The organism is Collinsella sp. WCA1-178-WT-3 (M1), assembly GCF_009696325.1.
Classification (GTDB): domain Bacteria; phylum Actinomycetota; class Coriobacteriia; order Coriobacteriales; family Coriobacteriaceae; genus Collinsella.
Genome location: NZ_VUME01000006.1, coordinates 57,672 through 115,342 on the forward strand (window position 1 = coordinate 57,672; position 57,671 = coordinate 115,342).

Consider the following 57,671-nt stretch of genomic DNA (forward strand, 5'->3'; position numbering starts at 1 on the left):
CCGAGCCTAGGCGCAAGCGTACGCCCGGCCCTACGGCTTCATGACGTAATAGCCCGCATCCCTCACGGCAGCCTCAAGCACCTCACGATCGATCGGGTTTTTAGAACGGATGCACGCCGTGTGGTCTGTATACGTCACTGTGGCCCAAATGCCATCGAGAGCGTTGAGGGCGTTCGTCACATTTTGCGCGCAGCCGCGGCAGCTCATACCGCCAATAAGCAGTTCATCGCTATAGGGGTAGTGAGACACATCGGTGTCCGCGACCGCGACCCTCTTGACCTTCTTTCTGCCCGCCCCATCGCCGCAACAGCATGTGCCATGCGTCGATGCGACAATACGCCGGAATCCAAAAAATAAGCCGGCGGCAATTACGGCAAGCACAATGATGTTTGCAGTTTTCTGCTATGTCAGCCACATAAAGCAGCTACGAGATGTTGCCCAAAAACGCCTTGGTGCGCTCGCTCTTGGGATGGTCGAAGACCTCGCTCGGCGTGCCCTCCTCCACGATAACGCCGCCGTCCATAAAGACGACGCGGTCGGCGACGTCGCGGGCAAAGCCCATCTCGTGCGTCACCACGATCATCGTCATGCCGTCACGCGCAAGATCGCGCATGACGCCAAGGACGTCGCGGACGAGCTCGGGGTCAAGCGCCGACGTAGCCTCGTCAAAGAGCATCACGTGCGGATTCATCGACAGGGCGCGGGCGATGGCCACGCGCTGCTGCTGACCGCCCGAAAGCTGGCTCGGCATAAAATCGATGCGCTCGGCCAGACCGACCTTGGTCAGCTCCTCGACGGCAATCTTCTCGGCCTCTTCCTTGCTGCGCTTGAGCACCTTTTGTTGCGCAAGCATGACGTTCTTTTTGACCGACAGGTGCGGGAACAGATTGAACTGCTGAAACACCATGCCCAAGTGCGTACGCACCTTATTGAGGTCGACGCCCTTGGCGCACACATCCACGCCCTCAACGACAATCGAGCCGCTCGTGGGCTCCTCAAGACGGTTAATGCAGCGAAGCATCGTCGACTTACCCGAGCCCGAGGGGCCCAGGACCACGACGACCTCACCCTTGTGCACATCCAGATCGATGTCGCGCAGGACCACGTTATCGCCAAAGGCCTTCTGGAGATTCTTGATGCTGACGACGACCTCGTTCGAGTTATTGGTTTCGCTCATAATAGAACCTCCTTACAGACCTGCAATATGATCGGCGGGTGTCGCGACAACCTGTCCGGCGCTCTTGGTGGGACGCTTCTTTTTGGTTTCGGTCGTCCCCAGAAGTCTCGCCTCAAGACCGCTCACCAAGCGCGCAAGCGGCAGGGTAATGACCAGATAGAACAGGGCGGCAACCACATACGGCGTGATGGAGCCCGTCGTCGCCACGATGGTGCGGGCATTCATGACGATCTCGACCACGCCCACGGCGGCGAGCAGCGACGTATCCTTGTAAAGCAGGATAAACTCGCTGGTCAGCGTAGGCAGGACATTGCGGAACGTCTGCGGAATCATAACGTAGAGCAACGTCTGGAAGGCATTCATGCCCAGCGAGCGGGCAGCCTCGTTTTGGCCCTTGGGAATCGACTGAATACCGGCACGGAAGATCTCGCACAGGTACGCAGACGAGTTCATGGCCATGACGATAACGCCCAAGACGTAGTCGTCCACCTTGACGCCGGCAAGTGGCAAGCCAAAGAACGCGATATAGATCTGCAGGAACGCCGGCGTACCGCGGATGATATTCACGTAGATGCCGGCAAGACAGCGCAGGATGCGCGACTTGGAGATGCGCATGAGCGACAAGACAAAGCCAAAGGGGATTGCCAGCGGAAACGCCACAAGCACGATCGAGAGCGACATAAGGAAGCCCTTAAATACGACCGGCAGGCTCTGGACCAAAATGACCGGGTTCAAGAACAGGCGCAGGAACATATTGGAATTCCAAGCCTCGACCCACGGCTGTTCCTTAAGATCGGCCTGGAAGTTATCGAAGGCCGTCACGCCCTTAATCTCGACGGAAGGAATCTTGGAAATCTTCTTGGTCGAACCGTCGGCGAGCGTATAGGTGCCGCTAAAGGCCTCGTCGCCGCCTTCGACGGGGAAGGTCACGCCGTACACCTCGACACGGAAAAAGCCGCCGGCAGGCGCCGTCTCGCCAAAGTCGATCTTGAGCGTCTGGCCATCAGCCGTGCACGTGGGCTTCATGGGTGTGCGATCCATGAGGTCCTCGCCCGAGAGCATCGTCAATCGCGTGTCATCGGTACCAAACGTCGTGCCGCCGACAAACGTCAGCGAAAGACCGCTCAGCTCCTCGTCGGCGTCGGCCTGAACTTCCCAGGTAATGCGTGTCTCGGTGCCGCCGACCACATCGCTGCCCGAACCGGTGTTGGGTCGGGCGGTAATCTTTGCGGTCTCAAGCGCTTGGGCAGTCGAGGGCGCAGATGCCCCCACGCACACCAGCGCGAGCGCCACGGCCATGACACAGGCTAGCTTTTGGAGCAAGGCGGGTAGTGAAGAACGCTGCTCCGCGGCCCCTTTGTTCAGTCGAGACAAGGTGGCTCCTATCGTAGAAGTTGCCGGCAAATAGAGACGGAAACACTCTCCGTCGAGAGAAGCGCAAAGGCCCTCTCCGCTAAACGGAAAGGGCCCACACGCAATCAAGTATCTGTTTACTTGATGTTGTACTTAGCCATGAGGGCGTCAACGGTACCGTCGTCGGTCAGGTCCTTGATGGCCTGGTTGATGTCGTCCTTGAGCTTGGTGTTGCCCTGGTTGATGGCGATGGCGTACTCCTCGCCGGTGCTGATCTGCTTAACCGTGTGGCAGGTGTTGAACTGCTCGGCGGTCAGCTGGCTGGCAACGGAGCGGTTGGTGACTACGGCATCGCCCTTGTCGGACTGCAGGGCGCTGAAGCACTCGGTAGCGTCCTTGTAGGGGACGATCTTGGCCTTGGGGAAGTTCTCCTGGGCAAAGGCCTCGGCGGTCGAGCCAGACTGGACGATGATGGTAGCGTCGGCGTTGTTGAGCTTCTCGCTGTAATTGTCGGCCGTGATGTCGGTGTTATCGACCTTGGTCACGATAGCCTGATCGTCCATGTAGTAGGAATCGGAGAAAGCGACTTCCTTCTCACGCTCGGGCGTGTCGGTGATAGCCGCAATGGAGACGTCATACTTGGTGCCCGAAGCGACGCCGGGGACGAGCGTGTCGAAGTCGTTGTTGACGTACTCGACATCCAGGCCCAGCTTGTCGCCGATAGCCTTGATGAGCTCAAGGTCAAAGCCCTGATAATCGCCGTTGTCATCCTTGTACTCAAACGGAGCGTACTCGGCAGAGGTGCCGACGGTCAGCGTACCGTCCTTGACGAGCGCGTACTCCTTGGAGCCGTCGACCTTCTCGACCTTAGCGTCGTCAGAGCTGCTGGAACCGGCATCAGAACCAGAGGTGGCGTTGGACGAGCCGCAGCCCGTCAGTGCGAGGGCAAGCGCCATGGCGCCTGTGGCGGCAAATGCGCCAAGCTTCTTCAGCTTCATAATCAGTCTCCTTCCAATGGCCCCATGTGATTCAGGGGCCTGCAAAAACCGAGGGCTATTATGCACCCGCGTGAGAGAATCTGCAATTAGAAAACTGATTGAAACAAACCTATAACGTGAATGGAACACTCCGCTTTGTGACAGTCATTACTGCTGTAACGACCTTAGTAGCGTAATTTCCGCTGCATAACCTGCAAGTTCGTTCGGCGTTTCCAAAATGAATGGCAGTGATCGCAGGCGGCTATTCGATACAATATTCTGCATAACCTGCATTCCACCGCCAAGTTCCTCGCTGCCGAGGTAACCCTTGCCGATGCACTCATGCCGGTCCTTATGGGCACCGCGGGGATTCTTGGAATCATTGATATGCACAGCGCGCAGGCGCTCGATACCCACCACACGATCGAACTCGTCGAGCACACCGTCAAGATCTTGGACGATATCATAGCCGGCGTCATTTACATGGCAGGTGTCCAGGCAAACGCCCAGCTTGGCCGACAGCTCGGGGCGCCTGTCAGCAACGCCCTCGATGATGATCGCCAGTTCCTCAAAGCTGCGGCCCACCTCGGTGCCCTTGCCGGCCATGGTCTCGAGCAGCACCGTCGTCTGCTGGCCCTCAAACATCACCTGGCACAGGGTGTCGACGATCATCTGAATGCCGGCGTCGGTGCCCTGTCCCACATGCGCACCGGGATGGAAATTGTAGTAGTTACCGGGCAGCGCTTCCAGACGCTGCAGATCCTCAGCCATGGCCTCCAGGGCAAACTCGCGCGCCCGCTCTTTGGCCGAGCAGGGGTTATAGGTATACGGAGCATGGGCCACGAGGGGACCAAAATCGTTTTGTTCCATAAGCTCGCGCAGGGCCGCCACGTCATCCATGTCAAGGTCTTTCGCCTTGCCGCCGCGCGGATTGCGCGTAAAGAATGCAAAGGTATTGGCGCCAATGGATAGCGCCGTCTCCCCCATCGCCCGATAGCCCTTCGTCGTGGATAGGTGACACCCAATCGTCAGCATCCCCAGCTCCCCCTCATCAGTTACGGTGAAATAGTTCCTGTTGATGCCTTATTCTGCCGCAAACAGGAACTATTCCACCGCAAGTTATAAAAGGGTCATGAGGAGCGCGTTTTGCCGAAGGCCTTAAGCACCGCCGTCACGGGGCCAGGCTGGAAACGTCGGCGCACATCGTCGAGACGCTCGGGAATATCGATGTGTTGCGGGCAGTGGCGTGCGCATTTGCCGCACTTGACGCAATTGCTCACCAGCTTGGGCTCGCTTGTGCGCACCGCGCTCGCCGTAAAATACTGCGATAGACCCGTAAACCAGCTGTGCGCATAGCTTGCGTTGTAGGCGGCAAAACATCCAGGAATATTGATGCCTTTAGGACACGGCATGCAGTAACCGCATCCCGTGCAGGGCACGCGATTCGATTTTTCAAACTCCTCCAGCACGCGTGCGATGGCATCGAGCTGAGTAGCTGTCATCGAATCCGGCAGGGCCCGATCGGCCAACGCCGCGTTCTCATCCACCTGCGCGGTATCGATCATACCCGAAAGCAGCATCGTCACCTGAGGATGATTCCACACCCACGAAAGCCCCCAAGCGGCAGGAGTGCACAAATGCGGGTCACGGGCGCTATCGAGCACAGCGCGGGCCCGCGGCGGCAACTTACCTGCCAGACGTCCGCCCAAAAGCGGTTCCATCACAAACACCGCGAGGCCTCGCTCGGCGGCGGCCATGAGCCCCGCCGTTCCCGCTTGGTAACGCTCGCCGGCATAGTTGTACTGGATCTGGCAAAAGTCCCACTCATAAGCATCGAGCATCGTGAGGAAGTCCGCCGCACTGCCGTGGTACGAAAAACCGATCCGGAGAATACGCCCCGCAGCCTTTTGGCGCATAATCCAATCCTCGATACCCAGTGCCACCACGCGTTCCCACTGGGCGGGCGAGGTGATGTTGTGCATGAGGTAGTAGTCGATATGGTCAGTCCGCAGGCGGCGCAGCTGCTCATCAAAGAAACGGTCGAAATCCTCCGCGCACTTGCACGAGGCGTGCGGCAGCTTGGTCGCGAGCAAAACCTGGTCGCGCAGTCCCAAGCGCTCAAGCGAGGCGCCCACGCACGCCTCGTTGCCGGGATAAAGGTACGCCGTATCCAGATAATTTATCCCTCGCTCCACCGCACGGGAAATGATGGCATCGGCTGTCTTCGCATCCGGGCGTCCCGGCGCACCAGGAAATCTCATGCAGCCCAGACCCAGAGCGGATATTCGGTTACCACTTTTGGGGTCAACGCGGTATTGCACGGCCCCTCCCTTCGCCATCAGCGCCCCGGCAAGGCGAAACACAATGGTCACGCGGCCGAAACATCGTGGAATCGCAATCGAGAACGTATCGTAACGCAGCAGAAATCGAGCTGTCACGACACCGCTTTAACATCAGCAAAAAGCCCGATGAAAGGAGGCGAGCGTGACCACACGCGAGGACGCCTACCCCTACCCCGGCGAGCAGTACATCCTCTCGGTTGACCGCTATCAGATTGAGGTCATGGACCATCTGGACGAGCTTCCCGCCACAGGCGCCGTCATCTTCTGCACCTTCCCCAAGGTGCGCGATGGCGTTGGTTATCCCGCGCGCGTTTTTGCCATCTGCCCCGCGGCATAAGTTCCCATGCATTTGTTCTTCTAAATTCAGCCTCCGGTGTACGCCACATGCCCCAGCGGCATACAATCCATCAGGCGCCCCGCACGCGGGCGCCTTTTTGTGAGGAGATGATTCACATGCAGATCAACAAGGTCGCCTTTATCGGCAAGGGCGGCGTCGGCCTGCTCTACGGCAGTATGATTGCCAAGGCCCTCGGCAATGACGCCGTCGAATACGTCATGGATGACGCGCGTTTCGAGCGCCACGTGGGCGATGCGCTCACCGTCAACGGAAAGCCCTGCACGCTCAAGTCCGTCCGCGCCAGCGAGACAACGCCCGCCGATCTGGTCATTCTCACGGTCAAGACGACGGGGCTCAGCCAAGCACTCAAGACTATGGAGCGCGTCGTGGGACCCAACACGCTCATCGCCTCGCTGTGCAACGGCATTACGAGCGAGCAAAAAATAGCCGAGCGCTTTGGCTGGAAGCACACCGTCCTGGGCATCTGCCAGGGCATGGACGCCGTATTCCTTAACGGCGCGCTCACCTTTACCAATGCGGGCGAGATTCGCTTTGGCGCGGCAGCAGGCACCGAGCCCGCAACCGTCACCGCCATCGATGAGCTCTACACGCGCTGCGGCATCGCCCATACCGTCGAGAGCGACATTGCGCACCGTATGTGGGCCAAACTCATGCTCAACGATGGCATCAACCAGACCTGCATGGCCTACGGCGGGACCTACGGGAGCGCCACGGAACCGGGCTCCGAGCAGCGTCGCTGCTTTGTTTCCGCCATGCGCGAGACACTTGCGGTCGCCAACGCCGAGGGCGTTGAGCTTACCGAGGCTGACCTGACGCAGATGGTGCACCTCATCGAGGGAATCGATCCCGCCGGCATGCCCTCGATGGCGCAGGACCGCATCGCACAACGTAAAACCGAAGTCGATGAGTTCGCGGGCACCATTTGCCGCCTGGCCGCCAAACACGATATCCAAGTGCCGCAAAACGATTGGCTCTACCAGAGGATTCGCGAAATAGAAAGCAGCTGGTAGCCTCGCCCGCACGGCGACGCGCGCAATGTAAGCAGACAGGCCTTCGCGAGGATCCCATCGCTCGCGAAGGCCTGTCGCATGTAGGCCGAGGCTAAAACTGAGGCTCGTTTTGCGACTCCGGGACCTCGTCCTCGTCATCGCGGCAAAGCACCACGCCGGCGCTTCCCAACAGCGCCGCTGCAATCAAGGCGCTCACAACCACAGGAGCGGCACCCGTAGTGGACTGCAAGCCGGCAACTAACGCCGCCGTCGGACCAAGACATCCGATCAAAAGGGCAACGACGGCAATAGCGACATCTCGAGCGTTCATGGGATCACTTCCTCCACGAGAAAGACCTTGTTTCTCATGACTTAGTGTGCCCCGCGCCCATATGCCCAACGTAGTGCCACGGTAAGGGCTCTGTTAACCCAAATGCATATAAAAACGGGCGCCCCTACATTGCCCGAAAGCTCAGTAAAGACGCCCGTCCATCATGTGCAATCGATGCCGACAGATTACCAACCGGTGTAGTAATCGGTAGTTCCGGCTGCGCAACCCGAATCGTAGACCTTGCACTCGCCCTTAGAGCCCGTAAAGGTCGAGCCCTGGGACTTATCGCTCGCAGCCACCACGTAGTAGCCGTCGGAATCACGCCAAAAGCCCTCGGAATCCAGCGTCCACTCACCCGTGCGGTGGTGATACAGCACGTTGCTGCTGTAATAGGTCTCGCGACGACCGTTGTAGTTATTGACGCCGCCCGAGCGCGTCAGGCCCGAGCCGTTCGCGTAATACGCAGCAGACGCGTAAGACGAGCCGGAGCCGGCGTTGTAATACGAAGCCTGAACGGCCTCGGCAGCTTCTGCCTCGACGGCCGCAGCCTCGAGCGCCTCGCGTTTAGCATCCTCGAGCGTGGAGCGAAGCTCGTCGAGCTCGGCCGACTTCGCGTCGACCTCCTCCATCGTCAAAAGACTGCCCGCACCGTCGATACAACCCTGCAGTACAGCGCGCTCGTCATCGGTGGCATAGTCACCGTACATGTTCATGATGATCTGCGCGCGGACCTCTAGGGAATCGCGCTTGGCCCCCATCGAGGCGTTCCACTCCTGCATGGAGCCAAAGCCGTCGCCACGATAGTCGACGGGCTGCATCAGGGTCGCCTCGGACGGCGTTGATCCGACCGCGTCGGACAGTGTTGCCGCGTGGGCATCGGTTACGCCGGCACCCACTAAAAGCGCCACGGCAAGCGTGGCAGAAAGGGCGGCGGCCTTCGGTTTTCGTGAATCGATCCTCATGTAGCTGGAAACCTCCGTAGTGAGTTTTTGCTGCGTTTAAGCTGCGTGTGATTCGATCGCGCTGCATAGTACCCCGAGCAAATCGCGACCTGCGGTTTTTCTCAAAAGGTGCACGTCATTTGCGTAAAACTCACATCCTCTCAACAGGAGTTTTCCACAACTCGCATGCATAAAGCATGCCAAAAACCCTGTAATAGCGCCCTTCCTATGCAAAAAAGGCGCCTGCGCAACCATTGTTCGCGCAGGCGCCTTGAGCAGGCATTTTATGCAGTTATACCTATCGAGTCGCAAGGGGCCCTTGCACAAGTCGCCTCACTCGTCCAGCGCGGCAAAGGCCTGCTTCAGATCCCAAATGATATCCTCGGCGTTCTCGGTACCAATGGAAAGACGGATTGTAGAGGGCGTAATGTTCTGCTCGGCAAGCTCCTCGGCAGAGAGCTGGGAGTGCGTGGTGGTAGCCGGGTGCACGACGAGCGACTTGACGTCGGCTACGTTGGCGAGCAGCGAGAACACCTGCAGGTGGTCGATGAACTTCCAAGCAGCCTCCTGGCCGCCCTTGATCTCGAAGGTGAAGATCGAGGCGCCGCCACGGGGGAAATACTTCTGGTACAGCTCATGGTCGGGGTGCTCGGGCAGGCTCGGGTGGTTCACCTTGGCAACATGGCCGTCACCGATCAGGAACTCAACGACCTTCTTGGTGTTCTCGACATGGCGGTCAACGCGCAGCGACAGGGTCTCGGTGCCCTGGAGCAGGACCCAGGCGTTAAACGGGCTAATGCAGGCGCCCTCGTCACGCAGCAAGATAGCACGGACATAGGTCGCAAAGGCAGCGGGGCCGGCGGCCTCGGTAAACGAGACGCCATGGTAGGAGGGATTGGGCTCGGCGATCTGCGCATACTTGCCGCTCGCCTTCCAGTCAAAGTTGCCGCCATCGATAATCACGCCGCCCAACGAGGTGCCGTGGCCGCCAATAAACTTAGTTGCAGAGTGAACGACGATATTGGCGCCGTGCTCCAGCGGCCGGAACAGATACGGGGTGCCGAAGGTGTTATCGACAACAACCGGAAGACCATGCTTCTTAGCGACCTCGGAGATAGCGTCGATGTTGGGGATATCGGAGTTGGGGTTACCGAGCGTCTCGAGGTAAATGACCGTGGTGTTGTCCCTGATGGCACCCTCAACCTCGTCCAGGTTGTGGGCATCGACAAACGTGGTCTCGACACCAAACTGGGAGAGCGTGTGCTCCAGCAGGTTGTAGGAACCACCGTAGATGGTCTTTTGGGCCACCAGATGGTCGCCGGCCTGAGCGAGGGCCTGCAGGGTATAGGTGATGGCGGCGGCGCCAGAGGCGACGGCAAGACCTGCAACGCCGCCCTCGAGCGCGGCAATGCGGTCCTCAAAGACGCCCTGGGTGGAGTTGGTCAGACGACCGTAGATATTACCGGCGTCGGCAAGGCCAAAGCGGTCAGCGGCGTGCTGGGAGTTGCGGAACACATAGCTCGTGGTCTGGTAGATAGGCACGGCGCGGGAATCGGATGCGGGGTCGGCGCTCTCCTGGCCAACGTGCAGCTGCAGGGTGTCGAAACCAAAGGCGTGCTCGGGGTTGTTGATAAACTGGCTCATGATGATCTCCTTGATCGAACAAAAGTAATAAGAGTAAGAGAAGTAAGCCGCTGTCTCCTGATCACGCCGACGGGCGCAAGCAGGAGCCCGGCATTCGTCTTAGTAAGCAGTTCATATGCGGTCCTCCTTTTGACATCCCGTTCTCGTGGTCGGCTTAATTACCTACCTCCTTTGTGTGTTTTGAATAGTACGAGCACTGTTTCACGCGGTCAATCACTTAAAAGCGCTAACCTGTTATCGGTTTTTTAGATAGCTATCGAAAGGACGGGTGCCGATGACCCTCCAGCAGCTTCGTTTTCTTATCGCCGTGGCAGAATCCGGCTCAATTAACGCCGCAGCTCAGCGCCTCTATACCGCGCAATCCAATATCTCCAACGCCGTCAAAAGCCTAGAGCAGGAGCTCCGTCTGGAAATCTTTACGCGCTCCAGCCGCGGCGTCACACTCACCAACGACGGCACCGAGCTTTTAGGCTATGCACGCCAGGTCGTAGAGCAGGCCGATATGCTCGAGGCCCGCTACGAGGACGGCGGCACACCCCAGGCACGCCTTGCCGTCTCGGCCCAGCACTACGCTTTTTCGGTCGAGGCCTTTGTCAACGTCGTCGAGCGCTGCCGCAACAGTAAGTTCGAGTTCATCATGCGCGAGACCACCACGTCACAGATCATCGACGACGTCCGCGCATTTCGCAGCGATATCGGCATTCTGTATCTGGATGACTTTAACGCCCGCGTCCTGCAGAAGGCCTTCGCCGATGCCCGCGCAAGCTTCCATCCCCTCTTCGATGCAACGGTCCACGTCTTCGTTAGCGAGCGCCATCCGCTCGCACGCCGCCCCCAGCTATCGCTTGCCGACCTTACGCCCTATACGCGCTACAGCTTTGAGCAGGGGACCTCGAACTCCTTCTATTACGCCGAGGAGCCGTTTAGCTATATCCCCTGCGACCGCAACATCCGCGTTTCCGACCGTGGCACGCTCACCAATCTGCTCATCACGTCGAACGGTTACACTTTGTCGACCGGTGCCCTCTCCAATGAAATGCAATGGGGCATGGCATCGATCCCGTTGGCAGACGCCCCAACGATGCGCGTGGGCTACATCATGCACGATGAGCGCAAGCCCTCTCCCCTGCTGCGGCAATACCTCGACGAACTCGAACGCATCATCCACGAAAACCAACCATTTGGGGACGGGATAGAAATGGCAGATTTAAAAGCCCCCTAGCTCTTGACAATTCAGGTCGCCCATCTTTCTTGGCGACAACGTCTCCACCATCCTTGTGGAGCGGCACGCCTCGCATAAAACAGGATGGACCGGGCGCTACAATAGACAGCCGCAAGAGAGGAACTCGACGAAAGGAAGTCTGTGAAGGTCATCATCTATACCGACGGCTCGGCTCGATCCAATCCGGGACGCGGTGGCTACGGCGCCGTGCTCAAATACACCAACCCCGCCGGCAAGACCTTCACCTCCGAGCTTTCGCGTGGCTACGCCAAGACCACCAACAACCGCATGGAGCTCATGGCGGTCATCGTGGCGCTCGAGGCGCTCAACCGTCCCTGCGAGGTCGAGGTCCACTCCGACTCGCAGTACGTCGTCAACGCCTTTAACAGGCACTGGATCGACGGCTGGAAAAAGCGCGGGTGGAAAACTGCCAACAAGCAGCCCGTTAAGAACCGCGATCTGTGGGAGCGCCTGCTTGCCGCAAAGAGCAAGCATAAGGTGGAGTTCATCTGGGTTAAGGGGCATGCCGGCCACGAGCTCAACGAGCGCTGCGACGAGCTCGCCACCACCGCGGCCGATGGAGTAAACCTCGATATCGACACCGGCTTTAACGAGAGCGACCTGTAATAGCGTTTTCGCGCAGCTTTATATCCCCACGCGCTACACTCATCCTGTAGACCAAAACAACGCAAGGGGGACGTATGCTGCGCATCGCGACCATCGGCACATCCATGATCACCGACGACTTTATCCAGGTCGTCAATGCCAACGACCAGGCTGTATTCGTAGGCACGCTCTCGCGCAACGCCGAGCGCGGCGCCGCCTTTACTGCCGAGCATGGCGGCGAGCGAAACTTTACTTCACTTGATGAGCTTGCAGCAGCCGCCGACGTCGACGCCGTCTATATCGGCAGCCCAAACGCACTTCACTACGAGCAGGCCCTTGCCTGCATCGCCAGCGGCAAGCACGTCATCGTCGAGAAGCCCTTCTGCGCCACCGAAGCACAGGCGCTGGAAGTCTTCCGCGCCGCCGAGGCGGCGGGCGTCGTAGCCCTCGAGGCCATGCGCCCGCTCCATGACCCCGCTTTCCACGCCATCGAGGACGCCCTGGGCGAGATCGCCCCCATCCGCCGCGCCTCACTGCGCTTTGGCAAGTATTCTTCACGCTACAACGAGGTTCTCGCGGGACGCGCCACCAATATCTTCGACTGCAATATGGCATCGGGTTCCCTCATGGATATTGGCGTCTACACCGTCGAGCCCATGGTCGAGATCTTCGGCATGCCCTCCGGCCTTACGAGCATGGCCACTCTGCTCGACCCCACCACGCAAGAGCTCACCCATGGCCCCATCGATGGCTGCGGTTCCATCCTCGCCAGCTACGGCGGTGGCCGTATCTCCGTCGAGCTCGCGCACTCCAAAATTACGAATGACCTACTGCCCTCGCAGATCGAAGGCGAGCGTGGCACTATCCAGATTGACCATCTGTCCACGCCCCGCAACGTCCGCATCGACTATCGCGGCGATGTCGTACGCGGCTCGGCGACCGAAGCGCCGCGCGAACAGAGCGACAACGGCCGCGTGCTCGACCTGCCCAAATCGAGCAACACCATGGAATACGAACTCGCAGACTTTATCACCGCCATCGGCGGCATCGATAACGTCAAGGAAGAGATTTGGGAGACCCCGGCGGGACGTCACGAGCTTGGCCACTATCGCGATGTCACGCTTGTCTCGCTGCGCATCATGGATGCCGTGCGCCAACAGACCGGCATTACCTTCCCCGCCGATTCTGTCAAGCAGGCCTAGCGATGGGTATTTTCGACAAGCTTTTCTCGGGCGTCGCCGGCGGCAGCCGCGAGCCCCAAAAGCCCTCTGGCGTCGAGCTCGAGCTGCGCCGCAGGCTTACTGTGCTCGCAAGCGACGAAGCCACTCAAGACACTCCCCTGCGCTATTTCCTGCGCTGGGAGGGGCAGGTCCAAGGCGTTGGTTTTCGCTTTACCAACACCAACCTCGCGCAGGCACGCGCACTCACCGGCTGGGTGCGTAACATGGAAGACGGCTCAGTCGAGATGGAGATACAGGGAGCTCCGGCAAACATCCTATCTCATCTCGAGGCGCTTCATGCCTCCTACGAGCGCATGGGAACGCGTTTTCGCCTCGTAGACGCCCAGGTCCGAGCCCCACTTGCCAATGAAGGCGGTTTCACTCCTCATTATTAGTATTGTGTGCTAAATACGGTATCATTTACCTACGACCGTTAATAGAAAAGAGGCGAGGCGCATGGCGGTGCAAAGAAGGAATACCAGGCAGCGAAAGCTAGTTCTTGATGCCGTGCGCCAAAGCTACAACCATCCCACCGCCGAAGAGATCTACAACGCTGTGCGCGCGCAGGATGACAAAATCAGCCGCGGTACGGTCTACCGCAACCTCAATCTCTTGGCCGATGCCGGGGAGATTCTCTCGATTAAAACGCCGGGCGGCAGCCGCTTCGATCGTGCCATCGAGCCGCATGCGCATATCATCTGCACCTCGTGTGGCCGCGTCATCGATGTGCCGCTCCCCTTCAATACCCAGCTCGACGCCAGGGCATCCGAACAAATCGGATGGAGCGTCAGCTCGCACTACACCATCTTCGAAGGCCTCTGCCCCAACTGTAGGTAGATTTTGGGACATGCCTTAAAAGCAACTTTTCACCGATTGCGGCAAAAGAAAGATTTCCAGGCATGTCCCAAATGTCTACTCAGCAAGTAGGCGACGCAGCTCTTCTTCGACCGTGCGCACGTAACGGACGCGGTCGTTGATACCGCGCATACTGGGATTGCAGCTCTCCATCAGATAGGGATGGCCCACCACGTTGAGCATGTCGCGGTCGTTTTCATTATCGCCAAACGCCATCATTTCGTTAGGTGAGATCCCCAGCGCACGACCATAATCGGCAAGCGCGGACCCCTTGCCCGAATCAAAGCCGATAAAGTCGGTCCATTCGGTTCCCGACGTCATCACATCGACCCGGTCGCCAAAGCGACGGACGAAATACTCCAGCGCCGCCGGCTGCTCTGTCCCGGGCGTTTGAAACGCGATCTTAATGACGTCCTCGTCGATGTCCTCGGGACGGTCGACCACCGCCACATCGCAATGGACCTCGTAGCGCAAATGGTCGACGAATGCATCGTTGCCGCTCATGGTGTAGAGGTGTCCCTCACACGAAAGGGTCACGTCGGCATGGGGATACGCAACCACGGCATTCGCGATATCCATAGCAAGGTTACGCTCCATGGAACGCTTGACAACGGCACGCCCCTCGCTCATCACGAGGGCACCGTTTTCGCATACATAGGCGAGCTCATCGGCCACCGGGGCAAACAGATAGCGCAAGCTCGCATATTGACGGCCGCTCGCCGGCATAAACACGATGCCACGACGATGCAGCTCATCGATGAGCTCAAAGGCCTCGGAACGCGGCTCGCACTCCCCCGGATGCAGCAACGTGCCGTCCAAATCGCATGCAATCAGCTTGATTCCCTCAAGACCCATATGCTTTCCCCCACAGCACCTCATCAACAGCAAGACGGACTTTGAACAGCTGCCTCTCAAAGTCCGTCTTGCTCATACGCACGTTAACCGCGCGCCTTTTTTACGATCGTAAAGTCGGGAGCCATGCTCACAACGGCATACGCCGCACTCGACGCAAAGCGCCGGTCCGTATCGAGTTCACGGGTAACCACCGAGAGCCGAACACCCTCGACGCCCCGGAGCATGCGGCCCAAAACAGGCTGCACCGGCGTATACATGCGCATGGTATGCTCGTCCGAATCGCCTCGGAAAAGCGGCGCGTGCATATTGCCGATCTCCCAGCACGCATGCGCGAGCGCAATCGGATCCATGCGGTCGACTTCGACCAAATAGACCTCGGCGCTGCGCAGGCGCACGACAACCGCCACGGGCACCATGCCCGAACGGTCGATGGCGAGCACGTCGCCGTCGGCAAGACGACTGCCGTCGGCAGCATCCAGCCGAACATCGACCGTGCGCCCCAGCTCCGTCACGCCCGCAAACGCGCATACATCAGCCTGGTCCCAATCGAGCAGCAGCTCGTCAACTTCAAAGATGCCACCCAGCTCCCGACGAAGCAGGAGTTCATAGGACGGATCGTTGAGATTTCCCAAGCATGTCGTCGAAACCAAGCGTTCAGGCATACTCTAATCCTCGACCTCGACGAGCTCGATATCAAAGTTGAGATCCTTGCCGGCCAGCTCGTGGTTAGCATCGAGCGTCACAGCCTCGGGCGTCACATCGATGACAACGGCAGGGACAGGCATGCCGCTCGGCGTGGACAGGAAGAGCTTCATGCCCTTCTCGATCTGCTCGATGTTGGGAACCTGCTCGGCCGGGAAGGTGATAACCATCTCGGGATTGTGCTCGCCGTAGGCATCGGCAGCAGGAATGTGCACGGTCTTCTTCTCCCCCACCTGCATGTCGACAACGGCGGCATCGAAGCCCTTGATCATCTGACCGGCACCGCAGGTGAACTCCAGCGGCTCGCCGCGATCGTAGGAGCTATCGAACTGCGTGCCGTCGTCGAGCGTGCCGCGATAATGAGTCTTGACCTTCTTGCCCTGGTTGGACATGGAAACCTCCGTGATAAGGGCGGCACACAACGCGGGCCGCCATGAACGTATGGCGCTAACTATACCCTAGTCATACAATTCGAAGACAGTTTGCAAAGAAACGCTGCAACCGGAGGAACCATGGCATATCCCGTATTTGACCTACACTGCGACACCGCCGACCGCATCGGCTGGGCCACGCTCGATCTCGACCTGCGCTTTACCGCCGGCACCGACGGTTATTTCCCCGGCGACGAGACGCATCCGCAAGATTTCGACCTCATCGAGGGCAACGCCTGCGCCATCTCGCTCGCAAAGATCGGCAACACGCCGTGGGCACAGTGCTTCGCCACGTTTATCCCCGACGAGATTCCCACCGCCCACGCCGCGCGCTTCCAGGCGCAGATCATGGCGCATATGAGCGGCCAGGCCATGCTCAACCACGACCGCATGGTCAAAGTGCGCAGCGCCGCAGACATTCGCCCTGCGATCAAGGACGGCAAGGTCGCCTGCATCCACACCATCGAAAACGCCACGTTCTTTGCCGAGGACCCCGCACTGATCGAGGTGCTCAAGAGCTTGGGCGTACTCATGTCGTCACTCAGCTGGAACGCGCAGGGGCCGCTCGCGAGCGGACACGATACCCACGCCGGCCTCACCGCCGCCGGCATCGAGGCACTTACGCAGATGGAGCACGCCGGCATGGTGCTTGACGTCTCCCATCTCAACGATGAGTGCTTTGACGAGGTCGCCGCCCGCGCCACGCGTCCCTTCGTCGCCAGCCACTCCAACTCCCGTGCGGTTTGCGGCGCCAAACGCAACCTTACCGACGACCAGTTCCGCACCATTCGCGACATGGGTGGCATCGTCGGCCTCAACTACTGCAGCGAGTTCCTTTCCAACGACGCAACCGACAAGACCGCCGCAGACGTCACCTTCGATCAGCTAGCGGCACATATCGAGCACTGGCTCGACCTGGGCGGCGAGGACGTCATCGCGCTCGGCGGCGACTGGGACGGCGCCACGGTGCCCGCTTTCCTCTCCGATGCCAGCAAGATGCCCGAGTTCCAGAACATGCTCTCCAAGCATTTTGGCAAGACCGTGATGCAAAAGCTCTGCAGCGACAACGCGCTTGCCTTCTTTGAGCGTTATTAATTTCACATCCCTTGAGCGGGCCGGCATGCCGAACGGTCGACATGCCGGCCCGTCCCCAATCTGAAGGGCCGCTTTTGACGCAGCAGTTTACGATTTCCGTATCCCGACCGGATGGGATGCCCATCCCCGTCGTCGTTACCAAAAAGCGCGTCAAGAACTTCAACCTACGCGTCACATCGAGCGGTGAGGTCCACGCAAGCGCACCGCTCGGTGCCACCCGCGAGCGTATCGAAGCATTTGTGAAGCGCAACAGCGCCTGGATTATCAGCCGACTTGCCCAGCGCGAGCAACGTCAGGCGACGGAGCGAGAGCCGCTCAGCCCCTCGTCCATCATTGCGCTTTGGGGCAAGCCCATCACGGTACAAGATGCGCTCGATCACAACTTTGCATCACCCGCACCGCGACCCAAACAGGCCACCTTCGCAAGTTTTATGGGTACCGACGAGCCAGACGAACACCCACAGGCCAAGCGGCACGCAATCCTCGACGGCCTAACGCCCGATGAGCTCCAAGCCCGCATCGACCAGCTCTATACATCCGAGGTCACCACGGCGCTGCGCGATATGGTGCGCACATACGAAATCGCAATGGGTGTCGCCGCTTCCCGCGTTTCCGTGCGCAGCATGAAAACGCGCTGGGGCTCGTGTACGCCCAAAACCGGTGCCATTCGCATCGCACGCGAGCTTGCCGCCTACCCCGTCGAGTGCCTTGACATGGTTGTCGCCCACGAGCTCGTCCACTTGCTCGAGCCAAGCCACAATCAGCGGTTTCACGCCCTGCTCGACACGTACTGCCCCAACAATAGAGCTCTGTCGCAGCGGCTCAAGCAGCCACCCATAGAGACGTATTAGAACCGGTTAGCGCACGCGCTCGATCTCGACACCACAGCTTGCCAGGGGAAGACCGACGGGCGCCCAAGGCTTATCGAGCTTAACACGAACGCCAAGCAGCAGGGGGTAACGACGTAGCAGCATCTGGGCCACGCCCTCGGCTGCGGCCTCGATGAGCTTAAACGTATGCTCGCGCAGATAGCCATCGACATCGTGGCACACCGAGCCGTAATCAATCGAGGCATCCAGGTTATCGTGCTCCCCTGCTGCACGCAGGTCGGCATAGAGCACCAAGGACACGATGAACTTCTGGCCTAGGGCGTTCTCCTCGGGATACACGCCGTGGTTGGCAAAGACCTCAAGACCTTCAACGGTGATGCGATCGGCATGGCGCAGATCGTCATAGCTCACGTGGGGCACCGCCGTTGCGGTGGATATTTCGCCCCTTCCACGGCGGGCGAGCTCGGCGCCTTCAGTCTTGGTTGCATTCTCGGGCAGTTTCTTGTTACTCATCGCGATCGTCTCCTTCGTTTAGAACCCCGACCGCGCAAACCAACTACACGCGAATCGACAGGTTCTTTTTATCATCGCTCCAGTTGCAGGCATTGCGCGCGGGGCATGCAAAGCAGGCGCGCGATGCTTTGTCGGCTGCATAGAGCAGACGCTCAAGCGGTTGGCTGTTCACGCGCAGCTTTCTATGGCCTAAAATGGCCGTCTTAATGGCCGCGGCATCGGCCGGATCAAATGCCACGTCATCGGGCATGCCGCCAAGAATCGCATCAGCGACGCGCTCGCTTGCAACATCATGGGATATACCCGATTCATACTGTTCATCTTTGCCGATATCGTGAAGAAGTGCCGTGGCGTAGATGACCTCGCGGTCAAATTCGAGCTGTTCCTCAAGATTCTTAATCCACATAATGCGCGCGACATCCAGCAGATGGTCAATACCGTGGCGGCAGAAGATACGCCCCGATTCCAACTGTGCAATGTTGCCCAGGTGCCGCCGGAACAGCCCATTGGCACAAATGTAATCAATGCGAGGCATGGCGCCAAAGGGAGTCAGGCCCGAAGCCATAAAACCGCGACGCGGCGTCCCCTCATCGGTCTTCGATGTAAAGTCGTTGACGACTCTCATGGTTAGCGGTCCAGCATCCTAAAGAATCGCTCCTCGAGCGCGGGATCGGTCTCAAAGACACCGCGACGAGCAAGCGTTACGGTCTTGGCACCGGGCTTTTGCACGCCGCGCATGGTCATGCACATATGCTCGGCTTCCATCAGCACGATCGCCCCTTGGGGAGCAAGATATTCCATGAGGGCATCGGCAACCTGCGCGCACAGCTGCTCCTGCAGCTGCAGACGACGGGCATAGACCTCAACCGTGCGAGCAAGCTTAGACAGACCCGCCACGCGACCGTTAGGGATATAGCCGATCGCAGCCTTGCCATAAAACGGCAGCAGATGGTGCTCGCACAGCGAGTAAAACGTAATATCGCGCTCGATAACCAAATCGTTCGAAGCGACGGCAAAGGTTTTGGACAGGTGCTCCTCGGCACTCCGGCCCATACCGCCGGCAATCTCGCCATACATACGGGCGACGCGTGCCGGGGTCTCCAGCAGGCCCTCACGAGTTGGGTCCTCGCCTATACCTTCAAGCAGCAGCTTAATAGCAGTCTCGACTTTTTCCTGATCGACCATCTGGGCCTCACTTTTTTCGATTTCGTGTTCGCGCTATGGTACCACGCTGGCACGCAACCTCTTCCAGCTACATAGTATGGGTCGAATAGACCGGATCGTCTCGCCAAAGCTCCACAGCGTCGCAAAGCGCAACGCCCTCGCGCGCAGCACGAGCGCGCGTGGCGTTCATGTCGATCACGCGCTGATTACTCGAACCCCTAAAGCGCAACGAGATATCGTACAGATCTTGAACGAACGGACCGTCCACCAACATGTCGAGGCAAGCAAGGATACGGTCCGTCACGTCGGTATGGTGACGGCCGCCCGGCATTAGTTCCTCGAGCACGTCACCGGTAAAGCACCAAATGGTCTTCCCAGACTCCACAGGGTAGGTCGCACGCACGCGTTCGATAAAATCAACGAGTCCCGCCTGGTTCTCGGGTTCCATAGGCTCCCCGCCCAGAATCGTCAGGCCATCAATAAAGGGATGATCAAGACTATCGATGATTTTGTCCTCGACGGCACGATCGAACGGCTCACCCGCGGCAAAGTCCCATGCGACGGAGTTAAAACAATTCTTGCACCCACGACGGCACCCACTCACAAACAGAGAAGTACGAACGCCTTCTCCATCAGCAATGTCGAAATACTTAATGTTCGCGTAGTTCATAGGTAACCTTCCTGGGGGTCTGGAGCATATCATCCCGTCCTCAAACATTCTCGGCCTTCGGCCTGCGAAACTGCGGGCGGGACAATATGCTCCAGACCCCTCGCGAGCGACACTCGGTGAACGAAGCGAACATCGAGTATGGGGTTCGAGGTCCAATAAAAACTGGGTTGCGGCTCAACCGCCATCGCAAGTAAATCGCAGCTGCAGCTCGAATTATTTCCGCTAAGAACTTCGAGGAGTGAGCAGACCGCATGCTGCATCTCAGCTACATCAACTTGGCTGCCCCGTAGCGAGGCCCCGAACCTTTGCTCGATATGAGTTCCGCACGAACAGGAGGCGCCAGTGGCGCCTCCGTCGTGAGCCAGGACTGTCCGAAATAGCGAGCAAAGGTCCGGGCCTCGCTACGGGGCAGCCTGGGATGGTTATTAGAGATGCAGCACGCGGTCGCGGATCTCCTCGGTTCGACCCTGGTTCCAGAACTGGGTACCGATGTAGCCGCACGTGCGACGGGCGACATTCATCTTCTCCTGGTCACGATTGCCGCAATTGGGGCACTCCCACACCAGTTTGCCATCGTCCTCGACAATGCGAATCTCGCCGTCATAGCCGCACACCTGGCAGTAATCGCTCTTGGTGTTGAGCTCGGCGTACATGATGTTGTCGTAGATATACTGCATTACGCGAATGACCGCCTTGAGGTTGTCCTGCATGTTGGGAACCTCAACGTAGGAGATAGCACCGCCCGGCGAAAGCTGCTGGAACATGCCCTCAAACTTAAGCTTGTCGAAGGCATCGATCTCCTCGGACACGTGGACGTGATAGCTGTTAGTAATGTAGCCCTTGTCCGTCACGCCCGGGATAATGCCGAAACGGCGCTGCAGGCATTTGGCGAACTTGTAGGTCGTCGACTCAAGCGGGGTGCCGTACAGCGAGAAGTCGATATCGCTTTCGGCCTTCCACTCGGCGCACTTGTCGTTCATGTGCTGCATGACGGCCATGGCAAACGGCGTGCCCTCCTTCTCGGTGTGGCTGTGGCCCGTCATGTACTTGACGCACTCATACAGACCGGCGTAACCCAGGCTAATGGTGGAATAACCGCCCACGAGCAGCTTGTCGATCGTCTCGCCCTTCTTAAGGCGCGCCAAGGCACCGTACTGCCAAAGAATCGGCGCAGCATCCGAAAGCGTGCCCATCAGGCGCTCATGACGGCACAGCAGGGCACGGTGGCACAGCTCAAGGCGCTCATCGAAGATCTTCCAGAACTTGTCCATGTCCTGATGCGAGCTCAGCGCAACATCGGGCAAGTTGATGGTCACAACACCCTGGTTAAAGCGACCATAGTACTTAGGCTTGGTCGGGTCATAGTTCAGAGCGTTGGCGACATTGTTAAAGCCGTTGCCCGAACGGTCGGGCGTCAGGAAACTGCGGCAACCCATGCAGGTATAGCAATCGCCGTTGCCGGCGGTCTCGCCCTTAGACAGCTTGAGCTCGCGCATCTTCTTCTCGGAGATGTAGTCGGGCACCATGCGCTTGGCGGTGCACTTGGCGGCGAGCTTGGTCAGATAGAAGTACGGCGAATCCTCGCTGATGTTATCGTCCTCGAGCACGTAGATGAGCTTGGGGAACGCCGGGGTGATCCACACGCCGGCTTCGTTCTTAACGCCCTCATAGCGTTGACGAAGCGTCTCCTCCACAATCATGGCAAGGTCGTGCTTCTCCTGGGGCGTACGGGCCTCATTGAGATACATAAAGACCGTCACGAACGGCGCCTGACCATTCGTGGTCATAAGGGTCACGACCTGATACTGAATCGTCTGGACGCCGCGACGAATCTCATCGCGCAGGCGTTCCTCAACGACCTCGCGAACCTTCTCGGCAGATGCCGAAACACCGAGCTCCTCAAGCTCGCGAGCGACCTCGCCGCGAATCTTTTGACGGCTCACCTCAACGAACGGGGCGAGATGGGTCAGCGAAATAGACTGACCGCCGTACTGGGAGGAAGCAACCTGGGCGATAATCTGCGTCGCAATGTTGCAGGCGGTCGAGAAGCTGTGCGGCTTCTCGATCAGCGTGCCCGAGATAACGGTGCCGTTCTGGAGCATGTCCTCCAGGTTCACCAGATCGCAGTTGTGCATGTGCTGGGCAAAGTAATCCGAATCGTGGAAATGGATCAGGCCCTCATTATGGGCATCCACGATCTCCTGGGGCAGCAGCACGCGTTGGGTCAGGTCCTTGGAAATCTCGCCGGCCATATAGTCGCGCTGAACGGAATTGACGGTCGGATTCTTATTGGAGTTCTCCTGCTTAACCTCTTCGTTATTGCACTCGATCAGCGACAGGATCTTGTCGTCGGTCGTGTTCTTTTGGCGCTTCAGGCTCTGAACATAACGATAGATGATGTAGCGGCGAGCGACCTCGTAGCAGTCGAGACGCATGATCTCGTCCTCGACCAGATCCTGGATCTCCTCGACCGATACGGTATGGCCGGCCTTCTCACATGCCTCGGCGACGTTTTGCGCCGCGTAGATCACCTGGCGGTCGGTAAGACGAGAGCCCTCCTCGACCTCCAAGTTGGCGGCGCGAATCGCATTGACGATCTTATCGATGTCAAAGGCAACCTCGGTGCCGCTGCGCTTGATGATCTTCATCCTCTTGCCTCTTTCGCGTCGTAATCCCATTGCGCTTCAGAGCCAAACGATGCCTGGCAGGGCTTGTCCCTGTCTTGCGGCGCCGTCGCGCAATCTGTGTTCTCGATAAACCATAGGTCCTCATGCGGACAATCCTCGCGGCCGATCAAGCGGCTCAAAGGCGTGTCCAAATGGGACGAACAAGGTCTTCGTTCTCTGTCCGCCATCTATCATACGACAAAGACGCCTCTATATCCTGTATTCTTTTTTTAGGTCAAACACAACATATAGTGTTTCAGCAGGTCAAAGCAATTGGTCATTTTACAGACACATTAATTATGAGGGTTTCTTGGCAAGTCGGTAAAACGTTACCAACGCGGCTACCTGCAAGGCAGTTATAAAACCCCCTAGTCAAGCCGCCGACAAATCCTACCAAAACCAAGCCGCTCACGCGAAAAGAATCCAAAAGATTATGCTTGACCAACATGTTGCGGTCGAATGCCGGCGGACGGAGCGACGGGGCTGCAAACGCTCGGAAGACTACAGCCCCGACACCCCGTCCGCCGGAATTCGATAGGCGAGGAGCTATTAGTTCTCTTCGCGAGCTATCATGCGGCCGAGAGCCGCTGTAAAGGGATCGAGCAGCACACCGGCGATAACCACAAAAGCCCACCCCTTTGTGACAAGGCCCGCCCAGCGCGCGAAGAACGTACGGCCTTCAATCGTTCCGAATCCTCCCTGGAAGGCAATCTCGCCAAAACCGATCACCATAAAAGATTGCACGGGGGTCAACCATGAAAACGCGGGCGACGTGCACGGTTATGATCAGAATAATCATCTCCCACGAGACCAAGAGGCCAATAACGACAAATTATGCTGGGCAGCAAATGCAACGTGAAAAAGCGACCGAGGTCGATAATTTGACGGTATATTATGTGTGTTTATAACAAAACAGTCCAGAAGCAAAGCCTCTGGACTGCGAACATTTGGTGGGCGTTACAAGATTTGAACTTGTGACCTCTTCCGTGTCAGGGAAGCGCTCTCCCCCTGAGCTAAACGCCCAAATGGAGCGGACAACGGGGCTCGAACCCGCGACCCCAACCTTGGCAAGGTTGTGCTCTACCAACTGAGCCATGTCCGCTTACAGGGATTAATCTTACGTGATACCCGCATCCTATGCAAGAACTTTTTTGAAAAGTTTTGCGACGCCCTCGCGAACCTCACGAAGACATCAGCCACCTCAAAAAGGCCGAGCTCCTCACCCTGATACACGTATGCCGAGCCCGGAAGCGCCAGCTCAAGCAAAAGGGCCGCCCGCGCGCGGCGCTCGCCGAGTTCACGGTCCTCGTCATAAGACGACCCGTCGCGTAAGAGCCAGTCGGGCGCAATCTGGTGGTAGCGCGTCGCCTTGATTTGCGGCAGGGCATAGCGCGTCGCCACGCGCGATAGATCTCGTGGACCTCGTTGCGGTCCCACAGCGGATGGGTGCCGTCGTCAACCATGTCATCGCCCTCGGCGAGATGCAACCGGTCGAGGTCATCGCGGTCGAGGTCCTTGGCGAGACCGTGCGCCACATCAATGCGAAAGCCATCAACGCCTCGATCGCTCCAAAACGTCAGGACGTCGCAAAAGAACGCATGAACCTCGGGGCATGACCAGACAAAGTCCGGCCGCTCGGGCGTAAACATATGCAGCTACCACTGACCGTCCGCAACACGCGTCCAGGCGGGGCCGCCAAAGTTGGCATTCCAATTGGTGGAAGGCAGCTCGCCATGTTCGCCGCGACCATCGCGGAAGATATAACGGGCGCGCTCGGGCGATCCAGGGCCGGCGGCAAGAGCGGCTTTGAACCAGGGGTGCTGGTTGGATGAATGATTGGGCACGATGTCGACGATGACCTTGATGCCGCGTGCGTGAGCCGCAGCGACCATGTCATCGAAGTCGTCAAGCGAGCCGAGACGTGGGTCGACATCGCAGTAGTCCGCCACATCATAGCCACCATCGACAAGAGGCGATGGGTAAAACGGGCTCAACCAGATGGCCTCGATGCCCAGCCGCTCAAGATAGTCCATCTGCTGGGTAATGCCCGCGATATCGCCCAGACCCGAACCAGTCGAATCCTTAAACGAGCGCGGGTAGATCTGATAGATCGCGGCATCGGACATCCATGGGCGCGAAGAGGACTTTTCTGTAGCCATGGAGCGCGCCTCCCTTGCAACGAGGTTTTGCGAGATGCCCGCGATGATACGCCCAAAGCTGTTATTCGCGGCAAACAACGCCACAGCCACGCCCCAAGACGCTCGCTCCCTCTCGGGTGCGAGCCTCCCGGGACGAATCGACCGATTAGTGAAAAGAACGGAAAACCCACTCCCCCGGCCACGACAGCGAGCGGGCTCCGGGTGCCCCAGGTTGCCGCGAAAGAGGAGGGAAGCGTACTTTATGTACGCGACCGACGATTGAGGGGCAAGATGGGGTGCCCGGGGCTCGCGCAGCGTCAACAAAAAACGCGGTTCGTTAGAACCGCGTAAGATAGTTGGAGCGGACAACGGGGCTCGAACCCGCGACCCCAACCTTGGCAAGGTTGTGCTCTACCAACTGAGCCATGTCCGCATATGTAAAACAAAACGGGCGCCGGAGCGCCCGGATGTTGCCTGGAGGCGAAGCCCGGATTCGAACCGGGGGTAAAGGCTTTGCAGGCCTCTGCCTTACCACTTGGCCACTTCGCCGAAAAAGGACCGTTAAGAACGGTCCGGAAATGCAATGGAGCGGACAACGGGGCTCGAACCCGCGACCCCAACCTTGGCAAGGTTGTGCTCTACCAACTGAGCCATGTCCGCTTGCGGGTTATTAATTTACGCGAGTTATCCAAAAGACGCAAGTACTTTTTTCAAAAAAGTTGCCCAAAGCAAGTTCACGCAGGAAAATCATGTCGACCCAAGGCGCTAAGCGCACGATTCCAATGCCGAACTAAACAGCTTCACCATCCGAACGCGTGTGCCGGCACCATCCGTGCGACGGGCAACCTCCACATTATCGACGAGCATGCGCATAAGCTTGATACCGCGTCCGCGTTCCTCGGATGCCATCGGTTCGCTCGCCCCATCGATAGAATAGCCAGCGCCTCGATCAAGCACCTCAAGCACAACACGGTCCCCATAGGCCTGAATCGTCAGGATGCAGCCAACACCGCCCGCATGGTCATATGCGTTACCCAATGCCTCCCCCAACGCTAATGCGACGTCATAGCGCTCATCACGCCTCAGGGGAAGTGATTCGAGAAGCTCGGCCACACGGTGCCGATAATACGGGAGATTCTCGATGCCTCGCTGCACCTTGACGCTCTTGCTCCATCGCGGCAACTCCCCCACCGGAATGGCGGGAATCGACTCCCGCACCGGACCCGCAACATGAAGGATGTCGACAAGTCGGGCAATCTCCAAAAAGCGAACGACCTCATCGGAGGCGTTAACAAGCGAAAGCAGCCCTTCTCGTCTCATAAGCTCTCTGGCACGCGTAAGCAAAAACGCCAAACCCGTCGAGTCGATAAAAGCCACGGTCTGGCAATTGATGACAACACGGCGCACGCCCCGGTCGATTAAATTATCCAACCGTCGGCGCAGCTCGGGCACCGAGGCGATATCGATATCGCCCGGTGGCGTCAAAACCGCTATGTCATTCCACTCATTCATGCGACCATGGTTCCCCAAAAGAGCTCGCTCGATGCACACTTTTCTGCAACCGTTAGGATTCTGTATGCCCAACGTCGCGACCTACGATCGACCCCGTAAAAACTCAAGGGACACCAATGCAATGTCATCGTCCAGCGCCGAGTCGGTAAAGCGGTCAAGCTCGCCCAAGACCTTACCGCAGATGCCCGATACGCCCTCACCCGAAACAGAGAGTAGAAGGTCGCGCAGGCGTTGCTCGCCAAAGAAAGCACCCGAGCGGTCGCGTGCTTCGATCGTTCCGTCGGTATACATAAACAGCATGTCACCAGGATCGAACGTAAACACGCCCGTCTCGTACACCATGCTCTCAAAGGCACCGATCACGCCCGATTGGCACCCAAGGAGCTCCACTTCTCCCCCGCAGGTCTCTCCTCCGCCATGCGGCGTCGACGACGGCCTAATGACCATAGTGGGAGGATGTCCCGCAGAGCAATAGGTAGCGCGGCCCGCTTTTAGATCAATCTTGGCGATAAACGCCGTCACAAACGTCTCGACCCTCGAAAAGCCCATGAGCATGCTATTGAGCGAGCGGGCCATGCGAGCGGGTCCCGCACCCTCCCAGGCATAAGCCGTCAACGCCGTCTTGACGAGCGCCGACATCGACGCCGCCTCAATTCCTTTGCCGGAGACATCGCCCAATATCATAACGGCGCAATCGTCGGGAAGACGGACAAGCGTATAGAAGTCACCACCGACCAACGCCGAATTCGTTGCCGACAGGTATACCGAATCGGTTGCGATGCCCGGAACGTCGCCTAACGAATTTCTCATGCCAATCTGAAGCGTCTGAGCGATATGACGCTCTTCACGCTTTTGAGACTCGCCCTCATAGATCAGCTCAAAGTCGTGTGCCAAATGCACCATGTAGTCGTATTCAAGGTCGTCGATTGGCTCCTGGCTGCCATCACGGAGCAGCAAAACGCGCCTCGTCGGTCCCTTGGCGATATCAGCGGGCACGATTGCATCGTTGCTTCGCGTACCATCCGCCTCCGAGCTGCAGCGCCCCGCCTCGATACCGGAATCGACATAAAGTCCCTGACACGGCAGGCCGTGGGCTCTCAACCATGCGCCCATAGTCGTGGATTCGTCCACGCGCGTAAGGCGCACGTGTTTGAGGTCGTCGGCGCTCGTCCCGCCCAGCACCGATGTCTCAAATCCATCGGAAATTGCCCCCAGGCGCGCCGCCGGCGTCGTGACAGAAAAGAAGAGTGACTCCGGATCGCCCGGCAATGCCACACGACTGCCGCCTTCAAAATCGATGACATAGGTTTCGAGGCCCGCATCATACTCCACGGGGCAGAAATGGCAACTGAGCACAGCGCAGATTTCGGTCGACACCGCACGCGAGGCGGCAATAGGATCATCGAGATAGGCAAACAACTCATCGCGCAGCACGTTGAGAGAACGGCCAAGCTCTGCCGTGCGACGTGAACGTAGACTCGATGCCATGCCGACTAGTTGGATGGAGAGATAATCGCAAATGACCTCGAGCACGTTGACATCATAGACAAGCGGCGCCTGCGGACGTTTCCAACCGACCTCCAACACACCGAGCACCTGAGTGCCATAAAACACGGGAAGACATATCTCGCTGCGGTATGGAGGCATATCTTGCACGCGTAGCAGGTGCTTAGAACGATTGTCCAGGTCCATGAACATACCCGAGGCAATCCTATCGCCCTCGAGGTCCTGCTGAATCGACAGGCGGCAGGCACGAGACTCACGGAGCACATACGTCGGGATACCCGCACCATACGGCATAAACTCTGGCAGGTAGCTGTCATACAGCTCCTTGGAAACACCGCGAAGCTTAAAACCGCCGCTCTCAGAAAAATAGATGGCAGCACCCGAGGCATCGAGGGTTCCTACAAGCTGGTTCAAAACGGTATCCAACAAACTAGGAAGCTCATCGGAGCCCACCGTGCTCATAATGACCGACAACGTGCCCGAGAGGCGCTTATTCGCCACTCTGAGCTCCGAAAGCGCACGCTTGAGCTGACGGTCATGCGAATACTGCTCTTCGATACTATGGAGCGCCACGAGAACACGCGGCGCACGGCGGCCAAAGATACGAGGCGGCGTAACCGAGCCGGCACAAACTAGGACGGGAATAAAGGAGCCGTCACTTAGCTTAAGCATCAACTCGCTCTCGGTACCATTGGTCTCAAAAGGAAGACGATGTTCTGTCGCGCGTTCAAATGCTGACGAGTACAAGAGATCTTTAACGTCCCCGTTGATCACATCGGAACGTTCCTCGCAGATCAAGTCGAGCAAGCGATTGTTTACATGCAAAATGGTTCCGTCGAGCTCGCAGATAATGACAGCATCGCTCGTAATATCGACTAATTGGGCAACGTCAACCCACTCATTGCGCTCAAGCGTTTCCATCGTGAACCTCACCGTCTATCGGTAACAAAAAAGCCTCCGAAGAGGCTTCTCAAATGCGATGGTGTCGGAGGCGGGACTTGAACCCGCATGACCAAAAAGCGGTCACTAGCACCTCAAGCTAGCGCGTCTGCCAATTCCGCCACTCCGACATGCTATATTGTTGATTCGCGGTTCGTTTTGTTGGACCCGCGCTTTCAACGAGGAAGATAATAACCTATGATTCGAGAACTGTGCAAGCACTTTTTTCAAAAAAGTTTACGAATTTGAAAATGCGCAGGTAGACTGACCTGTTCGGGCAGGAATGAGGTTGCCTTCCAACGCGTCCTCGGGCATGCGCCATTATTTTGATCTGCGCTTCGCGCTACAAAATAATGCCGCCCCCTGCGGAATGCGTTGGAAGGCAACCTCATTCCTGCCCTAGGGGCACATGCTTCATGCACAGTTCTCAAACATGTTCTGGGGGCTGATATAAATTTGGTGGCTCGGCTTTGCCGAGCCCTTATATAAGGAGGCCGGAGCTAAAGCTCCGGCCTCGCTATCTTTCCCATTAGATTAAGTGAGCGATCAGGGAACCGCATTCCACCTGCCGAGTTGCCGCAGAGCCTGCCCTGGTGTTGCTTTTCAGAACATTCCGCAGGACGGAGGAAGCCCCGCAGCGCGTAGCGCGCAGCGGGGCTTCCGACATGTCCGAGGACGTTCTGAAAAGCAACACCAGGGCAGGCCCGAACGATAACAACCGACTACAGGTCGATGTGCGATTCCTTGATCGGGAACGGCTCGGCGAAGTGGCAGGCGCAGCAGTGGCCCGGAGCAACTTCCCTAAACTCGGGAAGCTTCTCGGAGCAGATGCCCTGCGCGATCGGGCAGCGCGTGTGGAAACGGCAGCCAGTCGGCGGATCCAGCGGTGACGGCGGATCGCCGGCGAGGATGATGCGCTTACGGGACTTTTGGATATCCGGATCGGGAACCGGCACGGCAGACAGCAGCGACTGCGTATACGGGTGGTGAGGCTCGCTATAGAGCGTCTTCCAGTCAGAAACCTCGACCACCTTACCCAGATACATAACGGCAACGCGATCGGAGATGTGCTGAACGACGGACAGGTCGTGGGCGATAAACAGATACGCCGTACCAAACTTGTCCTGCAGTTCCTTAAGCAGGTTCAGAACCTGGGCCTGAATGGACACATCCAGAGCGGATACCGGCTCGTCACAGATAATCAGCTTGGGCTTCAGCGCAAAAGCGCGGGCAATGCCGACACGCTGACGCTGGCCACCCGAGAACTCATGAGGATAGCGGTTGATGTGCTCGGGGTTCAGTCCGACAACGTCGAGAAGCTCGCGGACGCGCTCAATGCGCTCCTCCTTGGTTCCCACGCCGTGAATGGTCATGGGTTCGGAGACGATCTCGCCGATGGTCATGCGAGGATTCAGCGAGGCATAAGGATCCTGGAAGATAAACTGCATCTCGCGACGCATATCCTTGATCTCATGCTTGCTCATTTCGGCAACATCTTTACCCTGGAAGAACACCTTACCGGCGGTCGGCTTGGTCAGGCGCATGATGGTGCGACCCGTAGTGGACTTACCGCAACCAGACTCACCAACCAGACCAAAAGTCTCACCAGGATAAATCTCAAAAGAGATGTCGTTTACAGCAGAGACGACGCGCTTGGAAAAACGCTTGGCGAACATGCCGGACTCTGCGGGGAACTCCTTAGAGAGGTGCTCGACCTTCAGTAGCGGAGTGCGCTCGTTATTGTCTGCCATTTACGCCTCGCCTCCCTTCTTGGAATCCTTACGCGTGCGGGACGTCTCAGGGGCGTTCTTGAGGAACTCGGGGTCACCGGAATAATGGCACGCAGAATAGTGGCCGGACTCGGTGACAAAACGCTCGGGGCGCTGCTTGCGGCACTTATCGGTCGCATAGGGGCATCGAGGCGAGAACACGCAACCCTCGGGCAGGTTCATGAGCGAAGGCGGGTTGCCGTGAATCGGCGTAAGCGGCTTCTTCTCATCGATGGCCTGCTCCGGGATGGAGCGAATCAGGCCCCAGGTATAGGGGTGACGGCTCTCGTAGAAGATTTCCTCAGCAGTACCGAACTCGACGGGACGGCCGGCGTACATAACCATGATCTTGTCGGCCATATCGGCGACAACACCCAGGTCATGGGTAATCATGATGATGGCGTTGCCGTTCTTCTCCTGCATTTCCTGCATAAGCTCAATAATCTGAGCCTGGATGGTAACGTCCAGGGCAGTCGTGGGCTCGTCGGCAATCAGAATATCGGGATCGCAGGCAAGGGCCATGGCAATCATGACGCGCTGACGCATACCACCAGAAAACTGGTGCGGATACTCATTGACGCGTTTCTCGGGCTCGGGAATACCAACGAGGTCCAAAAGCTCGGTGGCGCGCTTGAGCGCCTCCTGCTTGGAGTAGCCACGGTGCAGACGAAGGCCCTCACCCACCTGTTTGCCGATCTTATAGACCGGGTTCAAGGAGGTCATAGGATCCTGGAAGATCATCGCAATATCGTTGCCACGAATGTGCTGCATCTCTTCCTCGGTCATCTCGAGGATAGAACGACCGCGATAGCGAACGTCACCGCCCTCAATCTTTCCCGGAGGCATCGAGATAAGACCCATGATGGTCATGGCGGTCACGGACTTACCGGAGCCGGACTCACCGACGACACCCAGGGTCTCGCCACGATCGAGCGTGTAGGACACACCATCGACAGCGCGAACGACGCCATCCTCGGTGTGGAAATACATCTTAAGGTCATCAACCTCGAGCAGATGCTGGCCCTCGGGAACCGGCTGGTCCTTCAGGTCCACATAGTTCTTGTTCTTCTTCATCCTTATGCGTCCTTCATCTTGACGTCGAGGGCGTCGCGCAGACCGTCACCCAGCAGGGTGAAGGCGAGCACCGTCGAGAGAATTGCCAGACCGGGCATGATCATCATCCAGGGGGCAGTCAGAAGATACTGCTGGCCGTCCTGAATCATGGAGCCCCACGAAGGCGTAGGCGGAATAACGCCCATGCCGAGGAAGGACAGAGCGGACTCGGTCAGAATGGCGCCACCAATGTTCATAGTCGCGTAGACCACGATGGAGGCAACGGAGTTCGGGAAGATGTGACGCACGACGATACGAGCATCAGATGCACCCATCGCGCGCGCAGCGTCAACATAGTCGTTTTCCTTGACCGTCAAGATCGCGGATCGGAAGACGCGCGCAATCGAAGGCCAGCCAAGAATACCGATGGCGATAAAGACGTTCTGAAGACCACGGCCGATAACGGCGATCATGGCGACAACGAACAGCACGTACGGGAACGCAAGGAAGATGTCCGCACAGCGCATGATGATCGTATCCCAGATGCCGCCGTAGAAACCGGCCAGAGCGCCCATGACCAGACCAATCACCGTGGAGATCGCAGTGGCCATAATGCCGACGGACAGCGAAACGCGTGCACCGTAGATAACGCGGACGAGAATGTCACGGCCAAGGGAGTCGGTGCCAAACGGGTGCTCTGCACACGGAGCCAGCAGCGACGTCTCGGCCATGGTGGTCGAATCGGAAGCCGTCGGCGAACCGAGCCAGGGCTTAGCCCACAGATCTGCGGTCAAGGCAACCACAACGACGATAATGATCCAGCAGACACCGATAACGGCGAGCTTGTTCTTACGAAGACGCTTAAAAGCGTCGCCCCACAGCGTGCGAGACTTGGCGGGAGCAGATGCGGCCATGGTGGCGGTAGCCTGCTCCTGAGACTGAGAATCAGTTTCCTGCATGAGACGTACCTCCCTTAGGCATTATCCGACGGACCGCCAAGGCGGATGCGCGGGTCGAGGAATGCATAGCTAATGTCGACGAGCAGGTTGATCACCATGACGACGACGACGATGAGCGTAACGCCGCCCATAACGATGGGCCAGTCACGCATGCTAATGGCGCGATAGACCTCATAGCCGATACCGGGCCAGTTAAAAACCGTCTCGGTCAGGATGGCGCCCGAAAGCATGGCACCAAAGTCGACACCAATATAGGTAACGACGGGGATGAGTGCATTCTTAAGCGCATGCTTGATGATGATCGCGCGATTGGAGAGACCCTTGGCCTTTGCCGTACGGATGTAATCCTGGCTCATGACGTCAAGCAGCTGCGAGCGCATAATGCGGGCGGCATAAGCGGTCGAAACCGAAGCCAGCGTAATGGTCGGAAGCACATAGTGCATCCAATCCTGATACTGAGAACTGGAACCACCGGCACCCGAGATCGGCATGGAGAATGCACCGCCCGTGGCGTCCTTGAGAATGACGCCAAAGAACAGCTGCAGCAACATACCGAGCCAGAAGGCCGGGACGGCAACGAGGATCGACGTGGTGAGCGTTACCAAAATATCCCAGAAGGAATAACGCTTTACCGCCGAAATGATACCCGCACCGATACCCATGATTGCCTCGAGTACGATGGCGCACGCGGCAAGTTTGACCGTATACGGATACTTCTGGGCAAAGATTTCCGTAACCGGCAGCTTGCGCTGATAGGAATTACCCAGATCGCCATGAAGCAGGCCGTTCATGTAATACAAGTAACGGTCCACGAGCGACGTTTGAACGGGGTCACCGTTCTCGTCAAGGATCGCGTTGCCGTCCTCGTCCGATTGGACCAGGTGATAGCGGACGCGAAGCTGAAGCTCCACCTCGGGGGACAGAGCCTTGTCTCCACCGATCAGCTTGATCGGATCTCCCGGCACGATATTCTGGAGGGCGAACAGAATCAGCGTAACGCCCAAAAATACCGGGATGAACTGAAGCACACGTTTAACGATGTACTTACCCATACCACTCCCCTATCTAGGGATTAACTTAAATGGGATGCCGATCGCCAGACCGGCATCCCAAAATTACCGTCAGCCAGTTTACCCCAGGTTAGGGAGAACTGTATGTTTCCCATGAGGTCTACGTAAATACTTGACCCTCACGGAAGTTGCAAAACTCTTAGGCGAGCTCAGCGGTACCCAGATCGGCGTGCTTCTGCGGATCGACATAGAGGTACTTGATACGATCGGAGCCGGCGATGGTGTGCGTGTAGAACATCAGCGGGATGACCGGGCAGTCAGCAGCGACCATTGCGTCGGCCTCCTGCATCTTAGCGACGCGCTCTTCGTCGTCAATCGTGGTACGGGCCTCGTCGACCTTGGCGTCGAACTCGGGGTTGTTGTAACCAGAACGGTTGTCGCCACCGAGGGAGTCGGAGTGGAACAGCGGATACAGGAAGTTGTCCATGATCGGGTAGTCGGCAATCCAGCCCAAACGACCGAACTGATAGTTGAGGTTCTGGTATTGCTCGAGCAGGGCAGACCACTCGGGGGTATCGGAGACGGCGGTAATGCCAACCTTGGCAAGGTCACCGATAATGGACTCCATGATCTCCTTGTGGCCACCGTCCTGGTTGTAGGACAGAGTCACGTTAATGCCACGATCACCGTTGGCGTCAGCGGGAGCAACCTTGTCGAGGTACTCGTTAGCCTTGTCGACGTCGTAGGCGCAGAACTCCCATGCGCCCTCCTTGTAGCCATCGATGCCCGGAGGAACAATGCCGTCAGCGGGGGTGCGGGTACCCTTGAAGATGGTCTTGCAGATGGCCTCACGGTTGATGGCCAGGGAGATACCCTTACGCAGATCGGCGTTGTTGAACGGCTCGGCCGTGGTGTTGCAGGTCAGGTAGTAGGTGGAAGGCTCGGCACCGAGCAGCATGCGCTCGCCGTCGCCCATGGTGTAGCCGTCCTTGGACTCGCCGCGATCCTTCTTGGCGGCGTCGATCTGAGCAACGGGAACGTCGCAGATGTCAAGGTTACCGGCCTGGAACTCCTTGTAAGCGGTCTCCACGTCCTTGATGACCTGGAAGTGGATGCCATCGATTTTGGCCTTGTCGCCATAGTAATCGTCGAACTTCTTGAGGTTGATCTCCTGACCATCCTCCCACTTGCCGTCCATCATGAACGGGCCGTTACCGATCGGGGCAAGGTAGAAGCTCTTGACATCGGACTCGGCGCACTCGGGAACCGGGGACAGAGCCGGATGAGAGGCGACGAAGGGGAAGTCGGCGTAAGCGGAAGTCAGCTTGACGACGAGGGTCTCATCGTCAGGGCAGGTAACACCGCTGAGCTCAGTAGTGTTACCGGCAAGCAGATCGTCATAGCCCTCGACCATGGAAAGGTGATAGGAGACCTCGGAAGGACCATACTCTTTAGCGACAGCGGACTTGGTGCTGACCAGACGCTCCCAACCGAGCTTGAAGGACTTGGAGGTAACGTCATCACCGTTGTGGAACTTGGCCTTCTTGATCTTGAAGGTAAACTCGGTGGCGTCGTCGTTGGCCTCGAAGGACTCGCAAGCCAGCGGAACGATCTCGCCCTTCTCGGCGTCATAAGAGGTCAGAGCGTCAAAGAGCTGGTACTCGACCTGAGTGCCCTGGTCCTCCTGGACATTGTAGGGGTCGATGCAGACCGGGTTATTGATGTAGAAGTTCAGCGTCGAACCGGACTCAGAACCGGAAGCGTCGCCGCCCTTCTTGCCGCATGCGGCAAGAAAAGCCATGGAGCTCGCAGCAAGGGTACCGCCGACAAAGGCGCGACGACCCATAACGGGCTGGTGGAACATAGAATCAGCCATGCCATCCTCCTTATGAGATAGGACAAAGAAATGTTCAGTCGGACATATGTCGAGACAATCCGATCCGAACTATCGAAACGCCGCCCGTTGCTATGGCTGGTTATGCACAACAGGCCAACGTTTTCAATACAGTAGCGCATTTTATGCACGGTTTGGGGCTAATTCCGGTTAACGGTCGAGAATTTCTTTAGTTGGGCGCAGTATGTGGTGATATTCTGACTCTGTTACAAATATGTAAACAAAAAGGGTCCCGCACTTGCGGAACCCTTTTCAATTATTTTATGCGGCTCGTGCTTAGTAGCCCACGATGCCCTGCGGGAAGAAGAACATGCACAGCACGACGCACACGGCAAACACGACAGCCATGATGACGGTCAGGCGGTCAAGGTTCTGCTCCATAACGCCCGTGGCAGAGCTGGAGTTATACAGCGAGCTGGCAATCATATCCGAAACGCCGGTGCCCTTACCGGAATGCATCAGGACGAGAATCGTCAGCGCCACGGCAGAGACAGCCCAAACTACAAACAGCAGAATCTGAAACGGACCCATAGAGAAGCTCCTTAATAGAACAATTCAAACTCCAGTACTGTACCACAACCCCCAACACTCCCCACCTGCCATTTGGGGACGAGGTAGAAATGGCAGAAATACCAAAAAAAGGGGGGTTGCCCGAATATGGTCAACCCCCTTGCAAAGAAACGCTTGGCGTTTTCTCTTAGGCCTCGGTCGCGAGCACGCGGCCCGTCATCTCGGCGGAAGGCTCCAGACCAGCCATGGTGAGCATAGTCGGGGCGATATCGGAAAGTCGACCGTCCTCGATACCGGTGAGCTGTGCCTTCTCATCAACGATGATGAACGGCACGCGGTTGGTGGTGTGAGCCGTAAACGGATGCTTGGAACCGTCGGAAGCAACGTCAAACATGTGATCGGCGTTGCCGTGGTCGGCGGTAATCAGCGCAAAGCCGCCCTTAGCGAGAATCGCCGGGACAACCTTGGACAGGGCATCGTCAACAGCCTCGACGGCCTTAACGGCCGCGTCGAAGACACCGGTGTGACCAACCATGTCGCAGTTCGCGAAGTTCACGATGTAGAAATCAGCGCGGTCCTCGTTGATGGCAGCGACGAGCTTCTCGGTAACCTCGGGAGCGCTCATCTCGGGCTGCAAATCGTAGGTAGCAACCTTGGGGGAAGCGACGAGCACGCGCTCCTCGCCCTCCTTGGGCTCCTCGATGCCGCCGTTAAGGAAGAACGTCACGTGGGCGTACTTCTCGGTCTCGGCGGTGTGCAGCTGCTTCAGGCCATTGGCTGCGATTACGTCGGCCAGAACGTTCTCGGGGAACGTCTTGGGGAAGGCGACCTCGACGTCAAACGTCGGATCGTATTCGGTCATCGTCACAAAGTGCGAGAGCTTGATCTGCTCGCACTCAAAGCCGTCGAACTCCTTGTCCGTGAACACGCGGGTCATCTGACGAGCGCGGTCGGGACGGAAGTTGAAGAAGATGGCCGCGTCGCCCTCGTGGATACCCTCGTTGTGGGCAGCGAACGGCTCAACGAACTCATCGCCGCGCGGATCCTTCTCGTAGTAGGCCTTGATACCGGCAACGGGGTCGGTATCGGCATCGGACGCATTGACCATGACGTCGTAGGCGCGCTCGATGCGCTCCCAACGGTTGTCGCGGTCCATGGCCCAATAACGGCCCGAGACGGTAGCAACGCGAGCGTCGCAACCAGTCTCCTCGGAGATCTTGGCCAGGAAGGCGCAGAACTCGCTCATGTAGCCGGCACCGGACTGCGGATCGACGTCGCGGCCATCCATAAAGGCGTGAACACGAACGGTCTTAATGCCATACTGGGCAGCCATCTTGACCAGGGCCTCGACATGGTTCATGTGAGAATGAACACCGCCGGGGCTCATAAGGCCCATGAGGTGCAGGGTCTTGCCCTCGGCCATGACGTCATCCATAGCCTTGACGAAAACCTCGTTCTTGGCGATGGAGCCGTCCTTGATGGCGTTGTTGATGCGCGAAAGCTCCTGAAACACGATGCGGCCGGCACCGATGTTGAGGTGACCCACCTCGGAGTTGCCCATCTGGCCGTCGGGAAGGCCCACGTCCTCGCCCGAAGCACCGAGCGTGGTGTGAGGATACTTCTCGTACAGGCTATCGAGGAAGGGCGTCTTGGCGGCAGCGACGGCGTTCTCGCCGTCGGCCGGAGCCAAGCCGCAGCCATCCATGATGATTAGGAGTGCAGGAAGATGACGCTGTGCCATATGCCCTACTCGCCTGCCTTGACGACCATAGAGGCGAAGTCGGCAGCCTTGAGCGAAGCGCCGCCCACGAGGGCGCCGTCAACGTCGGGCTTGGCAACAAGCTCAGCGATGTTGGCGGGCTTGGCGGAGCCACCATAAAGAACGCGGATGCCGTTGGCGAGCTCCTCGCCGAACATCTCCTTGAGGGTCTCACGGATAGCGCCGCAGACCTCCTGAGCGTCCTCGGCGGTAGCGGTCTTGCCGGTGCCGATGGCCCAGATGGGCTCGTAGGCGACGACGACCTGCTTGGGGCAGGTGATCTCAAGACCCTCGAGACCAGCCTTGACCTGGTTCACGACATGCTCGACATAGGTGCCGGCCTCGCGAACCTCAAGGGACTCACCGCAGCAGAAGACGGGAACAAGACCGGCGGCAACGAGAGCCTTAGCCTTCTTGTTCTGGTCCTCATCGGTCTCGTGGAAGTAGTCACGACGCTCGGAGTGACCGATGATGCAGTAGGTGCAGCCAGCGGACTTGAGCATGTCGCAAGAGGACTCACCGGTGAAGGCACCCTTGGCCTCCCAGTACACGTTCTGTGCACCGAGGGCGATGGGGGCAGCCTGAATGCGGTCATGAACCGTAGTAATGTCGATGGTCGGAGGGCAGACGAGCACCTCGACGCCAGCCGGCACCTCGGGCAGAGCCTGGGCCAGCTCGTCGGCGAGCTTGGCAGCCTCGGCGACGTCGTTGTTCATCTTCCAGTTACCAGCGATAAGAAGGGTGCGATTAGGCATCGAGAAGCGCCTCCACTCCGGGCAGGGCCTTACCCTCGACGAGCTCCATGGAAGCGCCACCGCCGGTGGAGATCCAGCTCATCTTGTCGGCCAGGTTAAACTTGTTGACGGCTGCGACGGAATCGCCACCACCGATGATCGAGGTGCAATCAGCCTCGGCGACAGCCTCGGCGATAGCCTGGGTGCCGTGAGCGAAGTTGTCGAACTCAAAGACGCCCATGGGGCCATTCCAGAATACGGTCTTGGCGCCCTTGACGGCCTCGGCGTAGAGCTCCTCGGTCTTGGGGCCGATGTCCATGCCCTCACGGTCGTCGGGGATAGCGTCGGAAGCGACAACCTCGGGGACAGCGTCCTCGCCAAAGTGGTCGGCAACACGGTTGTCGATGGGGAGCAGGATCTTGACGCCCTTCTCCTCGGCCTTCTTGAGCATCTCGCCAGCGCGCTCGACCCAGTCCTCTTCCTTGAGGGACTGACCGACGGTCATGCCCTGAGCCAGGAAGAAGGTATAGGCCATGCCGCCACCGATAATCAGGGTGTCGGCGGAGTCGATAAGGTGATCGAGAACGCCGATCTTGGAGGAAACCTTGGAACCGCCGACGATGGCGACGAAGGGACGCTCGGGCTCAGCGAAGATACTGGTCAGCGTGTCGACCTCCTTCTCCAGAAGGAAGCCAGCGACTGCGGGCAGGTAAGCGGCGGGACCCACGACGGAACCCTGGGCGCGGTGAGCGGTACCGAAGGCGTCGAGGACGAAGACGTCGCCATAGGAAGCGAGGGTCTTGGCGATCTCGGGATCGTTCTTCTTCTCACGCTTGTCAAAACGGACGTTCTCGAGAACGAGGACCTTGCCCGGCTCGACGGCGGCGACGGCCTCGGCGGCCTTCTCGCCATAAGTGTCGGCGACAAAAGCAACATCGAGACCAGAGAGCTCGGCGAGCTTCTTGGCGACGGGCTCGAGGGAAAGCTCGGGCTGGAAGCCGGTGCCCTCGGGACGGCCAAGGTGGCTCATGAGGATAACGCGAGCATTGTGCTCAACGAGATAGTTGATGGTGGGCAGGGCAGCCTTGATACGGGTGGTGTCGCCAACGACGCCATCCTTGATAGGCACGTTGAAGTCAACGCGGACGAGAACGCGCTTGCCGTCGACATCAATGTCGCGGACGGTCTTCTTGGTAAAGGCCATGTTTGCTTCTACCTTTCGTACGTGTCTGCCTCCCATTACGGCAGACGATTTCTTATAAAAAGGGCGCGACCTTAGGGTGTAAGCCCTATAAGGCCGCGCCCTTTTTTAGACGCTCAACGAGCTATTCGCTAAAAGCCAAATTAAGCAACGAACTTCTCGAAGTACTTGATGGTGCGGACCATCTGAGAGGTGTAGGAGTTCTCGTTGTCGTACCAAGAGGTAACCTGAACGAGGGTCTGGCCGTTGCCGAGGTCAGAGCACATGGTCTGAGTGGCGTCGAAGATGGAGCCATGGGTCTCGCCGATGATATCGGTGGAGACGATGTCGTCCTCGTTGTAAGCGAAGGTCTCGGAGATGGTGGCAGCGTAGGCCTTCATAGCGGCGTTGACCTCGTCGGCGGTAACCTTCTTGTCAACGACAGCGTAGAGGTTGGTGAGGGAGCCGGTCGGCGTCGGGACGCGCTGGGCGGCACCGATGAGCTTACCGTTGAGCTCGGGGAGAACCAGGCCGATAGCCTTGGCAGCACCGGTGGTGTTGGGGACGATGTTGACGGCGCAGGCGCGGCTACGACGCTTGTTGCCCTTGCGCTGCGGGCCGTCGAGCGGCATCTGGTCGCCAGTCCAGGCGTGAATGGTGGTCATGATGCCGGACACGATGGGAGCGAAGTCGTTCAGACCCTTGGCCATCGGGGCGAGGCAGTTGGTGGTGCAGGAAGCAGCGGAGATGATGTTGTCCTCAGCGGTCAGCGTCTCATGGTTGACGTTGTACACGATGGTGGGCAGATCGCTGCCGGCCGGAGCGGAGATGACGACCTTCTTGGCACCAGCGTTGATGTGGGCCTGAGCCTTAGCCTTGCTGGTGTAGAAGCCAGTGCACTCGAGAACGACGTCGACGTCGAGGTCGCCCCAAGGCAGGTTGTTGGCGTCGGCCTCCTTGTAGATCTTGATCTCCTTGCCGTCAACGGTGATGGAATCCTCGCCAGCGACGACCTCGTGATCGCGAGCATAGTTGCCCTGCGTGGAGTCGTACTTCAGCAGGTAAGCGAGCATATCGGGAGAGGTGAGGTCGTTGATAGCGACGATCTCGGAGCCCTCATGACCGAACATCTGACGGAAGGCCAGACGACCGATACGACCGAAGCCGTTAATAGCAACCTTTACTGCCATTGTGTCTCCTTTCGTAAGGCCCCCGCAAGCTACAGCGCCCGCCGTTGAGGCCCACAAACTAACCACTCGCCTAATATACCTTTTTTTTGACTTGAATTTCACGAGAATGCTCGAAATTGAAAATCAAATTTGCTTTAAAACGTTTTAAAGCATAAAACAGCAGTTCAAGTACTATATAAACTGCCGCTTTAAACTACCTGTTCGCTTCAATGAGCTTTTCAAGACGCAAAACACGGTGATATAGGGCCGACTTTGACAAAGGAGGGTCGGCCATCTCCCCCAAATCTCGCAGTGAGAGATCGGGATAGCGCTCACGTAAGTCACAAAAGGCCGCCAAGGCATCCGGGAGCACATCGCGCATGCCGCGTCGCTCAAGCTCCTCGATAAGCGCGAGCTGATGTTGGGCAGCGCCGGCGCTTCTCGTCTGGTTGGCCAGCTCAGCATTCACGCGACGATTTACGTCGTTTTTCACCAACTTGACCGCACGGGCTTCCTCGATTTCGGCAACGCTGCGCTTGGCGCCAATCAATTTGAGCAAATGCTCAATCTCCTCGGCGCTCTTGATGTACACGGCATATGATCCTCGCCGGGCGTTGACGCGTGCATGAACCCCGACCTGCTCCAACAGGTCGCAAAGCCCCTTGGCGTATTGTTCGCCCTGCACCGCAATCTCCAGGTGAAAATCGCCACGCGGGTCTGCCACAAAGCCGCCGGCAATCAAAGCGCCTCGAATGTAGGCGAGCCTGCAGCAGGGCCGGGCGACGATATGGCGCGGCACACCGGCGACGAGCCCTCCCCTGCGGTCGAGAATGCCCAGCAGAACCAAAGCCTTATCGAGGTCGGGCTGGTCGGGCAAGGTGATGAGATAGTTTCGCACCTTATGCAAGACCGACTTGCGAACGGTAAACTCCGTTTTGAGCTTGAGGATGCGGTGCGTCAGCGTAATCATCGTGCGTGCGACGGCACCCGTCTCGGTCGCAACCGTCAAACGGTACCGACCAGAGCCCGCCAGCGAAAGCGTGCCACTCACACGTGTAAGAGCGGCAAGTGTCGACAGATCGCAATATTCACATTCGGGTTCGCAGCGCGCAAGCTCGTCACGCACCTCGGCGGTAAACGACATTCAAACCTATGCTTTCGTATTGGCACGCGACAAGTCGCGGTGAGAAATGCTCACGTGATACTGAGCACCTTCCAGGTATCGGGCCGTAGCCTCTGCAATGGCAACGCTGCGGTGCTGGCCGCCCGTACAGCCGATGGCAATGGAAAGCTGCGGCTTGCCCTCCGCGATATAACCCGGCATGACCGTATCGAGCAACTGCGTCCAAACCTTCCAGAACTCCTGCGTCTTGGGATGGTCCAGGACAAAGTCGGAGACCTTCTTATCGAGGCCGGTCAACGTGCGCATCTCGGGGTCGTAGAATGGATTAGGCAGGAAGCGAACATCGATCATGATGTCTGCCTCGACGGGCATACCATGCTTAAAGCCAAATGAGAAGACGTGGACGTCCATGAGCTGCTGGTCGGACAGCTCTGAAAAAGACGCACGCAGCTTATTGCGTAAAGCAGAGGTACGAAGGCGGCTCGTATCGATGATCATATCGGCTCGGTCGCGCACGCCCTGGAGTTGTAAACGCTCGCGCTGGATGGCGTCGGCCGTGGTCTCCCCCGGCTTCGCAATGGGATGGCGGCGGCGGTTTTCGCTGTAGCGGCGAATCAGCACCTCATCAGATGCATCGAGAAACACAATGTCACAGCTCATCTCGCGCTCTTCCAAGGCGGCAACGGCGTCAAGCAGCTCATCAAACAGGCCTTGGCTGCGAAGGTCACAGGTAACAGCAAGATGTCTACCCACACCCGTATTGATGCCAACAAGCTCTGCGAGCTGCGCAATCAGGCGCGGAGGCAGGTTGTCGATACAAAAATAGCCCATGTCCTCAAACACATGCATGGCTTGCGTTCGGCCCGATCCGGACATTCCGGTGATGATGACGATATCGGGGATGCGCTCCGTGCGCTCCGCCGCATCCATGGCATCTCCCTTTTGCATGTGCTGCCTCCTAAAATAAGCGCAGGACCCGGCCAGCGGATCCCGCGCGATCAATTGCCTTAGTTGAGTATACCGCCCCAAGCGGATACGAGGCCCGTCTTACGCCTCAAGCGCAGCCTTGAACCAACTCGTAATACTTGTGGGGTGCGTAATGGCAGTGCCAACGACAACGGCCCAGGCGCCGGCGTCAATCGCGGCGCGAGCCTCCTCGGGCGTATGCACACGACCCTCGCAAATAATGGGAAGACCGGGGAACTCCTCGGTTGCCTGGCGCAAAAGCGGCAGGTCGGGGCCGTCTGCCATGGTGCAATCGATGGCGGCGACGCCATGCGAAAGCGTAGTGGAAACCAAATCGAAGCCCATGTCGACCGCGCGGCGGATATCCTCGATCGTGGCGCAGTCCGCCATCAGAAGCACGCCCTCCTCGTGCAGCGGACGAAAGGTGTCCTCGAGCGACTTGCCATCGGGGCGCGGACGATCGGTGGCGTCAATCGCCACGATGTCAGCACCGGCAGCAACGCAGGCGCGGGCGTGACGCAGCGTCGGCGTGATGTAAACGCCCTCGTGTCCATCCTTCCACAGGCCGATAACAGGAACCTCACAACGACCCTTAATGGCAGCAATGTCGGCAAGGCCCTGGCAACGAATGGCGGCGGCGCCTCCGAGTTCGCAAGCGCGAGACATTTGAGCCATGGTCTCGGGCGTACGAAGCGGCTCGCCCATATACGCCTGAACGCTCACGATGAGCTTACCCTTCAGGGATTGAATTAATGGATCGACGGTCATAAGGCTATAACCTTTCTCAGAACAGCCTCCCGAGGCGCGTCGTCTCGGGAGGCTCCTACAGCAGATACGTTTACTTTAACGAGGCAAGAAGATGCTCGGCGGCACCGATAAGCGGTGCGTCGCCCTCCAGAGAACCGATGAGGATCGGCGTGTCCTGAAGCGGATCGAGCGCCTGGCTGGCATAGCCCTCGTGTACCGAATCCTTCCACGTCTGCGAACGCCAATCGGGTCCCTGGTGAATTACGCCACCCGAAAGCACGATGACCTCTGGATCCAGAACGTTGGCGAGCGAGCCCAAGCTAGCGCCCAATGCAAAGCCGGCATCGTGGATGACCTCGGTCGCCTTTGCGTCACCCGCGCGGCACAAGTCGTTCACGTCGCGGCCAACCGAGGGACGGCTGGGGTCAACGCGACCGAAGCGCTCGTCGTACATGCGCCCAATCGACGTACCCGACGCCACCGACTCCAGATGGCCGGAACGCCCGCAGGCGCAGGGAATGCCGGCGGCAGCCGAGCACTCGATGTGGCCCATATGGCCGGCAGCACCATGGAAGCCCTGCATCACGCGGCCGTTCTCAACATATGCGCCTCCGATACCCGTACCGATGCCCAGACACAAGACGGAGAACTTGCCCTTGCCGACGCCCCAATGGGCCTCACCCAGAGCATGAGCCTGCACGTCGCCTACAACGGCAACGGGAAGACCGAGGTCCTCGCGCAGACGCGGCCCCAACTGAACGCCGGACCAGCCGGGCATGATCTCGTTGGCATACGCGATGGCGCCCGTCTTGGGATCGACGACGCCAGCGGCACCGATACCGACGCCAAGGACCTCGACATCGGGATTCGCCTCGAGAGCGGCCTTGATGGACGCCTCGATACGCTGGAAGACGGCCTCACCGCCCTCTTGGGCCTCGGTGAGAACCTCAGCCTCAAATACGGGATGGGGCACGCCGCCATCAGCCGGATATTCCATAATGGCGGTCGCAATCTTGGTGCCACCGATATCAACGGAGCAGATGTACTTGTTCTCCATGTCGCTCTCCTTAGGAGATAAAAACAACTACAGGAAATAAAGGCGGTGTTATCGCCGCAGCTTGCTAAAGGCTTCCCGAGTGCCCGGGGTTGGGGTGAAAGCGGTCGGGCATTGACCTAATGGGTCACGCTCGATCGCTTGAGCCCCAAGATCGGGTGCCCGGGAAAGCTTTACAGGAGACCGTTGTCCTGGAGGACCTTCCTAATCGCCTCGACGTTCTCGCCGGTCATGGCCTTCACCGGGCGCGGCATGGTCGGGCTGTCGAAAATGCCCATGAGGTTCATAGCGGTCTTGAAGGCGCCAACGCCTCCGGCATAGCCCTGGACGCCCGAGGTGACGTCCCAGATGTGCGAAATCTCATTGAGGCGATCCTGCTCGGCTTTGACGGTAGCCCAGTCACCAGCCTGAGCGGCCTTCCACTGACGCACGTAGCCCTCGGGCTCAACGTTGGCGAGACCCGGGACAGAGCCGTCGGCGCCACCAAGGTAGGCACCGTCGACGACGACCTCATGGCCGGTGAGGATGCTCATCGGATGGCCGTTCTTCTCGTTCTCCTGAACGAGGTAGCGGAACGAGACGTCGTCACCCGAGGAATCCTTGACGCCAGCAAGGACGCCCTCGGCGCCGAGCTTTGCAAGGAGCTTCCAGGGGAGCTTGGTGTGAACGCACACGGGAATGTCATAGGCAAAGATGGGCAGTTCGAGCTCCTCGTGCAGGATGCGGAAATGCTCCTCGACCTCGGTCATGCCCTGCAGGGCATAGAACGGGCAGGTGGCGACGAGCGCATCGGCGCCCAGCTCCTGAGCAACCTTACCGTGCTCAATCATGCGCTCGGTCTCGGTATCGATGATGCCGACCAGAACAGGAACGCGGTGGTCGACGATTCGAACGGCCTCGGCGATGATCTGTCGACGACGCTCGTCGGTGGAGAAAACGACCTCACCCGAAGAGCCCAGGAAGAACAGGCCATCGACGCCGGCGTCGATCATGCGGTTGATGCTGCGCTCAAAGGAGGCAACGTCGAGCTGGTGATCTTCGGTATCGGGAACAACGACGGGAGGAATAACGCCGGTGAATTTCTGAGTTGCCACAAGAATCTCCTTAGTTGTCTGGCGGGTGGCCCTATGCCGCCCACTCTTGTTGGCAGTGTCCAGGCCGTCTAGGCCAAAGAACACAGGTAGAACGCTTGGTTAAAGAAGTCGACGACTTCGTTTTCGAACGCATTGATGCGTTCGTGAGCATATTTGGCATAGATAATATGCCTCCGGTCACACTCAAGACCGTTGAATACGGCAAACTGGCCCTTGGGATCGCTCACGGCATCCATGAGCGATGTACCCATGAGTACCGATCCGCGCACCCGAGACGACAGCGCTTCGAGGCCGCCGGGAAGCGGATTGGCAACCGCCGTGCAGGCAAGGCCCCGCTCGTCCAGAGCAGAAACCGCCAGCGCGACTCCACCGCCAAGGCCCTCGCCCCATGCAAAGATGCGGTCGGGGTCCATGCCGTCAAGATTGCGCGCGACCTTTGCCATTGCACAGCCCCAGCGGACGCGTTCAACAAAAACGGGCGAGGTAACCCCCTGCTTCAGCTCGCTGAGCCCAATCACATCGTCGTCCAGCGCAAGCACGGCATATCCCATGGCGGCAAACCTCGTCATGTGATGCCATCCACGTACGGGTCGGTCGATGTCATGAAACATCAGGCATAGCGGCACAAGCTCGGATGCCCGGGCACAACCTGAGGGCTCAATCAAACGGCCGTGTACGACTTCCCCGGCAAGTTCAAAGGAAACCTCGGAGTAACGCGCGCACGGATTGGCGAAATCAATCGCCGTGACAGTCAGTCCGCAAACCTCAAGGTCCGAAGCGGCTGCCTCCAACTCGGAAACATCCGCCAAGGCATCGCCGCGCCAATCACGGAAATCGGAGAGCCTTGACGAAACCGTCCCAGAGATCCCCGCAAGCTCGGGGTCAATCAGCTCATTGACATTGCTCTCGCACTTAGACATGAGCCTCCCCTTCCTTGCAGAAAAACGGAATGATCAGATCGTCAAAATCCTGAATCTCCTCGTGGCCAAAGCCCTCAAAGAACTCATGGCGCTTCTCACAGGTCAGGTTGTTGTAGACCGCAAACTGCGTCGCCGGTGGACAGACGATATCAGCCGTTCCCGTGCCAAACAGCACGGGGCATTTGACCATGGGGGCAAAGTTCTTGGAATCGAAATACGCCAGCTTGGCATAGGCTTCGTCAATACGAGTCGAGTCCTCGTCAAACCAGCGAGACCAATAGCGCAGGCCCTCGTAGGCAATGTCGTCGGCATCCAAATCCCAGACCAGGCGGAAATCCGACAGGAAAGGATAGAGGATGGCGGCACGATTGATAAGCTCGCTGTTAAGCGCGCAGGTCGCAATGCCCAAGCCACCGCCCTGCGACGCACCGTTCACAAAAACACGGGCAAGATCGATGCCCTCGAGCTCGCGAACAATGCGGCACAGAATGCGGATATCCTGATGCAAGCGTACGTAGTAGAGATTGGCCGGGTCGCCGTCGATACCGGCAACGATATGCCCGGCAACCGTTGTGCCTTCAAATCCACCAATATCCTCGGAGGGGCCACCCTGACCGGGGCAGTCGAGGGCGACAAGTGCCATGCCCATACCCGCAAACGACGCCTGCTCGAACCAGCTGCGGCTTGCGCCCGGATAGCCGTGGAACTGTAGCACCAGCGGCACGGACTCGTCCGAAACCGGCTTGAGATACTTGGCATGCAGGCGGGCGCCACACATGCCGGTATACCAGAGGTCAAAAAACTGGCAGGTCGCAGCATCGGCAATCGATGCCGCCTCGACCGAATAGTCGATCTCGACGGCGTCAGCCTCGGCCATGCGGTCGTTCCAAAAGAGATCGAAATCTGATGGACGAGCCATGGCGCCCCGATAACCACCAAATTGCTGTTGTAGCTCCTGAGCGCTTGGCATGGCTCGTGAACCCAACCTTTCGAAATCGCAACGAGGGTGCGCCCGGCAAGGGAGCCGGGCGCACAGGAGGGAAAGCGAACCTACTCGCCAAGCTTGGGGTGCAGCAGCGACGGCGCAGCACCGAGCAGCATCTTGGTGTAGGGGTCCTGCGGGTTCTGGAAGACCTGCTTGGCCTCGCCCTGCTCGACGATCTTGCCGCCGTTCATGACGATGATGTCGTCAGAGATGTAGCGGACCGTCTGGATGTCATGGCTAATGAACACCATAGCCAGGCCGAGCTCCTTCTTAAGATCGGTCAACAGGTTGAGGATCTGCGCGCGGACCGAAACGTCCAGAGCCGAGGTGGGCTCGTCGGCGATGATGGCGTCAGGGTTCAACGACAGGGCACGGGCAATTGCCACGCGCTGGCGCTGACCGCCCGAAAGCTGGCCGGGAAGAACCTCGGCGGCAGAGCTGGGCAGACCGGTGAGCTCCAGGAGTTCCTTAACGCGCTTCTCCTGCTCGGCCTCGGTACCCAGGTTGTGGACGCGCATGGGATCGAGCAGCTGCTCACGAACGACCATGCGAGGGTTGAGTGCCGTCGCGGGGTTCTGGAACACGACCGAGATGACGCGGCCCATGTGACGACGATCCTCGGCAGTACGCTTGGTGACGTCCTTGCCCTTAAAGTAGACCTTGCCACTCGTGGGGGCCTGCAGGCCGCACATGACATTAGCAGTGGTGGACTTGCCGCAACCGGACTCGCCGACGATGCCGATCGTCTGACCGGGCATGAGCTTAATGGTCACGCCTTGGACGGCATGAACCAGATTGGGGTGCAGGATCGAACCGGTACGGGTCCTAAAGGTGACGTGGACATCGTCAAGGAAGATAATCGGCTCGACGCCGTTGACCGCAGTCTCGCTCATCTACATCACCTCCGCATGAGGGGTCAAACCATTTGCCTTGAGCACCTCATCGGGGAGCTCGGAATAGAAGTGCTCGGTGCCGGGCACGCGCTTGAAGACCGGACGGGTGTCCAGGCCGATGTGCGGATGGCTTGAGCGGGGCGCGAAGCGATCGCCCTTGGGGAAATCGCGCGGGCTGGGGACGGCGCCGGGCACCTGGTGCAGGCGACCCGAACCGCTCTCGATGGACAGAACGGAACCCAGAAGACCGCGGGTGTACTCGTGAATCGGGTTGGTGAGCAGCTCCTTGGTGGGCGCCTGCTCGATAACCTGACCGGCGTACATAACCGTGATGTTATGGGCGACCTCGGCGACCAACGCCAGGTCATGCGAAACGAAGATCATGGCAAAGCCGAGCTTGGCCTGAAGATCGTTGAGCAGCTTAATGACCTGCTTTTGGACGGTAACGTCCAGAGCGGTCGTGGGCTCGTCGCAGATGACCAGCTTGGGGTCGCGGGTAAGGGCCATAGCGATCAGAACGCGCTGACGCTGTCCACCGGAAAGCTCGTGCGGATAGCTCTCGAGCGTGCGCTTGGGATCGAGGCCGACGAGCTCCAGGAGCTCCTCGGCGCTGCGGGTGCCGCCACGCTTGGTGAGCTGCTTCATCTGGGCGGAGATGAGCATAGAGGGGTTGAGCGAAGACAGGGCGTCCTGATAGACCATGGCGATATCGGTACCGCGCAGGCCGAACCACTCCTTCTTGCTCATCTTGAGCAGGTCACGACCCTCCCAGAGGACCTCGCCGGAAAGATGCTCGTCCTCATCGGTCAGGCCCATGATGGCCAGCGTGGTGATGGACTTACCGCAGCCGGACTCGCCTACCAGGCCCATGGTCTGGCCGGGACGGACGTCAAAGTTGACATGGTCGACCACGTTGATATCACCGTGATGCTCAAACTGGATGCAGAAATCGCGGACCGAAAGAATCGGCTCAACGGACTCATCGGGCACATGGCGGTCGTTACGCTTAAGCTCGACATCGCGCAGGGCGCCAAGACGGGCGGACAGGGACTGGGCCTGCTCCTTGTAGGCGCGAACGGGGTCGGAGACCAGCAGGTCGGCCTCGCGGCGCTTGGAGGAATCGGTCGGATCCAGGGCGGCGGAAGGAGCAGCGGCCATAGCGTCGGTAATGCCCTCGGAGAGGATGTTGAGCGCCAGGCAGGTGATCATGATGGCCAGACCCGGGAACAGCGCCTGCCACCAACGACCGGCGAGCACGCCACCGCGGGCGTCGGCGAGGATGTTGCCCCACGTAGCAGTGGGCTCCTGGATGCCAGCGCCGATAAAGGTCAGCGAAGCCTCGAAGATGATAGCGTCGGCGACCAGGGTGACGGTGAAGACCATGATCGGGGCAATGCAGTTACGAAGAACGTGCTTGATCAGAATCCACGGAGCCTTGGCGCCGGAGACGATGACCGCGCGGACATAGTCCTCACCGTACTCGGATACGATGTTGGCACGCACGATACGGGCGATCTGCGGGGTGTACATAAAGCCGATCGCAAAGATAATCGACGGCACGGAGTTGCCCAGGATGGAAACGAAGACGGCTGCGAGGGCGATACCCGGGACAGACATGATGATGTCCAGGATGCGCATAATCGTCTCGGAGACGGCCTTGCGCGAAACCGCAGCAAGAGCACCGACAACGGAGCCACAGACCAGAGCCATAGCGGTAGCACCAAAGCCGATGATCAGCGAGTAACGGCCACCGTAGAGCATACGCGAAAGGATGTCACGGCCCTTGTCGTCGGTTCCGAAGATAAACCCGTTGCCGGGAGCCTGGCGAGCCGTAAAGATCTCGACCGGGCTATAGGGGGCAAGCAGGGGGGCAAGAATCGCAGTCAGGGCGACCAGCACCAGCACGATGGCGGCAATCTTAGAAGACAGCGTCATCTTCTTCCAGCCACCGAGCTTGAGCCCCTTGGAGGCAGCCTTCTCGAGCTGCTCGGTTTGCTTCTCTCGAATCTTTACCATAATCTACACCGTCCTGATGCGCGGGTTGATGAGCAGGTAGAGCATGTCAACCACGATGTTGATGATGATGAAGGCAAGAGCAACGACGATGACGACGCCCTGAACCAGGTTCGCCTCGTTGCCCTGAACGCCCTGCAGGATCGCAGTACCCATGCCGGGGAGGTTGAAGATAACCTCGATGACGACGGCGCCGCCCATGAGATAGCCAATCTTAAGACCGAGGGTGGTGACCGGGGTGATCAGCGCGTTGCGAAGAACGTTGATGCCGACGACGACCTTCTCGGGAACGCCGGCGCCGCGAGCCATACGGACATAGTCCTTGTCGAGCTCCTCGACCATGGCGGTACGCACGATACGAGTCATCTGACCCGTCAGCGGAAATGCCAAGGCGATGGCGGGCATGATCATGCGTCCCAGATAGCCAGCCGGATTCGTGGTGAAGTGCGGCAGGGCGCCCGATGCCGGGAGTACCTTAAGGTAGGAAGAGAACAGCAGGATCAACAGAACGGCAAGCCAGAACGACGGGGTTGCCAAGCCGGCGATGGAAAAGACGCGGATCACTTGGTCCGGCCATTTATCGCGATACAGTGCCGCGATGACGCCGAGCAAAAACGATACGACCGCACCGATGGCAAGACCGATGAAGGTCAGCTGCATCGTGACGGGTAGGGCCGTGGAGATGCGCTTGGCAACGGAGTTGCGAGCAGCACCATAGGTGCCCATGTCGCCATGGATCAAATTGCCCATATAGCGCACGTAGCGCACGGGCCAGGGGTCGTCCAGACCATACTTCTCATGGTACTCGGCAACCGCCTCGGGCGAGGCACCGTCACCCAACGCCGTGTAGGCGGGGTCGGTCTTGGAGAACGACATAAGGAAGAACACCAGGACGGTGACGCCCAATGCCATGATCGGCAGCGCCACGAGACGCCTTCCAATCAAACGTAGAAAGTTGTTCACGTTCTCTCCCCTTTCTTTTGTCGGTAGGACCAACTGGTATATGAGTACGGACACTCATTACAAGACCCGAGCGACATCGTTGCCGCCCGGGTCTTTGTTTCAACTATGAGGATACGGTCCCAACGGCCGACATCCTGCATATAGACTCAAGCGAGTCTTACGCCTTGACGGTCGCGACACCCTTAAAGGACATGCTCGTCGTGCCGATGCCCTTGAAGCCATCGAGGGCCTCGCCGTTGGGCGCAGTGGACGGATCGTTCCAGGAAGCGGAGACGGTCTTAACGTGGACAACGGGGTACAGAACGGCGTTGTCGGCGATGATGTCGAAGCACTCGTTCCACTTCTTCTGCTGCTCGTCGCCCTCGGCGGCAAGAGCCTCGTCCATAAGGCCGTGGAGCTTCTGCCACTCAGCGGACTCCTTCCACGGGCAACGGGTCTGCATCCAGACGTTGTCGCCGTACCACCAGTTGAGCAGCAGGTCGGGGTCTGCGCCGAAGCAGGAAGGATCGCCAGGGGCAAGGAGGATATCGTAGGCCTCGCCGCCGTCGATGGCAGCATAGGTGGCCGGCGAAGTATCGGTCTGGATGGTCACATCGAAGCCGAGAGCGTCGAGGTCGTTCTTGACCTGGGCAGCCATACCCTTGATCTGCTCGTTATCGGTGGTGCGCAGGGTAATGGCGCCCGGGGTGATACCGGACTCCTCGATAAGCTTCTTGGCCTTCTTGGCGTCGGTCTTGTACACCGTGGAGGCCTCATGATAGTTGGTGAAGCTCTTGGGCAGGTAGCAGCTGGCAGCGGTAGCAAGGCCGGCGAAGGTGTTGCTGATCATCTTCTCGGTGTCGAGCGCATACATGACAGCCTGACGGACCTTGACGTCGTTCCAAGGCTCCTTGGCGACGTTGAACATGATGAAGCGGGTGCCGAAGCCCTGGACGTTGTCGATCTTGCAGCCGGCGCCCTCGAGCTGGTCGACGGCGTCAGCGGTAACGAGCTCCATGACGAGCGTGGAGCCTTCCTGCTGAGCGGTGACGCGAGCGGTGGGGTCGGTCAGGATACTGTACTGGATCTTCTTATCCTCGGCAGCATACTCACCGTTGTACTCGGGGTTGGGAACCAGGGTGATCTCGGTATCGGAGATAGAATCGTACATCCAGGGGCCGGAGCCGATCGGCTGCTTGGCGCGATCCTCCTCGCTCTGGGCGGCAGGAGTAACGCGAATGATGGCCAGACGATCCTTGAGCAGGGAGAAGTTGGGGACCTTGGTCTTGACCGTCACGGTGCTGGCATCCTTGGCCTCGATGGACTCGAAAGGCTGGAAGAACGGAGCGTAGGTGGCAGAAGCGGCGCAAGCGGTGTAGGAGGCGACGACGTCGTCAGCGGTAACCTCGGTGCCATCGGAGAATTTGGCGCCCTTGCGGATGGTAACCTCGAAGGTGGTGTCGTCCACGGACTTGGGATCATCGGTGGCGAGCTCGTTGAAAGTGCTGTAGTCGTGGTAATCGATGCCGTAGAGGCCCTCGATGACGTGCCAGTTAGCGCCCAGGCCCACGGCGGAGCCGGTGCTGGCGGGGTCGAAGCTGGACGGAGCGTAAGCGGAACCGGCGGTGATCACGCCGCCGCCACGGTTGGCGGAATCGGCGGGAGCGGAACCCTCGTCGCTAGAGCTACCACCGCAGCCAGTGAGACCAAAGCCGGCGACAGCTGCGACGCTGCCGGTGAGGCCAAGGAACGAACGCCTGGACATACCCTTATTGATGATGGCCATGTCTTCTCCTATCAATAGAGAATCTTACCCGGGAGCACCTAAACTTGCCCCCGCGCAACTTGCGGACGATATATACCTTACCTACCGACAAACCCAACTGAGGTGCCGCGCTCGGCGACCGATACATACATACGCTTGAACGGTATTTACTACCGTTCACCGAATTCGTTGACAAACGATACAGCAGACAGTATGTATCGGCGAGGTGAGATATCAGTCTTCGTCAACCCGCAGGATAGCAGGGTTTTCGCTTGGGTTAGTCAAACGTTTTAGCGTTAATAAAACCCGAAACCAGCAGGCAATCATGGCGAAATAAATGGTTGAAAATCGCGCAATCATGTATATCAGTTGTTTATGCTCGTGTTTAGCTATCGGAGTGGCCAGCCGCGGCCTCGGCGCGCTCGGCATTCCATGCAACGAGCGCCTCGTGGACCGCCTTGGCAACATCGGCAGGTATGCCGCGAACTTCCGCGATCTCTTGCTCACTCGCCGCGCGCAACCGCTTCATCGAGCCAAAATGGCGCATAATTGCACGTTTTCTAGTGGGTCCCACGCCTGGAACGTCATCGAGTACCGAAACCGTCATGGCTTTATCGCGCAATTCGCGATGGAACGTGATGGCAAAACGGTGCGATTCGTCGCGCACCTGCTTGATGAGATAGAGCGACGCAGACCCGGTCGGAAGTACGACAGGAGTCTCGTCCCAAGGCACGAAAACCTCCTCATCGGCCTTTGCCAAACCACAAACTGGTATATCGAGCCCAAGGGCCTCAAGTTGCTTAATTGCAGCCGTCAATTGCGGCTTGCCGCCGTCGACAACGAGCAAATCGGGGCGCGAGCCAAAACGTTCGTCGGTCATCCGCTCGGGAGCATAGCGACGCCCCAAAACCTCGGACATCGAAACGAAGTCGTTCGCCTCGTCCAATTCGGCCTGGATTTTAAAGCGGCGGTACTGGCTCTTGTCGGCGTGGCCGTTGGTAAACACCACCATCGAGGCGACCGTAAAGGTGCCATGAAGCGTAGAGATATCGAAGCACTCGATTCGCATTGGCGGCGCAGGTAGCGCCAAGGCGCTCTCAAGCTCCAGGAGTGCTCGATTGGTGCGATCGTCGGCGTATCCCGTGCGCATCATATAACGCATGAGGGCATGACGCGCATTTTTAGATGCCATATCGAGCAACCGGTGTTTTTCGCCGCGCTGAGGCCTATGGAGATGACAGGAACGCTCGCGCTTGTCCGAAAGCCATTCCCCTAGCGCCTCCGCATCCTCAAGCTCGACGGAAAGGTTCACCTCGGCTGGAATATCAGCCGTCTCGTCGTAATAGCGCTTGAGAAAGCCCGACTGAAGCTCCTCTTCATCGACATCCAGGCCCTTATCGAGAATGAACTCACAGGTTCGAACCGTTCGCCCCTCGCGCACAACAAACACGCAGGCGGCCGAAATGGTCTCTTCTCGATAGAAACCAATCACATCGAGATCGACACTCGACGGAAAAACGACCTGCTGTCGGTCGTCCAGGCCCCTAATAACTTCCAAGCGACGCTTGACGCGCGCCGCCCGCTCAAAATCGAGCGCTTCGGCGGCGTCCGTCATCTCGGATGTAAGCTCATCAACGACATCTTTACGATGGCCCGACAAAAATCGCTCGACGCGTTTAACGTTTTTAGCATAGTCGGCTGGAGAGATCGCACCGACGCATGCCCCCGGGCCGCGGCCAACATGGAAGTCAAAGCAGGGACGCCCGTTTTGAGCGCAAATCATATTGACGATATCTTCTTCGCCCTTGTGGGACTCGACGATACGGCGGCATCGACGCCATTCCGCACAAGAAGCCGAGCAGATCGGGATTACCTTGCGCAGCGTATCAATGGTCTCGCGCGCCGCGCGGCTGTCGGTGTAGGGACCAAAATAACGCGTTCCCGGCTTATGACGCTCACGAGTATATTTAATAGCTGGGAACAGATCGCTCTTGGTGATAGCGATAAAGGGATAGCTCTTATCGTCCTTAAGGTCGACATTAAAGTACGGATGGTATTGACCGATCAGGTTGCGCTCGAGCACCAGCGCCTCGTGCTCGTTCTCGACAACGATATAGTCAAAGCTCGCAACCAGCTGCATCATCAGTGGAATCTTTTGGCGCTCGTCCTGCAGCGTCACATATTGACGCATGCGCGAGCGCAGATTTTTAGCCTTGCCAACGTAAATGACATCGCCCTTGGCATCTTTCCAAAGGTAGCAGCCAGGCTGCATGGGCACACGCGAAACCTGTTCGGCAAGCGTTGGAATGTTGTCATGACCTGCCACGACTGCCTACCTGCGGCGAAGAAGCGCGGAGACCTCAGGCATCTTTAGAAGGACGGCAAGGCCAAAAGTCACGGCAAGTGAAACCATGCCCGCGATGCAAACATAGCCCAAGGTAATAAGAATCGATCCGCCAAGCGCTCCGACAAAACTCTCGAGCGCCCACAAAACGCCGGCACCCGCTGCGGCACCCAGGCCGCCGAGCAAAAGGCCATAGAAGCAGCCGTGCAGAATAGATTTAACCTGAAGACCCTGCAGACGACGACGCAGCCACCACAGCGAACAGCCGACCAGAATCACATAGTCGACAACATACGAAATCGCAATCGCAGGCATGCCATAGCCCAGCACCACACCAAACAGCAGAACCGAACCAGCCTGGCCGATGGCAGAGTATAGGCAATAGCGGCTATAGGGCTTCATGTCGAGCAGCGCCGAGAAGCTCTTCTGCATCAACACGACCACGCCGTAGAGTGGCAGGGAGAGCGCCAGATAAACCAGAAACTCGGACACAAGCGCCACACCCGACTCGTCGAACTTGCCGGCGCAATAAATCATGTTGAGCGGACGGGCAAACACAATGAGATATAGCGCGAAAGGAATCAGGAAGAAGAGCATCTGGGCCACGCCGCGCGAGATACCAACGCGCACGCTGTCATAATCCTTTTCCTGGGCATCGTGCGAAAGCTCGGTATAAAGCGCCGTCGAGAGCGAGGCGGCTATCAAGGCATAAGGCAGTGTGTACCAAAGGCGCGCATAGGCAATTACAGAAGGACCGGTCTCGGGCTGCACCACCAGCGCGGCTGCGTTGGTAATGGAAGTCGACACGAACATGCATACCGTAGCGAGCAACGTCGGGACGCCGAGCGCGAGCGTCTGTCGCAGTGCAGGATCCTTAAAGTCGATATGAATATGAGGCCGGACACCATGCTTACCGAGTGCGGGAATCTGGCACGCCATCTGGACAAAAACGCCAAGCGTCGTGCCGAGCGAAATCAAAACGACGCCCGCCTGCTCACCAAAGCAGGCAGATACGGGAGCGAAGCCCATAAAACTCGCAATGACAATCACATTGTTGAGTACCGGGGCGAACGTCGACCAAAAGTAGTCACGATGCGCGTTAAGAACGCCCGAGAACACCGAGCCCAAGCCGTAGAACAAAATCTGAATGGCAAAGAAACGGAACATGAATGCAGCGGTATCCATGCTTCCGCCATCGCCCGAAAGGAACGACTGCGTCCAGATAAAGCCCGGAGCAAACACGGTGCCCAACACCGAAATGCCGCCCAGCAGCAAAAGCAGGATGCCGAGCAGATTACCTACGTATTCGTTTGAGGCGTCGCGACCCTGCTCACGACGCACGCCCATGTACACCGGCAAAAAGGCGGTAACCAACATACCGCCCATCACGAGCTCATAGAGCATATTGGGCAGGTTGTTGGCGACCTGATAGGAAGACGAGAGCAGCGACATGCCGATGGCGGCAGCCATAGCCCAAGTACGGATAAACCCGGTGACGCGCGACACAATGGTCAGTGCAGTCATGAGGCCGGCAGAACGGCCAACCGTAGAGTAGTCCGACGAGCCCATATCATCTACGTCGTCCTGTGATTGGGGGCTGACTTCAGTGTGTTGTCGAGAATCAACCTCGATATCAGGCTCATCGATTATCGCGAAGGGGTCGTCGACCAAAACGGCATCATCGGCAGAAAAAGCTCCGTCAACAGGCGTGACATCGTTGTCAAACGAAGCGTCATCGTTAGCTACGGCATT

Annotated in this window: 55 protein-coding genes, 6 tRNA genes and 1 pseudogene (2 of these 62 cut by a window edge); 11 read left to right on the forward strand and 51 right to left on the reverse strand. The window is 58.4% G+C overall.

Annotation, left to right across the window (positions count from 1 at the left end; all coding sequences use genetic code 11):
• On the forward strand, positions 1-10 hold the final stretch of the coding sequence (locus FYJ40_RS05255) for a hypothetical protein (RefSeq protein ID WP_370450636.1). Its footprint begins 416 nt before the window's first position; only the last 10 of its 426 coding nucleotides appear in the window; its start codon lies beyond the left edge, outside the window; the stop codon is at positions 8-10.
• Positions 11-30: 20 nt separating this feature from the next.
• Here FYJ40_RS05255 and FYJ40_RS05260 read toward each other — a convergent pair whose 3' ends face one another.
• From FYJ40_RS05260 to FYJ40_RS05285, 6 genes are all read right to left on the reverse strand, one after another.
• On the reverse strand, positions 31-249 hold the full coding sequence (locus FYJ40_RS05260) for a heavy metal-associated domain-containing protein (protein WP_154517377.1): 219 nt from the start codon (positions 247-249) through the stop codon (positions 31-33).
• A gap of 175 nt (positions 250-424) precedes the next feature.
• Entirely contained in the window at positions 425-1,177 is a 753-nt protein-coding gene (locus FYJ40_RS05265) for an amino acid ABC transporter ATP-binding protein (protein WP_022094423.1), read from the reverse strand.
• Positions 1,178-1,189: 12 nt separating this feature from the next.
• On the reverse strand, positions 1,190-2,551 hold the full coding sequence (locus FYJ40_RS05270) for an ABC transporter permease subunit (RefSeq protein WP_229770682.1): 1,362 nt from the start codon (positions 2,549-2,551) through the stop codon (positions 1,190-1,192).
• Positions 2,552-2,667: 116 nt separating this feature from the next.
• Positions 2,668-3,528, reverse strand: coding sequence for an ABC transporter substrate-binding protein (locus FYJ40_RS05275; protein WP_118345556.1), 861 nt, complete (start codon positions 3,526-3,528; stop codon positions 2,668-2,670).
• Positions 3,529-3,675: 147 nt separating this feature from the next.
• A complete protein-coding gene (locus FYJ40_RS05280; RefSeq protein ID WP_154517380.1) occupies positions 3,676-4,542 on the reverse strand; it encodes a deoxyribonuclease IV in 867 nt (288 codons plus the stop codon).
• Positions 4,543-4,637: 95 nt separating this feature from the next.
• Positions 4,638-5,828 carry an aldo/keto reductase gene (locus tag FYJ40_RS05285; protein WP_370450637.1) on the reverse strand — a complete coding sequence of 397 codons (1,191 nt, stop codon included), beginning with the start codon at positions 5,826-5,828 and terminating at the stop codon, positions 4,638-4,640.
• 163 nt (positions 5,829-5,991) lie between these two features.
• On the opposite strand from FYJ40_RS05285, the gene FYJ40_RS05290 reads away from it, so the two are divergent.
• Both FYJ40_RS05290 and FYJ40_RS05295 read left to right on the forward strand, forming a co-directional pair.
• Positions 5,992-6,186, forward strand: coding sequence for a hypothetical protein (locus FYJ40_RS05290; protein ID WP_154517383.1), 195 nt, complete (start codon positions 5,992-5,994; stop codon positions 6,184-6,186).
• Positions 6,187-6,302: 116 nt separating this feature from the next.
• On the forward strand, positions 6,303-7,217 hold the full coding sequence (locus tag FYJ40_RS05295; protein WP_229770683.1) for a ketopantoate reductase family protein: 915 nt from the start codon (positions 6,303-6,305) through the stop codon (positions 7,215-7,217).
• Between the two features lie 91 nt (positions 7,218-7,308).
• Here the strand turns inward: FYJ40_RS05295 and FYJ40_RS05300 are convergent, their stop codons facing one another.
• The 3 genes from FYJ40_RS05300 to FYJ40_RS05310 form a co-directional block, all read right to left on the reverse strand.
• Positions 7,309-7,527, reverse strand: coding sequence for a hypothetical protein (locus FYJ40_RS05300; protein WP_154517389.1), 219 nt, complete (start codon positions 7,525-7,527; stop codon positions 7,309-7,311).
• A gap of 185 nt (positions 7,528-7,712) precedes the next feature.
• Positions 7,713-8,489 carry a hypothetical protein gene (locus FYJ40_RS05305; protein ID WP_154517392.1) on the reverse strand — a complete coding sequence of 259 codons (777 nt, stop codon included), beginning with the start codon at positions 8,487-8,489 and terminating at the stop codon, positions 7,713-7,715.
• Positions 8,490-8,801: 312 nt separating this feature from the next.
• Entirely contained in the window at positions 8,802-10,112 is a 1,311-nt protein-coding gene (locus tag FYJ40_RS05310) for an O-acetylhomoserine aminocarboxypropyltransferase/cysteine synthase family protein (protein ID WP_154517394.1), read from the reverse strand.
• A gap of 274 nt (positions 10,113-10,386) precedes the next feature.
• Here FYJ40_RS05310 and FYJ40_RS05315 point away from each other — a divergent pair, with 274 nt between their 5' ends.
• The 5 genes from FYJ40_RS05315 (at position 10,387) to FYJ40_RS05335 (ending at position 13,997) form a co-directional block, all read left to right on the forward strand.
• Positions 10,387-11,334, forward strand: a complete 948-nt coding sequence (locus tag FYJ40_RS05315; protein ID WP_154517397.1) for a LysR family transcriptional regulator — start codon at positions 10,387-10,389, stop codon at positions 11,332-11,334.
• Between the two features lie 141 nt (positions 11,335-11,475).
• Positions 11,476-11,961: a ribonuclease HI gene (rnhA, locus tag FYJ40_RS05320; protein ID WP_370450639.1), complete on the forward strand. Its 486-nt coding sequence runs from the start codon at positions 11,476-11,478 to the stop codon at positions 11,959-11,961.
• A 74-nt stretch (positions 11,962-12,035) separates the two neighbouring features.
• A complete protein-coding gene (locus FYJ40_RS05325) occupies positions 12,036-13,142 on the forward strand; it encodes a Gfo/Idh/MocA family protein (RefSeq protein ID WP_154517400.1) in 1,107 nt (368 codons plus the stop codon).
• Between the two features lie 2 nt (positions 13,143-13,144).
• Positions 13,145-13,555, forward strand: coding sequence for an acylphosphatase (locus FYJ40_RS05330; RefSeq protein ID WP_154517403.1), 411 nt, complete (start codon positions 13,145-13,147; stop codon positions 13,553-13,555).
• Between the two features lie 61 nt (positions 13,556-13,616).
• Positions 13,617-13,997: a Fur family transcriptional regulator gene (locus FYJ40_RS05335; protein WP_154517406.1), complete on the forward strand. Its 381-nt coding sequence runs from the start codon at positions 13,617-13,619 to the stop codon at positions 13,995-13,997.
• 75 nt (positions 13,998-14,072) lie between these two features.
• On the opposite strand, the gene FYJ40_RS05340 is transcribed toward FYJ40_RS05335, so the two are convergent.
• From FYJ40_RS05340 to FYJ40_RS05350, 3 genes are all read right to left on the reverse strand, one after another.
• Complete coding sequence (locus FYJ40_RS05340) at positions 14,073-14,870, reverse strand: HAD-IIB family hydrolase (RefSeq protein WP_195838585.1); 798 nt, start codon at positions 14,868-14,870, stop codon at positions 14,073-14,075.
• Positions 14,871-14,953: 83 nt separating this feature from the next.
• Positions 14,954-15,532 (reverse strand): urease accessory protein UreE, encoded by a 579-nt coding sequence (locus FYJ40_RS05345; RefSeq protein WP_154517411.1) that lies wholly within the window; start codon positions 15,530-15,532, stop codon positions 14,954-14,956.
• A 3-nt stretch (positions 15,533-15,535) separates the two neighbouring features.
• Positions 15,536-15,964, reverse strand: a complete 429-nt coding sequence (locus FYJ40_RS05350; RefSeq protein WP_117640821.1) for a peptidylprolyl isomerase — start codon at positions 15,962-15,964, stop codon at positions 15,536-15,538.
• 120 nt (positions 15,965-16,084) lie between these two features.
• On the opposite strand from FYJ40_RS05350, the gene FYJ40_RS05355 reads away from it, so the two are divergent.
• Together FYJ40_RS05355 and FYJ40_RS05360 are read left to right on the forward strand one after the other, a co-directional pair.
• Positions 16,085-17,098, forward strand: coding sequence for a dipeptidase (locus FYJ40_RS05355; RefSeq protein ID WP_154517413.1), 1,014 nt, complete (start codon positions 16,085-16,087; stop codon positions 17,096-17,098).
• A gap of 116 nt (positions 17,099-17,214) precedes the next feature.
• On the forward strand, positions 17,215-17,949 hold the full coding sequence (locus FYJ40_RS05360) for a M48 family metallopeptidase (protein WP_154517555.1): 735 nt from the start codon (positions 17,215-17,217) through the stop codon (positions 17,947-17,949).
• Positions 17,950-17,955: 6 nt separating this feature from the next.
• Here the strand turns inward: FYJ40_RS05360 and folB are convergent, their stop codons facing one another.
• From folB to FYJ40_RS09205, 9 genes are all read right to left on the reverse strand, one after another.
• The gene (gene folB, locus FYJ40_RS05365) at positions 17,956-18,441 is read right to left on the reverse strand and encodes a dihydroneopterin aldolase (protein ID WP_022094401.1); all 486 of its coding nucleotides are present in this window, start codon (positions 18,439-18,441) and stop codon (positions 17,956-17,958) included.
• Positions 18,442-18,484: 43 nt separating this feature from the next.
• Complete coding sequence (locus FYJ40_RS05370) at positions 18,485-19,066, reverse strand: HD domain-containing protein (protein ID WP_195838586.1); 582 nt, start codon at positions 19,064-19,066, stop codon at positions 18,485-18,487.
• A 2-nt stretch (positions 19,067-19,068) separates the two neighbouring features.
• Entirely contained in the window at positions 19,069-19,626 is a 558-nt protein-coding gene (gene folE / locus FYJ40_RS05375; protein WP_154517416.1) for a GTP cyclohydrolase I FolE, read from the reverse strand.
• 67 nt (positions 19,627-19,693) lie between these two features.
• On the reverse strand, positions 19,694-20,275 hold the full coding sequence (nrdG, locus tag FYJ40_RS05380) for an anaerobic ribonucleoside-triphosphate reductase activating protein (RefSeq protein ID WP_154517419.1): 582 nt from the start codon (positions 20,273-20,275) through the stop codon (positions 19,694-19,696).
• A 425-nt stretch (positions 20,276-20,700) separates the two neighbouring features.
• Positions 20,701-22,923, reverse strand: a complete 2,223-nt coding sequence (nrdD, locus tag FYJ40_RS05385) for an anaerobic ribonucleoside-triphosphate reductase (protein WP_154517422.1) — start codon at positions 22,921-22,923, stop codon at positions 20,701-20,703.
• Between the two features lie 567 nt (positions 22,924-23,490).
• Positions 23,491-23,673: a hypothetical protein gene (locus FYJ40_RS05390; RefSeq protein ID WP_154517425.1), complete on the reverse strand. Its 183-nt coding sequence runs from the start codon at positions 23,671-23,673 to the stop codon at positions 23,491-23,493.
• Between the two features lie 216 nt (positions 23,674-23,889).
• Positions 23,890-23,964 (reverse strand) — tRNA-Val (locus FYJ40_RS05395).
• Between the two features lie 3 nt (positions 23,965-23,967).
• Positions 23,968-24,043, reverse strand: a tRNA-Gly gene (locus FYJ40_RS05400).
• Complete coding sequence (locus tag FYJ40_RS09205; RefSeq protein ID WP_370450643.1) at positions 24,022-24,342, reverse strand: hypothetical protein; 321 nt, start codon at positions 24,340-24,342, stop codon at positions 24,022-24,024. Before FYJ40_RS09205 ends, FYJ40_RS05400 begins: the two co-directional genes overlap by 22 nt.
• 14 nt (positions 24,343-24,356) lie before the next feature.
• On the opposite strand from FYJ40_RS09205, the gene FYJ40_RS09210 reads away from it, so the two are divergent.
• Positions 24,357-24,557: a hypothetical protein gene (locus tag FYJ40_RS09210; RefSeq protein WP_370513637.1), complete on the forward strand. Its 201-nt coding sequence runs from the start codon at positions 24,357-24,359 to the stop codon at positions 24,555-24,557.
• Here the strand turns inward: FYJ40_RS09210 and FYJ40_RS09215 are convergent.
• From FYJ40_RS09215 to murJ, 30 genes and pseudogenes are all read right to left on the reverse strand, one after another.
• Positions 24,462-25,100: pseudogene (locus tag FYJ40_RS09215) on the reverse strand (alpha-amylase family glycosyl hydrolase); the annotation flags it as partial. The gene FYJ40_RS09210 and the pseudogene FYJ40_RS09215 sit on opposite strands and share 96 nt — an antisense overlap.
• Positions 25,101-25,436: 336 nt before the next feature.
• Positions 25,437-25,512 (reverse strand) — tRNA-Gly (locus tag FYJ40_RS05410).
• A 42-nt stretch (positions 25,513-25,554) separates the two neighbouring features.
• Positions 25,555-25,628: transfer RNA gene (locus tag FYJ40_RS05415), tRNA-Cys, on the reverse strand.
• A 35-nt stretch (positions 25,629-25,663) separates the two neighbouring features.
• Positions 25,664-25,739, reverse strand: a tRNA-Gly gene (locus FYJ40_RS05420).
• Between the two features lie 105 nt (positions 25,740-25,844).
• Positions 25,845-26,591 carry an anti-sigma factor antagonist gene (locus FYJ40_RS05425; RefSeq protein WP_154517428.1) on the reverse strand — a complete coding sequence of 249 codons (747 nt, stop codon included), beginning with the start codon at positions 26,589-26,591 and terminating at the stop codon, positions 25,845-25,847.
• Positions 26,592-26,672: 81 nt separating this feature from the next.
• Positions 26,673-29,018 (reverse strand): GAF domain-containing SpoIIE family protein phosphatase, encoded by a 2,346-nt coding sequence (locus tag FYJ40_RS05430; RefSeq protein ID WP_154517431.1) that lies wholly within the window; start codon positions 29,016-29,018, stop codon positions 26,673-26,675.
• Positions 29,019-29,077: 59 nt separating this feature from the next.
• A tRNA-Leu gene (locus FYJ40_RS05435) sits at positions 29,078-29,167 on the reverse strand.
• Between the two features lie 591 nt (positions 29,168-29,758).
• Positions 29,759-30,787 carry an ABC transporter ATP-binding protein gene (locus FYJ40_RS05440; protein WP_154517434.1) on the reverse strand — a complete coding sequence of 343 codons (1,029 nt, stop codon included), beginning with the start codon at positions 30,785-30,787 and terminating at the stop codon, positions 29,759-29,761.
• Complete coding sequence (locus FYJ40_RS05445; RefSeq protein ID WP_154517437.1) at positions 30,788-31,879, reverse strand: ABC transporter ATP-binding protein; 1,092 nt, start codon at positions 31,877-31,879, stop codon at positions 30,788-30,790.
• A 2-nt stretch (positions 31,880-31,881) separates the two neighbouring features.
• Positions 31,882-32,772 (reverse strand): ABC transporter permease, encoded by an 891-nt coding sequence (locus tag FYJ40_RS05450; RefSeq protein ID WP_370450642.1) that lies wholly within the window; start codon positions 32,770-32,772, stop codon positions 31,882-31,884.
• A gap of 59 nt (positions 32,773-32,831) precedes the next feature.
• A complete protein-coding gene (locus FYJ40_RS05455; RefSeq protein ID WP_154517443.1) occupies positions 32,832-33,869 on the reverse strand; it encodes an ABC transporter permease in 1,038 nt (345 codons plus the stop codon).
• A 157-nt stretch (positions 33,870-34,026) separates the two neighbouring features.
• Positions 34,027-35,703: an ABC transporter substrate-binding protein gene (locus tag FYJ40_RS05460; protein WP_154517446.1), complete on the reverse strand. Its 1,677-nt coding sequence runs from the start codon at positions 35,701-35,703 to the stop codon at positions 34,027-34,029.
• Between the two features lie 294 nt (positions 35,704-35,997).
• The gene (secG, locus tag FYJ40_RS05465; protein WP_006236144.1) at positions 35,998-36,252 is read right to left on the reverse strand and encodes a preprotein translocase subunit SecG; all 255 of its coding nucleotides are present in this window, start codon (positions 36,250-36,252) and stop codon (positions 35,998-36,000) included.
• A 166-nt stretch (positions 36,253-36,418) separates the two neighbouring features.
• Positions 36,419-37,972: a 2,3-bisphosphoglycerate-independent phosphoglycerate mutase gene (gene gpmI / locus FYJ40_RS05470; RefSeq protein ID WP_154517449.1), complete on the reverse strand. Its 1,554-nt coding sequence runs from the start codon at positions 37,970-37,972 to the stop codon at positions 36,419-36,421.
• Positions 37,973-37,977: 5 nt separating this feature from the next.
• Positions 37,978-38,745, reverse strand: coding sequence for a triose-phosphate isomerase (tpiA, locus tag FYJ40_RS05475; RefSeq protein WP_154517452.1), 768 nt, complete (start codon positions 38,743-38,745; stop codon positions 37,978-37,980).
• A complete protein-coding gene (pgk, locus tag FYJ40_RS05480; RefSeq protein WP_154517455.1) occupies positions 38,738-39,928 on the reverse strand; it encodes a phosphoglycerate kinase in 1,191 nt (396 codons plus the stop codon). The genes tpiA and pgk overlap by 8 nt, the downstream gene beginning before the upstream one ends.
• A 140-nt stretch (positions 39,929-40,068) precedes the next feature.
• Positions 40,069-41,094 carry a type I glyceraldehyde-3-phosphate dehydrogenase gene (gene gap / locus FYJ40_RS05485; protein WP_154517458.1) on the reverse strand — a complete coding sequence of 342 codons (1,026 nt, stop codon included), beginning with the start codon at positions 41,092-41,094 and terminating at the stop codon, positions 40,069-40,071.
• A gap of 193 nt (positions 41,095-41,287) precedes the next feature.
• Positions 41,288-42,217, reverse strand: a complete 930-nt coding sequence (whiA, locus tag FYJ40_RS05490; protein WP_154517461.1) for a DNA-binding protein WhiA — start codon at positions 42,215-42,217, stop codon at positions 41,288-41,290.
• Between the two features lie 6 nt (positions 42,218-42,223).
• A complete protein-coding gene (gene rapZ, locus FYJ40_RS05495; RefSeq protein WP_154517493.1) occupies positions 42,224-43,144 on the reverse strand; it encodes an RNase adapter RapZ in 921 nt (306 codons plus the stop codon).
• 99 nt (positions 43,145-43,243) lie between these two features.
• Complete coding sequence (locus FYJ40_RS05500; RefSeq protein ID WP_154517496.1) at positions 43,244-43,930, reverse strand: N-acetylmannosamine-6-phosphate 2-epimerase; 687 nt, start codon at positions 43,928-43,930, stop codon at positions 43,244-43,246.
• A gap of 70 nt (positions 43,931-44,000) precedes the next feature.
• Positions 44,001-44,966, reverse strand: a complete 966-nt coding sequence (locus FYJ40_RS05505) for an ROK family protein (protein WP_154517499.1) — start codon at positions 44,964-44,966, stop codon at positions 44,001-44,003.
• A 170-nt stretch (positions 44,967-45,136) separates the two neighbouring features.
• On the reverse strand, positions 45,137-46,057 hold the full coding sequence (locus FYJ40_RS05510) for a dihydrodipicolinate synthase family protein (RefSeq protein ID WP_370450640.1): 921 nt from the start codon (positions 46,055-46,057) through the stop codon (positions 45,137-45,139).
• A 68-nt stretch (positions 46,058-46,125) separates the two neighbouring features.
• A complete protein-coding gene (locus tag FYJ40_RS05515; protein WP_154517502.1) occupies positions 46,126-46,977 on the reverse strand; it encodes an acetylxylan esterase in 852 nt (283 codons plus the stop codon).
• The gene (locus FYJ40_RS05520) at positions 46,970-47,947 is read right to left on the reverse strand and encodes an acetylxylan esterase (RefSeq protein ID WP_154517505.1); all 978 of its coding nucleotides are present in this window, start codon (positions 47,945-47,947) and stop codon (positions 46,970-46,972) included. The genes FYJ40_RS05515 and FYJ40_RS05520 overlap by 8 nt, the downstream gene beginning before the upstream one ends.
• 80 nt (positions 47,948-48,027) lie before the next feature.
• Complete coding sequence (locus tag FYJ40_RS05525) at positions 48,028-48,855, reverse strand: ABC transporter ATP-binding protein (RefSeq protein WP_154517508.1); 828 nt, start codon at positions 48,853-48,855, stop codon at positions 48,028-48,030.
• Positions 48,856-50,871 (reverse strand): dipeptide/oligopeptide/nickel ABC transporter permease/ATP-binding protein, encoded by a 2,016-nt coding sequence (locus FYJ40_RS05530; RefSeq protein WP_154517511.1) that lies wholly within the window; start codon positions 50,869-50,871, stop codon positions 48,856-48,858.
• A 3-nt stretch (positions 50,872-50,874) separates the two neighbouring features.
• Positions 50,875-51,831 carry an ABC transporter permease gene (locus FYJ40_RS05535; RefSeq protein ID WP_370450641.1) on the reverse strand — a complete coding sequence of 319 codons (957 nt, stop codon included), beginning with the start codon at positions 51,829-51,831 and terminating at the stop codon, positions 50,875-50,877.
• A 157-nt stretch (positions 51,832-51,988) separates the two neighbouring features.
• On the reverse strand, positions 51,989-53,596 hold the full coding sequence (locus FYJ40_RS05540; protein ID WP_154517514.1) for an ABC transporter substrate-binding protein: 1,608 nt from the start codon (positions 53,594-53,596) through the stop codon (positions 51,989-51,991).
• 364 nt (positions 53,597-53,960) lie between these two features.
• Positions 53,961-55,847: an excinuclease ABC subunit UvrC gene (gene uvrC, locus FYJ40_RS05545; protein ID WP_154517564.1), complete on the reverse strand. Its 1,887-nt coding sequence runs from the start codon at positions 55,845-55,847 to the stop codon at positions 53,961-53,963.
• A gap of 60 nt (positions 55,848-55,907) precedes the next feature.
• Positions 55,908-57,671: the 3' portion of a murein biosynthesis integral membrane protein MurJ gene (murJ, locus tag FYJ40_RS05550; protein ID WP_229770685.1), read on the reverse strand. Its footprint extends 534 nt past the window's final position; 1,764 of the gene's 2,298 nt are visible here — the last part of the coding sequence; the start codon falls outside the window, past its right edge; the stop codon is at positions 55,908-55,910.

Bases quoted from the DNA above. Each gene is read 5' to 3' on its own strand.
- FYJ40_RS05440 (WP_154517434.1), bottom strand. From the start codon at position 30,787: ATGGCAGACAATAACGAGCGCACTCCGCTACTGAAGGTCGAGCACCTC.
- FYJ40_RS05525 (WP_154517508.1), bottom strand. From the start codon at position 48,855: ATGAGCGAGACTGCGGTCAACGGCGTCGAGCCGATTATCTTCCTTGAC.
- FYJ40_RS05305 (WP_154517392.1), bottom strand. From the start codon at position 8,489: ATGAGGATCGATTCACGAAAACCGAAGGCCGCCGCCCTTTCTGCCACG.
- FYJ40_RS05340 (WP_195838585.1), bottom strand. From the start codon at position 14,870: ATGGGTCTTGAGGGAATCAAGCTGATTGCATGCGATTTGGACGGCACG.
- FYJ40_RS05300 (WP_154517389.1), bottom strand. From the start codon at position 7,527: ATGAACGCTCGAGATGTCGCTATTGCCGTCGTTGCCCTTTTGATCGGA.
- rapZ (WP_154517493.1), bottom strand. From the start codon at position 43,144: ATGCAAAAGGGAGATGCCATGGATGCGGCGGAGCGCACGGAGCGCATC.
- nrdG (WP_154517419.1), bottom strand. From the start codon at position 20,275: ATGAACTACGCGAACATTAAGTATTTCGACATTGCTGATGGAGAAGGC.
- secG (WP_006236144.1), bottom strand. From the start codon at position 36,252: ATGGGTCCGTTTCAGATTCTGCTGTTTGTAGTTTGGGCTGTCTCTGCC.
- FYJ40_RS05330 (WP_154517403.1), top strand. From the start codon at position 13,145: ATGGGTATTTTCGACAAGCTTTTCTCGGGCGTCGCCGGCGGCAGCCGC.
- FYJ40_RS05275 (WP_118345556.1), bottom strand. From the start codon at position 3,528: ATGAAGCTGAAGAAGCTTGGCGCATTTGCCGCCACAGGCGCCATGGCG.
- pgk (WP_154517455.1), bottom strand. From the start codon at position 39,928: ATGGCCTTTACCAAGAAGACCGTCCGCGACATTGATGTCGACGGCAAG.
- FYJ40_RS05310 (WP_154517394.1), bottom strand. From the start codon at position 10,112: ATGAGCCAGTTTATCAACAACCCCGAGCACGCCTTTGGTTTCGACACC.
- FYJ40_RS05350 (WP_117640821.1), bottom strand. From the start codon at position 15,964: ATGTCCAACCAGGGCAAGAAGGTCAAGACTCATTATCGCGGCACGCTC.
- FYJ40_RS05450 (WP_370450642.1), bottom strand. From the start codon at position 32,772: ATGGCCGCATCTGCTCCCGCCAAGTCTCGCACGCTGTGGGGCGACGCT.
- FYJ40_RS05390 (WP_154517425.1), bottom strand. From the start codon at position 23,673: ATGGTGATCGGTTTTGGCGAGATTGCCTTCCAGGGAGGATTCGGAACG.
- whiA (WP_154517461.1), bottom strand. From the start codon at position 42,217: ATGTCGTTTACCGCCGAGGTGCGTGACGAGCTTGCGCGCTGCGAACCC.
- FYJ40_RS05500 (WP_154517496.1), bottom strand. From the start codon at position 43,930: ATGACCGTCGATCCATTAATTCAATCCCTGAAGGGTAAGCTCATCGTG.
- FYJ40_RS05335 (WP_154517406.1), top strand. From the start codon at position 13,617: ATGGCGGTGCAAAGAAGGAATACCAGGCAGCGAAAGCTAGTTCTTGAT.
- FYJ40_RS05425 (WP_154517428.1), bottom strand. From the start codon at position 26,591: ATGAATGAGTGGAATGACATAGCGGTTTTGACGCCACCGGGCGATATC.
- FYJ40_RS05515 (WP_154517502.1), bottom strand. From the start codon at position 46,977: ATGTCTAAGTGCGAGAGCAATGTCAATGAGCTGATTGACCCCGAGCTT.
- nrdD (WP_154517422.1), bottom strand. From the start codon at position 22,923: ATGAAGATCATCAAGCGCAGCGGCACCGAGGTTGCCTTTGACATCGAT.
- FYJ40_RS05325 (WP_154517400.1), top strand. From the start codon at position 12,036: ATGCTGCGCATCGCGACCATCGGCACATCCATGATCACCGACGACTTT.
- gpmI (WP_154517449.1), bottom strand. From the start codon at position 37,972: ATGGCACAGCGTCATCTTCCTGCACTCCTAATCATCATGGATGGCTGC.
- gap (WP_154517458.1), bottom strand. From the start codon at position 41,094: ATGGCAGTAAAGGTTGCTATTAACGGCTTCGGTCGTATCGGTCGTCTG.
- folB (WP_022094401.1), bottom strand. From the start codon at position 18,441: ATGAGTAACAAGAAACTGCCCGAGAATGCAACCAAGACTGAAGGCGCC.
- FYJ40_RS05360 (WP_154517555.1), top strand. From the start codon at position 17,215: ATGCCCATCCCCGTCGTCGTTACCAAAAAGCGCGTCAAGAACTTCAAC.
- FYJ40_RS05520 (WP_154517505.1), bottom strand. From the start codon at position 47,947: ATGCCAAGCGCTCAGGAGCTACAACAGCAATTTGGTGGTTATCGGGGC.
- FYJ40_RS05505 (WP_154517499.1), bottom strand. From the start codon at position 44,966: ATGGAGAACAAGTACATCTGCTCCGTTGATATCGGTGGCACCAAGATT.
- FYJ40_RS05355 (WP_154517413.1), top strand. From the start codon at position 16,085: ATGGCATATCCCGTATTTGACCTACACTGCGACACCGCCGACCGCATC.
- FYJ40_RS05345 (WP_154517411.1), bottom strand. From the start codon at position 15,532: ATGCCTGAACGCTTGGTTTCGACGACATGCTTGGGAAATCTCAACGAT.
- FYJ40_RS05295 (WP_229770683.1), top strand. From the start codon at position 6,303: ATGCAGATCAACAAGGTCGCCTTTATCGGCAAGGGCGGCGTCGGCCTG.
- FYJ40_RS05530 (WP_154517511.1), bottom strand. From the start codon at position 50,871: ATGGTAAAGATTCGAGAGAAGCAAACCGAGCAGCTCGAGAAGGCTGCC.
- FYJ40_RS05445 (WP_154517437.1), bottom strand. From the start codon at position 31,879: ATGAAGAAGAACAAGAACTATGTGGACCTGAAGGACCAGCCGGTTCCC.
- FYJ40_RS05315 (WP_154517397.1), top strand. From the start codon at position 10,387: ATGACCCTCCAGCAGCTTCGTTTTCTTATCGCCGTGGCAGAATCCGGC.
- tpiA (WP_154517452.1), bottom strand. From the start codon at position 38,745: ATGCCTAATCGCACCCTTCTTATCGCTGGTAACTGGAAGATGAACAAC.
- FYJ40_RS05460 (WP_154517446.1), bottom strand. From the start codon at position 35,703: ATGGCTGATTCTATGTTCCACCAGCCCGTTATGGGTCGTCGCGCCTTT.
- FYJ40_RS05370 (WP_195838586.1), bottom strand. From the start codon at position 19,066: ATGAGAGTCGTCAACGACTTTACATCGAAGACCGATGAGGGGACGCCG.
- uvrC (WP_154517564.1), bottom strand. From the start codon at position 55,847: ATGCAGCCTGGCTGCTACCTTTGGAAAGATGCCAAGGGCGATGTCATT.
- folE (WP_154517416.1), bottom strand. From the start codon at position 19,626: ATGGTCGATCAGGAAAAAGTCGAGACTGCTATTAAGCTGCTGCTTGAA.
- FYJ40_RS05265 (WP_022094423.1), bottom strand. From the start codon at position 1,177: ATGAGCGAAACCAATAACTCGAACGAGGTCGTCGTCAGCATCAAGAAT.
- FYJ40_RS05455 (WP_154517443.1), bottom strand. From the start codon at position 33,869: ATGGGTAAGTACATCGTTAAACGTGTGCTTCAGTTCATCCCGGTATTT.
- FYJ40_RS05280 (WP_154517380.1), bottom strand. From the start codon at position 4,542: ATGCTGACGATTGGGTGTCACCTATCCACGACGAAGGGCTATCGGGCG.
- FYJ40_RS05430 (WP_154517431.1), bottom strand. From the start codon at position 29,018: ATGGAAACGCTTGAGCGCAATGAGTGGGTTGACGTTGCCCAATTAGTC.
- FYJ40_RS05540 (WP_154517514.1), bottom strand. From the start codon at position 53,596: ATGGCCATCATCAATAAGGGTATGTCCAGGCGTTCGTTCCTTGGCCTC.